Source organism: Enterococcus sp. ZQ21, from assembly GCF_030053755.1.
GTDB lineage: Bacteria > Bacillota > Bacilli > Lactobacillales > Enterococcaceae > Enterococcus_B > Enterococcus_B lactis.
Map to the genome: position 1 here is coordinate 1 of NZ_CP125658.1, position 57,671 is coordinate 57,671.

Sequence of the window (57,671 nt, forward strand, 5' to 3'; positions counted from 1 at the left end):
ATGGTATCCCTCGATGCTTTATGGAATGAATTAAAAGCAACATACCAAAAGGATTTATCGCCTGCTAGCTATAATACATGGATTGAAACAGCGAACCCTCGAACTCTTGATCAAAACCAGCTCGTTGTTGAGGTTCCTAGCAAGATTCATAAAGAATATTGGGAAAAAAACCTGGCAACAAAAATCGTTGAAGTCGGTTATATGCTATCAGGAAATGAGATTATCCCTCGCTTTATTACTGGCGAAGAAGCAGAGCAAGAAGAAGTTGTAGAAGAGAAAAATCCAAAAGTTGCGGCACCTAGTCCGCTAAAAAAAGCCATGCTGAATCCTAAATATACCTTTGATACGTTTGTCATTGGTAAAGGAAACCAGATGGCTCATGCAGCAGCGCTCGTTGTAGCAGAAGATCCAGGTTCTATTTATAACCCGCTCTTCTTTTATGGAGGCGTAGGACTTGGCAAGACTCACTTGATGCATGCAATCGGTCATCAAATGCTGCAAAGTCAGCCTAATGCCAAAGTAAAATATGTAAGTAGTGAAACTTTTGCTAATGATTTCATCAATTCGATCCAAAACAAAACAGCAGAAGAATTCCGTCAAGAATATCGAAATGTTGATTTACTATTAGTAGATGATATTCAATTTTTCGCAGAAAAAGAAGCTACGCAAGAGGAGTTTTTCCATACTTTCAATGCCTTGTACAATGAAGGTAAACAAATCGTTCTAACCAGTGATCGGTTGCCAAACGAGATTCCGAAATTACAAGAACGCCTTGTTTCTCGCTTTGCATGGGGGCTGTCTGTTGATATTACGCCACCGGACCTTGAAACAAGAACAGCGATTTTGCGTAAAAAAGCAGCAGCTGAACGTCTAGAGATCCCAGATGACACGCTGAGCTATATCGCAGGTCAAATTGATTCTAATATTCGTGAATTAGAAGGGGCACTTGTTCGAGTACAGGCTTTTGCTGCAATGAATAGTGAAGATATTTCGACTAGTCTAGCTGCAGATGCGCTGAAAACGTTGAAATCAGGAAAAGGACATCCTCAATTGTCGATTTTGCAGATCCAAGAAGAAGTGGCAAAGTATTATCACATCCAATTGAAAGATCTCAAAGGGAAGAAACGCGTCAAATCTATTGTTGTTCCTAGACAAATCGCTATGTACTTGGCACGTGAGCTCACAGATAATTCATTACCGAAAATTGGTGCTGAATTCGGCGGCAAGGATCATACAACGGTTATCCATGCCCATGAGAAAATCCAGCAGCTGATGGATTCTAGTGTCAGTATGCAAAATGAAGTATCAGAAATCAAAAACTTTTTACTAAATTAATTTGTCGATTCTACCAACTGAAAATAGCATGTGGATAAAAGAAAAAAACAAGCAAAAGTTATGCACACTTTTTCCACAGCTGTTTTTTCGTTTCTCTCTTGCGTTTTTTGAGTTTTCCACAGAATCAACATGCCCTATTACTTTTATTATTCTTTTTAACTAATAATAAATAAACAAACATTCAAAGGAGATACATCATGAAAGTTACTTTAAACCGAGCTAGCTTTATGCAGGAATTGCAAACTGTTCAACGAGCTATTTCAAGCAAAACCACTATCCCTATTTTGACAGGTGTAAAAATCACACTGACACAAGAAGGTTTGACTTTGACGGGGAGCAACGCTGATATATCAATTGAAACTTTTTTGTCTGTTGAAAACGAAAAAGCAAATATGCAAATCGAATCTACCGGATCAATTGTTTTACAAGCTCGTTTCTTTAGCGAAATCATTCGAAGACTTCCTGAAGAAACATTTACTTTAGAAGTATTAGAAAATAAACAAGTAGCGATCACTTCTGGAAAAGCGAATTTTATCGTGAATGGATTAGATGCAGATAATTATCCTCATCTTCCTGTTGTAGAAAGCCACAACCAGATGAAATTACCAGTACACGTATTGACTAAACTAATCAACGAAACAGTTTTTGCTGTGTCGCAGCATGAGAGTCGTCCGATCTTGACGGGTGTGCATTTTATTTTATCTGATCATTCTTTATTAGCTGTAGCTACTGACTCTCACCGTCTAAGTCAACGCGTGATCCCAGTAGAACAAACGGCTGATCATTTTGATATTGTTATTCCTGGGAAAAGTTTGATCGAATTGTCTCGCTCACTGACAAATGAAGAAGAAATCGTCGAAATCAGCATTATGGAAAACCAAGTCTTGTTCAAAACGGAAACAATGTATTTCTATTCCCGCTTGTTAGAAGGAAACTATCCTGATACCAATCGTTTGATCCCATCAAGCTTTAATACAGAGGTCGAATTTTCTGTTCCTAGTTTTCTAGCGGCAATCGAACGTGCTTCTTTACTTTCTCATGAAGGCCGCAACAATATCGTTCGTTTATCCATCCGTCCAGATGCGGTTGTTTTATACGGAAATTCTCCAGAAATCGGGAAAGTAGAAGAAAGCTTGAGCTATACAGCAAGCAGTGGCGATCCATTGGAGATTTCTTTCAACCCGGATTATATGAAAGCAGCGTTGCGTGCATTTGGAGATATGAGTATCAAGGTAAAATTTATTTCCGCTATTCGACCATTCACGTTGGAACCAACGGAAGATGGCGTTCAATTTATCCAATTGATCACTCCTGTACGTACAAATTAACAAAGATTTTCAAAGATATTGAAAATTTAATTGAAAAGAATTAGAAAAAATAAAATTTAAACAGAAGGCCCTAAAATCTCTTTTAAGGCTTTCTGTTTATTTTTGTTTAAATCACCTTTTTTAGATTAAATCGTCTTATATGGAAAAATATATGGATAAATTTGTTTTATTGCGGAAAAAAAGGTATAATAGAGTATACTTTTAATAATGAAAATGAGGGATGGACATTGAAACAACAAGTCATTCTAAATACGGAATTCATGACGTTGGGTCAAATGCTGAAAGAAGCCACCGTTATCGGTAGTGGCGGACAAGCAAAATGGTATTTGGCAGAAAACACTGTGTTAGTCGATGGCGAGCCGGAAAATCGTCGTGGACGCAAGCTTTATCCCGGTATGATGGTTGAAGTTCCAGAAGTAGGAACTTTTTTTATGGTAAAAAAAGGAAACGACGATAATGAGGCTGAATAAGCTGTATTTAAAAAATTATCGAAATTACGAAGAGCTGAACATCGAATTTTCCAAGAATCTGGTCATTTTTTTAGGTGAAAATGCGCAGGGAAAAACGAATCTTTTGGAAAGTATCTATGTATTGGCTATGACGCGAAGCCATCGGACAAGTAGTGAGCAGGAATTGATTGGTTGGAATGACGATCAGGCAATGATCCAAGGAGAGATCACAAAAGGTTCATCCACTCTCCCATTAGAAATCTTATTATCTAAAAAAGGCCGAAAAACCAAGATCAACCATATCGAACAAAAAAAGTTAAGTACTTACGTGGGACAAATGAATGTCATTTTATTTGCACCAGAGGATCTTTCGTTAGTAAAAGGCAGCCCGCAGATCAGGCGGAAATTTTTAGATATGGAATTAGGTCAGATCAATCCAATCTATCTTTATGATCTTGTCCAATACCAAGCGATTTTGAAGCAAAGAAACCAGTACTTGAAGCAACTGAATGAAAAAAAACAAACTGATTTGCTTTATTTGGATATTTTGTCCGAACAACTAGCAGCGTTTGGCAGCAAAGTATTGAAAGCAAGAGCACAGTTTATCAAGCGATTGGAGTTTTGGGCTAATTCTTTACATCAGCAAATCACACATCACAAAGAGCAGCTGGAAATCGAGTATCTCACCGCAGTCGATTCTTTAGAAACACATACGCAAGAACAAATCCAAGAACAATTTCTCGCACTTTTGAATCAAAATAAAAAGAAAGACCTTTTTCGGGGAACGACGACAGTTGGTCCTCATCGTGACGATCTTTCCTTTTTTATTAATCAGAAAAACGTGCAGACTTATGGATCGCAAGGACAGCAAAGAACGACTGCTCTAAGTGTCAAATTAGCAGAAATCGATTTGATCAAAGAAGAGACAGGGGAATACCCGATCCTATTATTAGATGATGTGATGAGCGAGCTGGATGATAATCGTCAGCTCCATCTGCTGGAAACAATCGAAGGAAAAGTTCAAACGTTCTTAACAACGACGACACTTGACCATGTAAAAAATAAAATGACTGTTGAACCTGAGATTTTTTATGTTCGACAAGGGAAACTAAAAGGAGAAGAAACTGAATGACAGAAGAAAGAAGTTTAGTAGAACGCGCTAAAGAATATGATGCCAGTCAGATTCAAGTACTTGAAGGACTTGAAGCCGTTCGTAAACGACCTGGTATGTATATCGGTTCGACTAGTTCTGAAGGTCTGCATCACCTTGTTTGGGAAATCGTCGATAATTCGATCGATGAAGTATTAGCAGGTTTTGCAACAAAAATCCATGTGATTATAGAAAAAGACAACAGTATCACTGTTATTGACGATGGACGGGGGATACCAGTGGATATCCAAGCAAAAACCGGACGTCCTGCAGTTGAAACGGTCTTTACTGTTTTACATGCTGGAGGAAAATTCGGCGGTGGCGGGTACAAAGTTTCCGGTGGTCTTCATGGAGTGGGATCTTCCGTCGTAAACGCACTTTCTACGCAACTTGATGTCAAAGTATACAAAGAAGGAAATGTGTACTATCAAGAGTATCGTCGTGGAGCTGTAGTGGACGACTTAAAGATCATTGAACAAACGGATCGCCATGGAACAACGGTTCACTTTACGCCAGATCCTGAAATTTTTACAGAGACAACTGAGTTTGATTTTTCAAAATTGGCTACCCGAATCCGTGAACTAGCTTTCTTGAACCGCGGGATGCGTATTTCGATTGAGGACAAAAGAGAAGAAGAACCAGTCATCAATGAATACCATTACGATGGCGGGATCAAAAGTTATGTCGAATACTTGAATGCAAACAAAACCGTGATTTTCCCAGAACCTGTATATTTGGAAGGTGAGCAGCAAGATATCGCAGTTGAAGTCTCTATGCAATATACAGACGGCTACCATTCCAATATCATGAGTTTTGCCAACAATATCCATACGTATGAAGGCGGAACACATGAATCAGGATTCAAGACTGCATTAACTCGGGTGATCAATGATTATGCCCGAAAACAAAAGCTGATGAAAGAAAATGATGACAACTTGACTGGTGAAGACGTGCGAGAAGGATTGACAGCTGTTATTTCTATCAAGCATCCTGACCCTCAATTCGAAGGACAAACAAAAACAAAATTGGGCAATTCCGAAGTACGGACAGTCACTGATCGGTTATTTAGCGAGCATTTCATGAAATTCTTGCTAGAAAATCCAAGTGTGGGCCGTCAAATCGTTGAAAAAGGATTATTAGCTTCCAGAGCTCGTCTAGCAGCGAAACGTGCGCGTGAAGTAACGAGACGTAAAGGTGCTTTAGAGATCAGTAATCTGCCAGGAAAATTAGCAGACTGCTCTAGCAACGATCCTGAAAAATGCGAATTGTTCATCGTCGAAGGAGATTCGGCCGGCGGATCAGCTAAGCAAGGTCGTAATCGAGAATTTCAAGCCATCTTGCCTATTCGTGGGAAAATCTTGAATGTTGAAAAAGCAAGCATGGACAAGATCTTGGCAAATGAAGAGATCCGGTCTTTATTTACTGCTATGGGTACAGGGTTTGGAGAAGATTTCGATGTATCGAAAGCTCGTTATCATAAATTAGTGATCATGACTGATGCCGATGTCGACGGTGCACATATCCGTACATTGTTGCTGACTCTTTTTTACCGTTACATGCGTCCAATTGTTGAAGCTGGTTATGTCTATATTGCTCAGCCACCTTTATACGGGGTAAAACAAGGGAAGAATATCACGTATGTACAACCAGGAAAGAATGCAGAAGAAGAGTTGAAACAAGTCGTTGCTTCACTTCCTGCCTCACCAAAACCAAGTGTTCAGCGGTATAAAGGACTTGGAGAAATGGATGATCATCAACTATGGGAAACAACTATGGACCCAAGTAATCGAATGATGGCCCGCGTCAGCGTGGATGATGCTATCGCGGCAGACCAGATATTTGAAATGTTGATGGGGGATCGAGTAGAACCTCGTCGTGCATTCATCGAGGAAAATGCACATTACGTGAAGAACTTAGATATTTAATCATGAAGGAGGAAAAAGAATGAGTGAAGAAATCAGAGAAAACATCCATGATGTCAATCTAACCAGCGAAATGAAAGACTCCTTCATCGATTATGCGATGAGTGTTATTGTCGCACGTGCACTGCCTGATGTCAGAGATGGTCTGAAACCCGTTCATCGCCGTATTTTATACGGCATGAACGAATTAGGTGTGACACCGGATAAAGCCCATAAAAAATCTGCCAGAATCGTCGGAGATGTCATGGGTAAATACCATCCTCATGGGGATAGTGCAATCTATGAGTCAATGGTACGGATGGCGCAGCCATTTAGCTACCGTTATATGCTAGTGGATGGTCATGGAAACTTTGGTTCTGTTGACGGTGACGGTGCCGCTGCTATGCGTTATACCGAAGCACGGATGAGCAAAATCGCTACAGAAATGCTGCGTGATATCAATAAGAATACTGTGGATTTCCAAAGCAACTATGATGACACAGAAAAAGAACCCGTTGTATTACCTGCTCGCTTCCCTAATCTTTTGGTGAACGGAACGACGGGGATCGCCGTGGGTATGGCAACGAATATCCCACCTCATAATTTGTCTGAGGTAGTAGCGGCTATCGATTTGCTGATGGATAATCCTGATGTGACGACCAATGAATTGATGGAAGTATTACCTGGACCAGATTTTCCAACAGGTGGTTTGGTCATGGGAAAATCAGGAATCCGAAGAGCGTATGAAACAGGTAAAGGTTCTATTACCGTACGTGCAAAAGTTGAGATCACTGAGATGCCAAATGGCAAAGAACGGATCCTCGTGACGGAATTACCTTATATGGTCAATAAAGCAAAATTGATTGAACGGATTTCTGAGTTGCACAGAGACAAGCGTATCGAAGGAATTACGGATTTGCGGGATGAATCTTCCCGTGAAGGCATGCGAATTGTCATTGACGTTCGTCGTGACGCCAGCGCATCAGTTATTTTGAATAACTTATACAAATTGACATCCTTGCAGAATTCATTCGGATTCAATATGTTGGCAATCGAAAAAGGCGTGCCGAAAGTTTTAAGTTTGAAACAAATCCTTGAAAATTATATCGAACATCAACGCGAAGTCATCACACGACGGACGGTCTTTGAAAAAGAAAAAGCAGAAGCAAGAGCACACATCTTAGAAGGTTTGCGTATTGCTTTGGATCATATCGATGAAATCATTGCGATTATCCGCGGGTCTAAATCAGATGACGAAGCAAAAGCAACAATGATCGAACGGTTCGATTTATCCGATCGCCAATCACAAGCTATCTTAGATATGCGTTTGCGTCGATTGACCGGTTTGGAACGGGAAAAAATCGAAAATGAATATCAAGAACTATTGAAACTGATTGAAGATTTGACTGACATTCTGGCAAGACCCGAACGTGTCACAGAAATCATCAAGAATGAATTAGCAGACTTGAATCAACGATTTGGTGATAAACGACGCACAGAATTACTAGTCGGTGAGGTCTTAAGTCTAGAAGATGAAGATTTGATTGAAGAAGAAGAAATCGTTATTACATTGACAAACAATGGTTATATCAAACGTTTGGCAAATAATGAATTCAGAGCTCAACGAAGAGGCGGGCGTGGTGTCCAAGGAATGGGTATCCACAATGACGACTTCGTCAAGAATCTAGTTTCTTGTTCTACCCATGATACATTGTTATTCTTTACGAATAACGGAAAAGTGTATCGGGCAAAAGGATACGAAATTCCAGAATACGGGCGTACAGCCAAAGGAATCCCAATCATCAATTTGCTGGGTATCGACTCGAGTGAAAGCATCCAAGCAATTATTGCGGTGACGGGAGAAGCAGAAGAAGGCCACTATCTTTTCTTTACGACGCGTCAAGGTACAGTTAAACGTACGTCTGTCACTGCTTTCGCTAACATTCGAAGCAATGGCCTGATTGCAATTGGTTTGAAAGAAGATGACGAATTAGTCAATGTTCTATTGACAGACGGACAGTCAAATATCATCATTGGCACACATAACGGCTACTCTGTGACCTTCAAAGAAGAAGCAGTCCGCGATATGGGACGTACAGCTTCCGGCGTCAGAGGGATACGTCTGCGTGAGGAAGATTACGTCGTTGGGGCAGCCTTGATGAAGGAAGACCAAGAAGTACTGGTGATTACAGAAAAAGGTTACGGAAAACGGACCAAAGTATCGGAATATCCAGTGAAAGGCCGCGGAGGTAAAGGGATCAAAACGGCGAATATCACTGAAAAAAATGGTCCACTAGCCGGATTGACCACTGTTTCTGGAAATGAAGACATCATGCTGATTACAGATAAAGGTGTGATTATCCGTTTCAACGTATCGACTGTTTCTCAAACTGGACGTTCAACATTGGGTGTACGTTTGATGAAGATGGAAGCTGATACGAAAGTCGTCACAATGGCAGCAGTCGAGCCAGAAGCGGTAGAACAAACAGTTGAAGAGCAAGCAACAGAAGAATAACCATCAAGACTAAGTGTGTAAGCTAGCAAGAATGACCGATTAAAAAATCTGGTTATTCCTGCTAGCTTTTTTGATTAATTGAATTTCTCTTAAAATATTTGAAACTGTTTATTCTGTATTGCTTTTGACCAAAATAGAGTGTATAATCAAAGCTTGTGAGTAGTCTAATTAATTAGATAACTCTCCTTGCTCTTAGGAACCTAAGAGCCGAAAGTCCACAGGGAGGTGAATATCAATGGAAAACACGAAATATGAAATCATGTACATTATTCGTCCAAACATTGATGAAGAAGCAAAAACTGCTTTAATCGAACGTTTCGATGCAATCTTGAAAGATAACGGAGCAGAAGTTATCGAATCAAAAGATTGGGAAAAACGCCGTTTCGCTTATGAAATGAACGGTTACCGTGAAGGTATCTATCACATCGTTAAAGTATCTTCTCCATCATCAGCAAATGCTGTCAGTGAATTTGACCGTCTTGCTAAAATCAACGACGATATCATTCGTCACATGATTGTTAAAGAAGAAGCTTAATTGTTGTTTCATGTGAAACAATAGAAAAACGATGAGAGGAGATGACTATTTTGATTAATAATGTTGTATTAGTTGGACGTCTGACGAAAGATCCAGATTTGCGTTACACAGCAAGTGGTACGGCAGTCGCAACATTTACTTTGGCTGTGAATCGTAATTTTACAAACCAAAGCGGCAATCGCGAGGCTGATTTTATCAACTGTGTGATTTGGCGCAAATCAGCAGAAACTTTAGCAAACTATGCTCGTAAAGGAACACTTTTAGGTGTTACTGGACGTATCCAAACTCGTTCTTATGATAATCAGCAAGGACAACGTGTATACGTAACAGAAGTAGTAGCTGACAACTTCCAATTGCTGGAAAGTCGTTCTGCATCTGAAAATCGCCAACAAAGCGGCGGATTCCAAAGTTCTGGTCAATCAGCTGGCGGATTTGGCGGAAACAATAACTCTAATCAAACATCTCAATCATCCAACGGTATGCCTGATTTCGACCGTGATACTTCTGACCCATTCGGCTCAAGTTCAACGATCGACATTTCAGATGATGATTTACCATTCTAAACGAATTTGATAGGAGGGAAATAGAATGGCACAACAAAGAAGAGGCGGACGTAAACGTCGTAAAGTAGACTACATTGCTGCTAACCATATTGAATATATCGATTATAAAGATATCGAATTACTAAAAAGATTTATTTCAGAACGCGGTAAAATCTTGCCACGTCGTGTAACTGGTACAGGCGCTAAAAACCAACGTAAAATTACTGTTGCAATCAAACGCGCACGTATCATGGGCTTGCTACCTTTCGTTAGCGAAGACTAATAAATCCGAGGAATTGAATGACTGATCCTTTTGATCAGCTATTCAATTCTTTTTTTTCTGTAAAAATAACCGATATTCGTTTAGTCGCTTGAATGACGAAAGTTATGGTAAAATCAAGTTAGTCATATATGGGAGGAAAATCATGGAAAATAAAAACAATCATTTATCCCCAAAACCTCTCTTCCTTATCCTGTTTATACTAATCGAAGTATTGGTAGTCTTAATTTTACCATTTCGTTTTGTTAGCGCTTCGGTCATTCTTTTGATGAATTTATGGGGCGTTCGCTATTGGTTGAAAATGAAACGCTGGCTTACTTTAAATAAACGTGAAAAAATCCAGCAGGCTTCGACCGTAGCCGAAACAAATCTGGCTTATGTCTCAGAAGTCATGCCTGTAGGAGTGATTGCTTATCAGCCATCAAGCCAAAAAATCGAATGGCTCAATCCTTTAGCATTGAAAGTCAAAGATCAAAGTGGATTAACAGAGGAAGAATTGTTAGATACTTTTTTTACTGCAAAAGAAAAAAAGAAAAACCAAGTCTATCTAGCAGATAAAACATTTCAGTTTGATATGGATACAGTAAAGGGTGTCGTTTATTTTAATGATATCACCCAAAACCAGTTATTGAAACTTCATCAGGCGAACAGTCAGCCAGTGATCGGTATTTTATCTATTGATAACTATGCAGATGCTATTGATAAATTGGATGACAAAGAGATTTCTTATTTGAACTCTTTCGTCACTACACTTGTTTCTGACTGGATGAATGAATACCATGTCTTTTTCAAAAGAATCAACGCAGAACGGTTTTTCTTCGTCGCGCAGATGATCGATCTGAAAAAGATGATGGATAAAAAATTTGATTTGTTGGATCGCTTTCGAGCAGAAGCTGAAAAACAGAGCTCGCCTATCACCTTGAGTATGGGGATTGCTTATGGCGAAAGATCCCTCGATGAAATCGGTGGAGAAGCTCAGAACAATTTAGATGTTGCTCTAGTCCGCGGAGGCGACCAAGTTGTCGTGAAAGAGGTAAAAGAAGGAGCGAAACCTGTTTATTATGGCGGTAAATCAGCTAAGAATGTCAAACGCACGCGTGTCCGTTCTCGAGCGATGAGTACTGCTTTGCGCCGGATTTTTGATGAAACAGGCGATGTGTTCATCATGGGACACAAATTTCCGGATATGGATGCTTTAGGCTCTGCTTTTGGTGTCAGTTGTCTTGCACGCTTCAACCAGAAAAAGGCTTATATCGTTATCAACGAGAACGAGATCATTCCAGATGTAGAACGTTGTCTCGAAGAAATCCATAAACATCCAGAATTAGAAATGCAATTGATCTCTCCAGAACGCGCCATAGAGCTGAAAAAAGATGAAGACCTCCTCGTGATGGTGGATTATCATAAACCTTCTCTATCGATCTCTCAGAGCCTATATGAGCAATTTGATAAGATCGTGATCATTGATCATCACCGCCGAGGGGAAGAGTTTCCAAGCAAGCCTTTGCTGACTTATATCGAATCTTCAGCCTCTTCCGCTTCAGAGCTAGTTTCTGAACTGATCCAATACCAAAGCAGCAAAACGAATCGCTTAGATCGTTTTGAGGCCACACTATTACTTGCAGGGATGGTTGTAGATACGAATAGTTTCAATGTTCGTACAACTGCACGAACTTTTGATGTTGCCAGCTATTTAAGGTCTTGTGGAGCAGACGCATCCTTAGTACAATATTTATTGAGCTCGGACTTAGCGACATACTTGGAAATCAGTCATTTGATTGCTGGAAGCGAGTATGTGACTTCTGATATTGTTGTGGCGGCAGGAACAGATGAAAAAGAGTATAATAGTGTCATAGCGGCAAAAACAGCAGATACACTGCTTTCGATGATCAATATCAACGCAGCTTTCGTCATTACGAAGCGGACAGACGGATTGATTGGGATCAGTGCCCGAAGTACCGGTACGATCAATGTCCAAATCATCATGGAATCCTTAGGTGGTGGAGGACACTTCACAAATGCAGCTACTCAACTGGAGAATACGACAGTTGAAGAAACAAAACAGAAGCTTTTTGCTGCAATCAAAGAAAATATGAATCAAATATATGATAAGGAGTAATCCAAATGAAAGTAATTTTTTTACAAGACGTAAAAGGAAAAGGTAAAAAAGGGGACATCAAAGAAGTTCCAGCAGGTTATGCACAAAATTATCTAATCAAAAATAACTTGGCAAAAGAAGCAACGAAAAGTAGTATCAGTCAGTTAGCTGGACAGAAGAAAGCCCAAGAAAAACACGAAGCTGAAATCTTGGAAGAAGCTAAAAAATTAAAAGACTTCTTGGAAAAAGAAGATACGGTAGTCGAGTTAAAAGCAAAAGCAGGGGAAGACAGCCGTTTGTTTGGATCGATTCCTTCAAAACAAATTGCTGAAGGGCTAAACAAACAATACAAAATCAAATTAGATAAACGAAAAATCGAACTAGAAAACCCAATCCGTTCGCTAGGCTACACAAACGTACCTGTGAAGTTGCATCATGAGGTGACGGCTACGATCAAAGTTCATGTCGTACAAGAATAACAAGTCTTGATAGTGATGTTCAGCTGGTAAGAAGAACCAGAAGGAGAAAAGACAAACCGAAATTTATCTGAGAAAAGCAGCTGCAGCAACAAAAGCACAAGCTGCATATCGATTTCAGATTGATTTCGGTTTCTTTTTTGAGAACAGTAAAATAGCATGAAGAAAACGAGTATAATAAAAGAGAGCTATTTTTTTATGATACTTTCGATGCGAATGATGACTTTTCCATCATTTTCTTGTAAAATGAAGCAATTGAAGACAAGGAGCGATACGTATGAATGAAGTGTGGCAGGATCGAATCCCACCGCAAAATATTGAAGCTGAACAAGCGGTTCTAGGCTCTGTTTTTCTTGATGCAGAAACGATCATTGATGCCATGGAGTACATAGAGCCAAAAGACTTTTATCGTCGCGGCCATCAAATTATTTTTGAGACAATGATCGAGTTGAACGATCGTAATGAAGCGATTGACGTTGTTACTGTTAAAGACCGGCTAGAACAAGCAAATTTGTTAGAAGATGCCGGTGGTTTAAGTTACCTATCAGATTTGGCTTTAGCAGTTCCGACAGCAGCAAATATCGTCTACTATGCGAAAATCGTTGAAGAAAAATCATTATTGCGTACATTGATTCAGACAGCAACAGGGATCGTTACAAAAGGATTCGAGCAAGGAGAAGAAGTTCAGACGATCTTAGATGATGCAGAACGCAGTATCTTGGAGGTTTCGGAAAAAAGAAATCGAAGCGGCTTTTTATCCATTGCTGAAGTACTGAACTCAACGATTGAAAATATCGATCGACTAGCTCAAAACAATGAAGAAATCACAGGCCTACCAACTGGCTATCAAGGTCTGGACAAAATGACAGCAGGTTTCCAGCCCGAAGAACTAATCATTCTGGCTGCCCGTCCAGCGGTAGGTAAAACAGCGTTCGCATTGAATATTGCTCAAAATGTAGGAACCAAAACAGATCGTTCTGTTGCGATATTCAGTCTGGAAATGGGGGCGGAATCTCTTGTAAATCGGATGCTTTGTGCAGAAGGTTCGATTGAAGCTAGCCATTTGCGTACAGGTCAGCTTTCGGAAGAAGAATGGTCGAATCTGATCGTTGCGATGGGAAGTCTTTCTCGAGCAAATATTTTTATCGATGATACACCAGGGATCAAGATCTCTGAAATCCGCGCGAAATGTCGGAAACTAGCGCAAGAAAAAGGCAACCTAGGCTTGATATTGATCGATTATTTGCAGTTGATTGAAGGGAACGGTAAAGAAAACCGTCAACAAGAAGTATCAGATATCTCCCGCCAACTGAAAAAACTGGCAAAAGAACTGAAAGTACCTGTCATTGCTCTTTCGCAGTTGTCTCGTGGAGTAGAACAGCGACAAGACAAACGTCCAGTACTAAGTGATATTCGTGAATCCGGATCAATCGAACAAGATGCGGACATCGTAGCCTTCTTGTATCGGGATGATTATTATGAAAGAGAAGGCGGAGATGACGATGATGGAAATGAGCCAAAAAATGACAACGTCATCGAAGTCATCATCGAGAAGAACCGAAGCGGTGCGCGAGGAACAGTTGAACTGCTGTTTATCAAAGAATACAATAAATTTTCGTCGCTTTCGCCAAGAGAAGAATTTTAAAGAATAGGTTGTGAAAGCAGCGTTCAGCCTTGCGCAATGACCAAGGGCACTCGTATAAGATGCGACGAGTAACTGCAAGAGTGACTAGAGCACTTAATTAAAACAGATCTCCAAAGGGATTGTGACAAAAGTCTTGTCACAATCCCTTTTTCCGAATAAACGGTGTTCTCCTGCCAACTCCTCGGTCACAAGTCACAATATCATCAAACATGAGAAGCTGTTTTTTGAAATTGCTCCTTGTGACTCGGAGTGAAACGGCAGGCTCACAACCTCTTCCTTAAACGGTATTCAAAAGCTTGCATCTGCGGTAATAAGCCCAACCAAACGAAAAATAGGAGGAGCTATTTTTGTTTGGCTGTTCTTATGACTTGATGCAGGGCAGCTTTTTCACAACCTCTGATTCACGGTGTTCCAGAAGTAGCTTCTTCGGAAATAAGTCGAAATTTCACAAAAATATGAGAAGCAATTTTCGTAAATTCCTTCTTATTTCTTGAAGCTGACCACTTCTGTCACAACCTCTTTTTTTAATAATCATTCTAAAAGGATAAAAGTTCGTTTTTTAAGCGTTTTTATAAAATAAAAATAAAAATCATTCGATTTTATTTGAATTATGTATCTATTATTGATACAATGGTTCAGGATTAAATAATATAGAACGAGGTGTTCACATGTCATCTGTAGTAGTAGTAGGTACGCAATGGGGCGATGAAGGGAAAGGAAAAATCACAGACTTTCTCAGTGAAAATGCTGAAGTGATTGCACGGTACCAAGGTGGCGACAATGCAGGGCATACAATCAAATTCAATGGTGTGACTTATAAACTGCATTTGATTCCTTCTGGGATTTTTTATAAAGACAAGATCAGTGTGATTGGAAACGGCGTCGTAGTCAATCCTAAATCATTGGTCAAAGAATTAGCTTATTTACATGAAAAAGGTGTAGAAACAAGTAATCTGCGTATTTCTGACCGTGCACACGTAATCTTGCCTTATCATATCAAATTGGACCAATTACAAGAAGATGCGAAAGGTGAAAACAAAATCGGTACAACGATCAAAGGAATCGGACCAGCTTATATGGATAAAGCCGCTCGTGTAGGTATCCGCATCGCAGACTTATTGGATAAAGAAATTTTTGAAGAACGTCTTCGTTTGAATCTAGATGATAAAAACCGTCAATTTGTAAAAATGTTTGATTCAGAACCACTTGATTTTGACGATATTTTTGAAGAATATTATGAATATGGACAACAAATCAAACAATACGTCACAGATACTTCGGTTATCTTGAATGATGCCTTAGATGCAGGTAAACGCGTGTTGTTTGAAGGGGCGCAAGGAGTCATGTTGGATATCGACCAAGGAACCTATCCTTTTGTTACTTCTTCTAATCCAGTAGCCGGTGGTGTTACAATCGGAAGCGGTGTAGGACCTTCAAAAATCAATAAAGTCGTCGGCGTCTGCAAAGCCTATACGTCACGTGTCGGTGATGGTCCATTTCCAACTGAACTATTTGATGAAACAGGTGAACAAATCCGCGAAGTAGGACGAGAATACGGTACGACAACAGGACGTCCTCGTCGTGTCGGCTGGTTTGATTCTGTAGTTATGCGCCATTCTAAACGGGTGTCAGGTATTACCAACCTATCTTTAAACTCAATCGATGTATTAAGTGGATTGGAAACCGTAAAAATTTGCACGGCTTATGAATTAGATGGCGAACTAATCTACCACTATCCAGCAAGCTTGAAAGAGTTGAACCGCTGCAAACCAATCTATGAAGAGTTGCCAGGCTGGTCAGAAGACATTACAGGATGCAAAACACTTGCAGAACTGCCAGAAAACGCACGTAATTATGTACGTCGTATCTCAGAGCTTGTTGGTGTACGTATCTCAACATTTTCTGTCGGACCTGATAGAACACAAACAAACATCTTAGAAAGCGTCTGGGCGCAAATCTAAGGATAAAAACGACGACTGAATCAGGACGTTCTTACCAGAGCGAGTCGAAGTGTTTATCTATACGATAATAATCACTTGAAGAGGTAGTGAAAGAGACGTTTAGCCTTATTGCCGATAGGCTGTCTCTTGAACACTGTTTATTCAGAATAAGGGACTGTGACAAAAGTCTTGTCGCAGTTCCCTTTTTTTGAATAAACGGTGTTCTCCTGCCAACTCCTCGGCCACAAGTCACAATATTCAACAAACATGAGAAGCTGTTTTTTGAAATTGCTCCTTGTCACTCAGAGTGAAACGGCAGGTTCACGACCTCTTCCTTAAACGGTGTTCAATCAGCTGACCCTCGGCATTAGCTCAAAAAACGGCAAAATATGAGGAGCTATTTTTATTTGGCTGTTCTTATTACTTGATGCAGAGAAGCTTTTTCACAACCTCCTAAACGGTGTTCCAGAAGTAGCTTCTACGGAAATAAGCCGAAATTTCACAAAAATTTGAAAAGCAATTTTCGTAAATTCCTTCTTATTTCTTGAAGCTGACCACTTCTGTCACAACCTCTTATTTTGATTAGAACTTGCGAAAATAAACCGGTTAAAGTGTGTCTAGCGCAAGAGATTTGCTATAATAGATGATAAGGGTAAAATGTAACGAGAAGGGGTTGAAAAATGTGTATCAAATTGTAACAGATTCTTGTTGTGATCTGCCATACCATGTATTAGCAGAAGAAAAAATTGATTTTTTATCAATGAATCTCCAATTGAATGATCAAGAGTTAGTAGATGATCTCGGAAAGACATTCAATTATGACCGCTACATGAATCAGCTGAAAAATGGTGCGATGCCTACGACATCACAAATCAATGTTGGCCGATATTTAGAATTTTTCCGTTCTTATGCGGAAAAACAGATTCCTGTCTTATATGTGGCTTTTTCCAGCGGATTAAGCGGCTCTTACAGCAGTGCGCTTCAAGCTGTTGAATTACTGAAGGAAGAATATGAAGTCCCTGAGATCTATGTTTTTGATACAAAAGCTGCAAGTATCGGGGAAGGGCTTTTAGTATTGGAAGCTGCAAGATTGAAAAAAGAAGGGAAAAGTATCGAAGAAACCTTAGAGTGGCTGGAAAAAAATTATTTGAAAGTCCATTCATGGGTAACTGTAGACGATTTGAAGTATCTAGAACGAGGCGGTAGGATTTCCAAAGCAAGTGCTACTCTGGGCAGTCTATTGAGTGTAAAGCCTATTATTACGGTAGATAAAGAAGGAAGGCTGACGAATGTTGACAAAGTTCGCGGAAGGAACAAGTCGATCCAGACAATCGTCAATGAGACGGTAAAAACAATCGTTGCGCCACTTGATCAAATCGTTTATGTGGCTTACGCTGGGGATCTAGAGAGCGCGGAGAAGGCAAAACGGCTTTTGGAAGAGCAGATAAAGATGAAAGATGTGAAGCTTTATCCCTTAGGACCAACGATCGCCAGTCACACAGGCTATGGCTGTATCGCGATTTTTTCGATGGGAATCAGTCGATAAAAGCAGTAACTCATTCTGTAAAAAAGCCCAGGATTTGAATGTAACAAAAATAGCGACTCTTAAAAGATAGATGAGCATCCTATCTCTTAGAGGTCGCTGTTTTTTTGTTTTTTAAGCTAAATAGACCGTTACGCCCATAACTCATTCAATTGTTTTTGAATATCTGTGTTTTCCAAGAACTCATCATATGTCGTATCAGCCCGATCAATCACACCTTTATCTGAAACAGCAATGATCCGGTTTGCCAATGTTTGGATAAATTGATGGTCATGAGAGGCAAACAGGATCGAGCCAGTAAATGCCATCAAGCCATCATTCAATGCGGTGATTGATTCTAAGTCTAAATGGTTCGTTGGATCGTCTAATACAAGTACGTTAGCTTTCGAAAGCATCATTTTTGAGAGCATACAACGGACTTTCTCTCCACCAGATAAAACATTCACTGGTTTCAATACTTCTTCACCAGAAAAAAGCATTCTTCCTAAGAAACTTCTTAAGAAGGTGTTGTCATCTTCTTCTTTGCTTGCATATTGGCGCAACCAGTCTAAAATCGTTAGATCCGTGTCGAATTCTTTCGTTGTATCCTTTGGTAAATAAGAATGACTTGTTGTTACTCCCCAACGTACTGTTCCAGTATCTGGTGTAATTTCACCCATTATAACTTTGAATAGTGTTGTTGTTGTTATATCATTTTCTGCGACAAAAGCAACCTTGTCTTCTTTGTTTAAATTAAAAGATATATCATCTAAGATTTTCTTTCCATCAATCGTTACACTTACATTTTCTACCTGCAATAAGTCGTTTCCGATCTCACGTTCAGGTTTGAATCCAACGAATGGGTAACGTCTAGAAGAAGGCTGGATATCGTCCAAAGTAATTTTTTCAAGCATTTTTTTACGTGAAGTTGCTTGTTTTGATTTTGATGCATTCGCACTAAAGCGAGCAATGAATTCTTGGAGCTCTTTGATTTGTTCTTCTTTTTTGGCATTTGCATTCGCTTGGAGTTTAGCCGCTAATTGACTAGATTCCAACCAAAAATCATAATTTCCTACATAAAGTTTAATTTTACCAAAATCCAGATCCGCCATATGTGTACATACTTTGTTCAAAAAGTGACGGTCATGGGAGACAACGATCACAGTATTTTCAAAATTGATCAAAAATTCTTCCAACCAATTGATCGATTGGATATCCAGACCGTTTGTTGGTTCGTCTAGTAAAAGAACATCAGGTTTACCAAATAGTGTTTGTGCTAACAACACTTTTACCTTTTGTCCGCCAGTCAATTCACTCATTTGCTGATGGTGCAATTCTTCAGGGATGTTCAGACCTTGCAGTAAAACAGCTGCTTCTGGTTCTGCTTCCCATCCATTAAGCTCAGCAAATTCTCCTTCTAATTCAGCTGCTCGAATACCATCTTCGTCAGTGAAATCTTCTTTCATGTAGATCGCATCTTTTTCTTTCATCACTTCATACAGACGCTTGTGCCCCATGATGACTGTTTCAAGTACAGTATAGTCTTCATAGTCGTAATGGTTCTGTTTCAATACGGCCATCCGTTCATCTGGTCCCATAGTAACGGAACCTGTGGAAGGCTGCAGATCCCCTGATAACACTTTAAGGAACGTTGATTTACCTGCACCATTTGCACCAATCAAGCCATAGCAGTTTCCGGGGGTAAATTTAATATTCACATCATCAAATAGTTTGCGGTCTGAAAAGTGCAAACTCACATCATTTACAGTAATCAATTTTTTTCCTCACTTTTATCATTATTAGTTTTTGACAAGTCTTATAGAATTATATAGGGGAAAGGTAAAAGATTCAAGGCAATCGAACATTCTTTGTGTTTCACGTGAAACAGAATGAAGAAAATAAACATAAAAGAGGAGTAGAAATAGCTGCTATAGGATTTTTTAGTTTGCAACAGCATAATTTTTGACGTTATTTATAAGAGGGAGTACTATAAAACTGTAAAAGAAATGAAAGAAGGATTGAAAATGGATGAAAAAAGAACCATCGACTGGGGCTCATTGATTTTGGGAATTTTATTTGTACTTGTCTCATTGTTATCATTTCAAGACCCTGTCGGAAATTTAGTTGCAATTGTAGTAGTCTTTGCGATTTTTGCCTTTATTAAAGGAATATTTGAACTGTTTTTACGTAATAAATTAAAAGAGCTAACAGGATATAAAGGAAAGATGCCCTTAATAATCGGGATCATCGATATTCTAGTTGGCGTCTTTTTCTTATTCAATATTGGTGCAGGAGTCGCAGCATTACCTTTTGTTTTTGCAGTATGGTTTATTGCTGATTCCGTTTTAGCGTTATTTACTGCTGACTTGGCAAGAGGAGTAAGTGAAGGATATTATTGGTTTACGATCATCGTCAATATTTTAGGAATTTTATTAGGAATTTTCTTATTGTTTAATCCAATTTCTTCTGCGTTGACATTAAGCTTTTTAGTTGGGTTCTATTTTATGTTATTCGGCATCACACATATCGTCTATGCGTTTAGATAAGTGAAATCAAACAAATAAAAAAGCCAGCTTCCGGTAACAGTTTGACTGTTGCAATTGGTAGCTGGCTTTTTTATCATGGACAAATATGCACGAGGTAATCTTTAGGTGTCGAGACAAATTTATGCAAAAATGTGAAAAGTAATAGGCACAAATTTTATCTTAATACTTGAAACATACCGCAGTTGTCACAACCTCTTGATACACGGTGTTCAAAAGCTTGCATCTGCGGTAATAAGCCCAACCAAACGAAAAAATATGACGAGCTATTTTTGTTTTGCTGTTTTTATTACTTGATGCAGGGCAGCTTTTTCACAACCTCTGATACACGGTGCTCCACCTGCTGCTTCTCGGTAATAAGATCGCCGTCCTAGAAAATATGAGGAACTATTTTCTGTCCATCGTTCTTATTACTCGAAGCATAGCGCAGTTGTCACAACCTCTTTTCATATAATTCATTCAATACTGGCAAATCATGGACTTCATATTTTTCTTTGAATGCTTGGATTTCTTCTTCAGAATATTTTCTTGGATCTAAATGAAGATCTTCTACTGGCAATGGACGCTTGTTATTGATTTTCACATCGATCACTACAGGACGGTCTGATTTTGCGGCTGCATCAAAGGCAAACCGAAGTTGCGAGTATTCTGTGACTGTAAAGCTTTTTGCACCGAGGGCTTCTCCAACTTTACCGAAATCTGCATCTTCTAAAAATACACCGAATTTCTTTTGTTCCGTATCTTCTTGTTCTGCTTCGATGAAACCAAAAGAATCATTAGAAAAAACAACATTGATAATTGGAAGCTGATATTTGACTTGTGTAATGATATCTTGCATGACCATAGCAAATCCGCCATCACCACTTAAGGTAAATACTTGTTTTTCTGGGTAGCTTAGTTGTGCGGCAATTCCTCCAGGCACACCATTACCCATAGTTGCGAACCATCCAGAGGTTGTATGTTTTTGTTTACCGTTCATATTTAATAAGCGAATAGAATGGATAGTCGTGTTACCGACATCTGTGACGAAAATCGCATCGTCTTCAGCAATCCGATTGATTTCTTTATAGACAGCCTCTGGTCGAATCGGTTCTTCCTCACGATCTTCAAAAGATTTCAACCAATTTACCCATTTTTCTTTATTTTCCTGATTTGCTAGGTACCAGCTATCAGCAGGACGAGCATCACCTAATTCGACCAGTCTTTGCAAAGCTGTGTTTGCATCACCGAGAATCGACAGCGATGTTTCATGGCGCCGTCCGAATTTTGACGCATCAATATCGATTTGGATAAATTCAGCAGTTGGATTAAAAAATGCACGTCCAAACGGGAAGTCGCTACCGACAAATAAGATCAGATCGGCTTCTGCCAATGCTTCATTTCCGGGTTTAGTAGCGACACGTCCAGCAAAACCAAGAAAGTTTTCATAATCATCAGGAATAATTCCTTTTGCTAGAACGGAAGCGACAATAGGAACTGAAAAATGTTCTGAGAATTCTTTGATTTGCGGAAATCCGTTTCGCGTTCCTTGACCAACATAAAGAACTGGTTTTTTTGCTTTTTCAAGATAAGGCAAAGCAGTCAGCAAATCTTTTTCTTCTGGTAATATCACACTTGTTTTGTGAGTGTGAGCAGTAGAGAAAGGTTGTTCATCAATTTCTTCAAAACCAAGATCAACAGGAATAGTCACGATAGCCACACCTTTATGCTCATAGGCGGCTTTAATGGCTTCATCTACGACATGTGGAAGACTTTGGGGCGTCATGACTGTACGATTGTATACGCTGACATCTGCGAAAATAGGATTTTCGTTTAATTCTTGGAAAGAGTTATAGTTCATGGATGTAGAAGCAACTTGTCCTAAGAACGCTACTAGAGGCACATGGTCCATCTGTGCATCATACAAACCATTGATCAAATGTGTCGCACCAGGTCCTGCAGAGCCGAAGACAGCGCCGACTTTCCCGGTTAATTTTGCATCTGCTGCTGCTGCTAGTGCACCGACTTCTTCATGACGGACTTGAATATATTTGATTTCGTTTTTTTCGTGATATAGCGCATCCATAATCGAATTGAAAGATCCTCCGGGAATGCCATAAATATGGTCGATGCCCCAGCTTTCAAGAACTTTTACCGTTGCGACTCCTGCATTGATTTTTGACATGGTGTTTCACTCCTTTAGCAATGATGATCCATAAATTTTTTGTATCTAGAGTATAGAACTTTTTATCGAAAATCCCAACTAATTCGTCTTTTCACAAAAATGTAGTCATGTTTTTGGGAATATGCTAGAGTAGTACATAAATAGATTCAAGAGAGGGGAATGGCATGGTTGAATGGCTATTGAGGCTTGATCCTTGGCAGCAAGCACTTGCTGGGACAGCTTTCACTTATTTTATGACAGCTCTTGGTGCCGGATTGGTTTTTTTCTTTAAAGAAATCAAAAAAGAAGTGCTAAATTTGATGTTAGGATTTGCTTCTGGTGTCATGATTGCTGCAAGTTTTTGGTCCTTGCTCGATCCAGCGATTACAAAAGCAGAAGAAAATGGAGATATTGCTTGGCTAGTTGTAAGTATTGGATTTGGTTTAGGTGGGGTGTTTTTATATATGGCAGATAAAACACTGCCCCATATGCATTTTGGACCGCAACATGAAGCAGAAGGATTGCCTACCCATCTAAAGCGGACAATCTTGCTTGTTTTTTCTATTACATTGCATAATGTTCCTGAAGGTTTAGCCGTAGGGGTAGCGTTCGGTGCAGCAGCAACTGCGGATAATCCGACAGCCGCTATACTAGCCGCTGTTTCGGTGGCGCTAGGTATTGGTATCCAAAACTTCCCAGAAGGAGCAGCTGTATCAATCCCATTGCGACAAGAAGGTCTGAGCCGTAAAAAGGCCTTTGTTTACGGACAAGCTTCTGGAATCGTTGAACCAATCGCTGGGGTGATTGGCGCACTACTAGTAACGAAAGTGGAGCTGCTGCTTCCTTATGCACTTGCTTTTGCTGCAGGAGCGATGATTTATGTCGTGGTGGAAGAATTGATTCCCGAAGCACAGCAGACATTGTCTAGCAAACGTCATTTTGCAGTTTTTGGTGTTATGAGCGGATTTATCATTATGATGATCTTGGATGTAGCATTAGGATAATTGGGAAAATTCATATATGATATATCAAATAGGGTCGCGAACTTATGTCGCGACCCTATTTTTAAGTAAGTTATATCATAACGGAGTGATCATGTGATTCATTAATAATAGTTTTTTCGATGTGTATTGCCTTTGATCCAACGAACGAGCCAGATGATAAGTGCGATTGGAATCAAAATTTTGACCGCAAACCATAAAAGGCCACTTACGACACTAACAAAAAGACTGATGACAAAGCTAGCGGCAATCAACACTAAAAGAACCATGAAGATATTTAAGAACATATTTTTTTGACGCATACAAAACCCTCCTCTTGTTCATTCTTTACTATAGAAAAAGTATAACAGGGATTCTCTAAAAACACCTCCAACTGCAGACTGATTTTTACTTCATCTGCTTAAATGATCAAACAATTGCTTTTTCCCTTGTTTATCATCTAAAATAGAGCGGAAAAGGAGGAGAATATCATGCCTAAAAATCGTCTTGAAGCATTTACAGATGCTGTAATCGCCATTATCATGACTATTTTAGTTTTAGAACTTCATGAACCTAACGGAGATACGTGGGAGGCGCTCGCTGCATTAGGTTACCGATTTTTTATCTATATTGTCAGTTTCATCATCTTAGCGATTTACTGGAACAATCATCATCATTTATTTCAAGTTGTACATAAGATAAATGGACGGGTCTTATGGGCGAACAGTTTCTTTATTTTTGCGCTTTCACTTTTTCCATTTGCCACTTCATGGATCAGTGAGTACATCAATAGTCTGGCTCCAGAAATGACTTATGGTTTTGTTACCTTGACCGCTAACATTGCGTATTATATCTTGGCAAAAGAACTTGTCAAAGCAAATAAGGGTCACGAGAAAGCATTGAAGACGATGCTGAATGATTACAAGAAATCATACTTATCGATTGGCTTGAATGTTTTAGGAATTGTCTTAGGCTATTTAGTAGCGCCAGTAGCCGTGCTGATCGCAAACATCGTGATTCTTGCTGCTTGGATCATCCCAAGCCGTACCATTGAATCACAATATCGATAAAATGATCCATGTTTAAAATTTAAGAGAAAAATATAGAAAAAATAAACAAACGATCAAATATCCGAGTGATACTAGTATTCAAAGAGGGATGCAGATGGATCAAAAAAGACTTCATGTAGGACTGATTACTAGTTTTATCACGATGCTTATTTATTTGAATCAAGGTCATTTGACTTGGACAGTAGTTGGTGTCACGGTATTCTTGACATTATTCGCAGCAATAAAAAAATAAACATCTTTATGTAAGCTAATATTCTATCTATTTAATAAAAACATGTTTACAGCAGAATCATACTGCTGTAAACATGTTTTTATTTGTGGAAAAAATTTTTAAAAAAGTGTATCGAAAAAAATCGTTAGTTTTTCCACAGTGGATAACTTTATGATAGCTAAAAAAACAATAGATTAGTTAAAGGAGGCATATAGATTTCTTTTGTCAAGGGATATACAATAGAAATGAATAAATATTAACGAGAATTCAGATGGGGTTAAAAAAGTAAATTCAGAAGAGTGAAAAATAACGAACCAACTATATTTTTAGTGTTATTTTATAGTTAAAAAATAACGATACACTTGTTTTGATTTCTCTGCTACTTCTAAAAACTGCTGCTTTTTCCTTTGAAATGTCTTCAAAAAGTAGGATCAGGTAAAATCTACTGGCAGAAATCAAGGAAAAAGATACCTTCATAAGAGAGAAAAATGATAGAAAAGAAGAAAAATTATTTATAGAACAAGCTTTTTACAATAAATAGATATACCTATATGGGGTATAAAGAAGAACGAAAATTTCTCAATCGATTTAAGTGTCGAATAGGAAAATGTTAAGATATAAAGCATTTAAGCTAAAAAAATAATCATTTTTGATTAAAATGCGTACTTAAATTATGAACGGCTTATGGTAATACTTATTTTTCAAGGAAAAGGACATTTCATTAATAGAATTAATCTGAAAATAGACGTAACCGTTACTTTACTATTTTTTGATAAAAAAACAAAGGGAAACATATCCTGACTGCTTCAATGTGTAAGATGTACACTCCAAATGGTAGAGGTGAAAATCGATTTTTTTGAGAATCAATAATTGAATAAAAAAGGACTGTCATAGGTACACACTGGAATGTATCTGTGACGGTCCTTTTTTATGAACGATTTTATCGAAGACGGATAGTACGTGTCAAAAATAAAAAAGCTACGATTAGAAATAACAATAAAACGTACCCCAAAATAACGACTAGGCGATCCAACTTATTTGTCGATAGGTGTTTGTTTAAAAGCTGATAGAACCATAATCCAATCAGACCTCCTGTTGTATTAGTAATTACATCAGTGATATCCGCTACGCCAATACCGAATAGGAATTGAATAAACTCTGCGAAGAAGCTTACAAGGAAAATGATCCCTAATTCTTTAGAAAAGGAAAGCCCTTTGAAATTGACATTCAAAAGCACCCCAAAAGGAAAAAAGACAATCAAGTTATAAGTGGTCTCGCGCAAAACCGTCGTATTTTCAAAAGAAAAAGTAGAAAAAGGGACGAGATTGACATTGCTATAAGAATAAGTGAGAAATTGTGGAAGATTAAATGACAGCTTGAATAAAATCAACCATAATAGAAAGAATAAATAAATCCCTAATAAAAATTTTGATACATACCGCATAGACATCTCCTCCATTTAAAAAGTATACCATCGAAAACTGCTGAAAAATCATAAAAAAGTATGAAGTTTAAGGACCAACGTAGTTATCGTACGAAAATTAGAAGCTTTTTTTGTTGGGAATCCGGTTTCTTTTAAATGAGTCTAAAATGAGAAAACGTCCAAATATATAACTTAAGTAATTTTTATTCGTTCACTTTTTCCTCTCAAAGATTATTTTTAATAATTATATAAACTACATGCATATATATATTATTTTTCGTATAAAAGTGAGATATGCTATACATGAAAAAATTATGGAAAGATAAGTCTTTCAACACTTTTTTCTTCGGATTCATTCGTTTTACGCTTATTGTATTAATGATATTTACTTTTTTATTTTCTTGATGATAAAAAGAAAAAGTTAGATAATTGCATATATAGTTATATATATAAATTTCAGATAATTCGAATTATTTTGCTGAATCACCTTGACATTGCTTAACGCCAAATGTATTATTTCAATAACTTTCATTATCTTTTAATTATTTCAGGTGATTTATTAATTAAATATGTTGCGCAATTATCTGGTTAATAGGGGTTGAAAAGGGTGAAAGCAGTATAAATAAGAGGGGGATATACATTATATGAAAAAAGTTTTAGCTTTGCTTCTAGTAAGTGCCGTTATGCTGGGAGCATGCGGGAGTAATGCAAAAGGGTCTAGCTCTTCAAAGAAAAGTGACCTTGTATCAGAATATAGTTCTGTATATGTAACAGATCTTGAAACGCTAGATTACACATTCTCATCCCGTAAAACGAATAGTGACCACTATACTAACTTTGTGGAAGGTCTTTTGGAAAATGACCAATACGGGAACCTGAAAGGCGATATGGCTAAGTCATGGGAAGTTAGTGATGACGGGTTGACTTATACGTATCATCTTCGCAAAGGTGTTCCTTGGGTGGATAGTGAAGGAAATGAGTATGGGGCTAATGTGACAGCAAATGACTTTGTTACTGGGTTGAAACACGCGGTAGATGTACAATCAGAAACGTTATATATCGTGGCAGATAGTATCAAAGGCTTATCTGATTATATAGATGGTAAAACGAATGATTTTTCTACTGTTGGGGTAAAAGCAGTAGATGACTATACGGTGCAATACACATTGAATAAACCTGAACCATTCTGGAACTCCAAAACGACTTACGGTATCTTATATCCAATCAATGAAGAGTTCCTAAAATCAAAAGGGAAAGATTTCGGTAAACCAACACCAGACTCCATCCTTTATAATGGACCCTTCATCCTTGCAAACAATACAGCTAAATCAGTTATCGAATATACGAAGAATGAATCTTATTGGGATCCTAAAAATGTCCATTTAGACACAGTAAAATGGACCTACAATGATGGAAGTGATCCCGATGGGTTATTTAAATCTTACGAAAATGGAGAATTATCTCTTGCTCGTGTTTATCCAAATTCACCAGGATATAAAGACGTAACAAAAGCTTATCCAGATGGTGTGACTTGGTCTCAAACAGGTGGATCCACATACAATTTAACATTTAACTTTAACCGAGGTACATTTGATGCAACTTCAAAAACAACAGATAAAGAAAAAGAAGATACACAGAAAGCTATTTTAGACCGCAATTTCCGTTTAGCTATTCTATTCGGATTTGATAAGAAAAGCTATAACGCACAAAGTGTAGGAGAAGAAGGAGCCACTAAAGCATTACGTAATACACTTGTTCCTGCCGATTTTGTAGAAATTGGCGGAAAACCTTACGGTGATACAGTGGCAAGTAAATTAAAAGCACTGGATTCCGATGCTTTTGGCGATGTAAATTTATCTGATGGACAAGATGGGTATTATAACGCAGACAAAGCCAAAGAATATATGGAAAAAGCAAAAACAGAACTAGAAGCAAAAGGTGTGCAATTCCCTATTCATTTAGATATGCCAGTTGAGGAAACTTCTGAGATTAGTGTCAACATGGTCAAATCTTTGAAAAAATCAGTGGAAACTTCTTTAGGATCAGATAACGTAGTGGTTGATGTTCAACTATTGAATGAAGATAAATATTTAGCTGCTACTTATCAAGCGACGACCGGACAAGCTGGCGACTTTGACATTACAAATGCCTCTGGTTGGGGTCCAGACTACACTGATCCATCTTCTTACTTGAATATCTATGATTCACGCAAAGGGGATATGATCCATACACTTGGACTGGAAGCTTCTGCCGTAGTACAAGGAACGGATCCATCAACTGCTGCGAAAAAAGCAATCAACTTGTCTGAATACGACGCATTATTGGATAAAGCCGCTGCTATCACTGATGATTTAGATGCTCGTTACACTGCTTATGCAGATGCAGAAGCTTGGTTGTTAGATAATGCTTTGCAAGTACCAATTTATGCAGATGGTGGGACGCCGCGTGTCACAAATGTAGTACCATTTAGCGGATCATATGGTTGGGCAGGTATTGCTGCAAACAAATTGAAATATGTAGAAGTACAAAGCGATATCGTCACAACAGATCAATACGACAAAGCGAAGAAAGCTTGGGAAACGAAAAAAGAAGAAACTGCGAAAGAAGCAGAAACAACAAGTTCTAAGTAATTTAGCTGAATGAATAGTAAAAAAGGCTTTCAATTTCTATTGTAGCCTTTTTTACTTATATGATGAAAGAGAGGGAAAATTGTGAAAAGATACCTTTTATTTAGGGTCCTGCGCTCTATACTTAGTATTTTTCTTGTAACTACCTTAACCTATGCGGTGATCTATTCACTTGTTCCGAGAAAAACGATATTTCAAAATGATGTGAATTACGGAAAATTAAAGGCAAAACCAGATGAACTGGCAGATTATGAAAATACAGCATTCAGCAAGATGGGTTATATCGAATACCACACGACGAAAGAACTGAAAAAAGAAGTAGGAAGCAGTTCATCAGAAAAAGCCTCTTCTGAGCAGTTAGAAGAAAAATACCAAGATTGGGCGAAGAAAAATGGTTGGACGCTCAAACAATTTCCAATCAGCAAAGAATATTATGCGACAAAAGATATTCCATTAGTAAAACGCGTAGTGAATTTCTATGCGAATATGATCCAAATCGATCACCCATGGAAAGTAAAAGATGCCAGCAATCCTAACTTAAAACATTCTCTGCGTATCGAAAACGATGAGTTGGTCGGTTGGGCACTTGTCGGTTCAGGAACACAATATAAATACCAAATCTATTTCAATGGACAATTTCCTTATATCCATCAAAATATCGTTCATTTGAATCTAGGCACTTCATATCCGACATTTGCCGGACAAGCGGTAACAAGCATCATCTCAGGAGGACAAGGGAAAACAGAAAGTACAGAGACAACATTTAATGATGATTTTACAGCGCGCTCTTCTGCTAATATCTATCTCCGTCAATATCAGAAAACAAAAAACATCTCTTCACGAGACAAAAAATATTTTTCTGATAATTACGTCATCACAGACACGAATCACCAAGACCCATCGATGATCGGTACATCATTTCGTATGGGAGCTATCGCTGTTATTATTGCTTATGCGATCGGTATACCTGCTGCGATGTTGATGGCTCGTTACAAAGGGAAGATACCAGATAAAGCAGGGATCGCTATCGTAACGGTGCTGATCTCCGTGCCAAGTCTAGCCTTTATCTATTTCTTCCGATTTATTGGAAGCAGCTGGTTTTCTTTGCCAGATTCCTTCCCAGCATTGGGCGCACAAGATATTCGCTCCTATATATTACCGACAGTGATTCTAGGACTATTGTCTGTTTCTGGAATCGTTATTTGGCTGAGACGTTACATGATCGACCAACAGTCTTCCGATTATGTTAAATTTGCGAAAGCAAAAGGTTTGAATGCGAAAGAAATTGCTAGAAAACACATTTTCAAAAATGCAGCTATCCCAATCGTCAATGGGATTCCAGGAAGTATCATCGGAGCGATTGCTGGGGCGACGATCACAGAAACAGTGTTTGCTGCACCAGGTATGGGGAAAATGCTACCTGATGCGATCATTACCCATAACAATCCATTAGTTATCGCAATCGTTTTTGTCTTTACCACAGTATCCGTATTTTCAATCTTAGCCGGGGATATTGCGATGGCATTAGTCGATCCGCGAATCAAACTATCGTCAGGAGGAAAATAGCTTGGAAAATGTGAAAACAGAACAAATGAACGAATTCATTTTTGTAGAAACGAATTCGTTAGCTTCAGAAAAGATTGATACGCCGAAGTATTCGTATTGGCGTTCGGTCATGCGTAAATTCTTTTCAAACAAAGTTGCGATTTTTATGCTGATACTGATGCTGGCTGTCTTATTGATGAGCTTTATCCAGCCATTATTCAGCGGATACAAATTTATGGATGTAAAAGATATCAATGACTTTACGAAACGCTATAATCCACCAAGTGCAAAATTTTGGTTTGGTACAGATGCTAACGGCATGTCCTTATTCGATGCAGTTTGGGCAGGGGCGAAAACATCGATTTCCATCAGTGTCATTGCTACATTGATCACTACAGTTATTGGTGTAGTAGTAGGGGCGATTTGGGGAACATCGAAAGCAATTGACCGTTTCATGTTGGAAATTTACAACATCATCTCGAATGTGCCAACTTTACTGATCGTTATCGTTCTCTCTTATACGTTTGGTTCGGGATTTTGGAATTTGATTTTTGCGATGTGTGTGACGAGCTGGCTGAGCGTAGCTTACTTTATTCGGGTACAAGTCATGATCATCCGCGACCGCGAGTATAATTTAGCCTCAAAAACACTAGGAACACCGACCTTGCGGATGATTTTTCGTAATATCCTGCCTTATCTGATTTCTATCATCGTGACAGATGTATCTAGAGCGCTACCTTCGTTTATTTCATATGAAACCTTTCTTTCATTCTTAGGCGTTGGGTTAAGCAGTGATGTTCCTTCCCTCGGACGATTGATCGCAAAATATACGAATAACATGAGCAATTACCCTTATCTTTTCTGGATTCCTGTGACTGTACTGGCGTTAGTTTCTGTTTCTTTATACATCGTAGGACAAACTCTTGCAGATGCGGCAGATCCAAGAACACATATTTAGGAGGCAAACAATGGAGAATCAAACAATTTTATCAGTAGAAAACATCTCGGTCAGCTTCCATGTTCGTCACCGCGAATTAAAAGCGATCAGAAATGTCTCATTAGAGCTAAAAGAAAAAGAAACATTAGCCATCGTTGGTGAATCAGGATCAGGAAAATCAGTTCTGACAAAAACATTCACCGGGATGCTGGAACAAAACGGCAATATCACTTCAGGAACGATCCGCTATAAAGACAAGATATTAAGCGAATTGAAAAAGGATGAAGAATGGGAAGATATTCGGGGAAAAGAAATCGCGACGATCTTCCAAGATCCTATGACTTCACTGAATCCTATCAAAACAATTGGCTCACAAATCTCAGAAGTCATCATCAAACACCAGAAGAAATCAGCGAAAGAAGCGAAACGCTTAGCTGTCGAATTGATGGAAAAAACAGGAATCCCTAATGCGGCAAAAAGATATGATGAATATCCTTTCCAATACTCTGGTGGGATGAGACAACGGATCGTCATTGCTATTGCATTGGCTTGTCGACCTAAAATCTTGATTTGTGATGAACCGACAACCGCTTTGGATGTAACGATCCAAGCACAAATCTTGGAACTAATCAAAGAGCTTCAGGAAGAATATCAATTCACAACGATTTTTATCACCCATGATTTGGGCGTTGTCGCGGCTATAGCAGACAAAGTAGCTGTTATGTATGCTGGACAGATCATCGAAAGCGGAACAGTTGAAGAAATTTTTTATGATCCAAAACATCCCTATACATGGAGCTTGCTTTCTTCTTTACCACAATTAGCACAAAAAGGAGATGTGCTTTACTCTGTACCAGGAACACCACCTTCTTTATATAAAGATATCCAAGGAGATGCTTTTGCGCCTCGCAGCGCCTATGCGATGAAGGTCGATTTTACTAGTGAACCGCCTATGTTCCAAGTATCCGAAACCCATTTTGCGAAGACTTGGCTGCTGGATCCTCGTGCACCGAAAGTACTTAAACCAAAACAAATCGAAAATCTTCATGAAAAAATGATTGCTTTGGCTGCAGAATTGGATAGTGAAGAGCAAGACGGGGGGAAGCAAGTTGTCAGCTGATAAAAAAACTTTGTTAACTGTAAAAGATTTAGAAATCACTTTTGGAGAAGGAAAAAGCAAGTTCGTAGCTGTCCAAGACGCCAACTTTGATATTTATAAAGGAGAAACGTTCTCTCTCGTAGGAGAATCTGGTTCAGGCAAAACGACGATTGGCAGAGCAATCATTGGGTTAAATCCGACAAGCAAAGGGGATATTCTCTTTGAAGGGAAAAAGATCAATGGTCCCTTGTCGAAAAAAGAACAAGCAGAAAAAATCCGTAAGATCCAAATGATATTCCAAGACCCATCCGCATCGTTGAACGAACGGGCAACAGTAGAATATATTATCTCAGAAGGTCTCTATAATTTTAACCTGTTCCACTCGGAAGAAGAACGTTTGGAAAAGGTGGCAAAAATCATCAAAGAAGTCGGACTACTTCCAGAGCATATGTACCGCTATCCTCACGAATTTTCCGGCGGTCAAAGACAACGGATCGGGATCGCTCGTGCATTAGTGATGGAACCTGAATTAGTCGTAGCGGACGAACCAATCTCTGCTTTAGATGTTTCGATCCGTGCGCAAGTGTTGAACTTACTGAAAGATGCACAAAAAAAACGAGAAGTGACATATCTTTTTGTCGCTCATGATCTATCAGTCGTACGTTTTATTTCAGATAGGATCGCTGTGATCAGACAAGGACATATTTTAGAACTAGCTGAAACGGAAGAGTTATTCAACCATCCGCTTCATCCATATACAAAGGCATTGCTTTCAGCTGTGCCTATACCAGATCCTATTTTAGCAAGGAAAAGAAAATTACATGTGTATGATCCTAGCATACATGATTATACAAAAGACGGTCCGGTTTTCGAGGAAGTACGCCCCGGACATTTTGTATACGGGAATCAAAAGGAATTAGAAGCGTATCGAAAATTGTGAGATCTGCAGTTTGACTGGACACCGAAAGTCAGGTGATCAAACATGATAGTTAATCGATATTTTGGTAAAAGCAAGGGGAAGACAGAGAAGTCTTACCCCTTCTTAGTCCACAAAGGGGTGGATGAATTGGAGGATTGTTTATTTTGTAAAATAGTGAATGGAAGATTGCACCGAAGAAAAATAGTTGAGAGTGAAAATATTCTTGTATTTTTAGATAACGCAGGAGATGTCGATGGTCATATGATCGCTCTAGTCAAAAAACATCGGGTCAATTTAATTGATTGCGAGCAAGAACTATTTATTGAATTGATGAACGTCATTCGAGCGGTTTCTCTTCATTGCGTCGAAAATTGCGGTTTTGATGGCGTCAATTTGATCAAAGCAGAAGATGAGACAGTAGAAGAACATGTCTCTCACCTTCATTTCCATATTATTCCTAGAAAAAAACAAGATGGGGTGGATGCTTGGCCCTTATTTACCGGCGCGATGAATGATTTAGAGACTATGCACCAGCTTCTTGATATGAGACAAAGGACAGGAGAAAAATCCAGTGCATAAAAGAGAAGAATGTACGCTCTTAGATACGATTCATTCGGTTTTTAATAAAAAAAGATAAGGTAGCGAGTTGCTTAGAAAACTTGCTACCTTATCTTTTTTTGTTAATACGACTCGAATGTTCGTTCTTTGTTTTGACTTTTCCAAGCCTTTTTCTTCTTGATACTAATTTTATGAAAAATCAAGAAATAATTGTTATACTAGGTAATGCTGACAAACGGGATTGGTATTTCATTTTGATTCAGCTTCTTTTCAAATCACTAGGAAGGAGGGATAGATTGTTCAAGACTTATTTTCGTTTCAATAAAATACAAGATAATCCTTTTCGTATCATGAACCTGATGCTACTTATCTTTATCGTATTATGGTTAGGTTACATAAATCATGACTTTTTGATTTCAAGTTTTTCATCATTAGGGATCTTTACTTTTTTCTATTATCAAAACATACCGATGAAATCTTTGCTGAAACGTATGTTTTTGATCGGTTGTGGACTTTTGTTTGCTTTCGTTCTAGGGATTTTGTCAACTTATGTTTTATGGCTTGAACCATTTGCTGTAGCTTTGGTTGCTTTTTCCAGCAGATTCGTGTTGCGATTATTCCATATCTCTAAACCAGGTGGCTTGTTTTTTGCGATGCTTTCTGCCATGGGAACGAGTATGCAGCTGCCAATCGCTCAATTACCGATCGTCTCGCTTTATTTTTTTATGGGTGTCGTTTTTGCCCTGATTGCGGCAGTGATTACAAAATTACTGGATTCACGACCTGAGCAGACAATTGAAAAAGCGACTCTAAAAGAAAGGTTTCATGAAGAGCCTTTGGTGATCATTGATTCTGTTTTCTACAGTGCCGCCTTGTTTCTGTCCGTTTATGTCAGTCATGGCTTGAATCTGCATAATCCTTATTGGTTGACCTTGTCATGTGCATCGATTTTGCTGGCGGAAAATTTAGATGCGATGAAGCATCGACAAGTCCAATATCTGATTGGATCGATGGGTGGGTTATGTGTGTCAGCAGTCTTGTCATTTGTGCCGTTCACGCAACTGCAGACGATTTTTCTGATTACGTTTCTTTACGGAATCGCACAATTTCTAGTTGCTAGAAATTACGCAGTTGCTAATATTTTTCTTAATCCCATGGCGTTGATGCTATCTACACTTATTCGCGGGGCCTATCTGATGTCTTTGATCGAATATCGTTTTTTAGGAATCATCATAGGAAGTTTCATCGGTTTAGGTGTTGCGTGGGTAATGACGGTTGGTTTGCAACATTATTTAACGGTTGTTCGTCAAAAATTAGAATAGAAGGACAAATATATGTGCCAAAAGAGGTTATGACAAGATTTTTGTCACAACCTCTAATTCAAGGTGTTCAAAAGCCAGATTCTCAGCATTAAGTCAAATTCACACAAAAATGTGGAAAGGAACTTTCAAAAAAATTTTATATTTATTCTATCAAAAAATTTTGTTTATGATGGTAACTGAATAAACTTTCCTGAGATGGTCAATGCTTTCTTTGAAAGTCTTACAGATATTCTTTCTTCATAGAAAGTTTAAGTTTTATAGTTAGTGTACAATAAAAGTATGTTTATACCATATGGTGTCCGGATAATCAATCATTTAAACAATGAGGTTCAAAGATATGAAAAGGGGAAATTTGATGAAGAAAATAAGCAATGAAATCCAAATTCTGGCAGAAACTTTAACTCTTCCCAAAGTCGTTATAGAGCAAATGATTGTACAAGCAAAAAACATCCTTGATGAGGTGTTTGAGCAATATAGTCATGAACTAATGGATCCTAATAAAGCAAAGGCGACTGCAAAGAAAATAGACAAAGTCTATGAAGAGGAACCTTTTGCAGCATTAGCTATTTATCTATATGCAGCTTCTCAAAGTTGGAAAAAAATTTATCAACCATTGAAGATTCCAAGAACTATCTATTTGGCAACAATGAATGCTTTTACTAGATTTATTCATGAACATTTCCAAGTAACAGGAAGCTATCGCTTTGACCGTGGTTTTTGGATTTGGCATCACACTAGTGGCTTGATCTTTCGGATTGGTGAATTGGAGTACGAAATGACATATTTTCCGAAAGGGTACACGGATCTAAGATTAGAAGGAAAGAAGTGCCTTTCTCTTCATATTCCTTCCGATGCAGATTTATCTCAGAATAAGATAAGAGATAGTTACGAAAGTGCCATTCGTTTTTTTGAACTTTATTTTCCTGATTACCATTACCAAGTGATGTACACAGATACTTGGTTACTATCACCCAATCTTACTAAATGGTTGAAAAAAGAGTCAAAAATCTGTCTTTTTGCAGCCGATTATCGATTATTATCAGTTGATGAACAGGACGATAGTGGAGTCCCTTGGATCTTTGGACGAGTAGATGCCCAAATACATGATTATCCAGAAAGTACGAGTTTACAGCGACAAGCAAAAGAGCAATTGCTTGCAGGCGAGCACATTGGCTCTGGCTTAGGTATTCTCACTTCATAAGTTTAGTACTTCGAAATAGTTTAAAAGAGCGTGAGACAAAAGTAAAGAACACTTTTGTCTCACGCTCTAAACACGTATAAACGGCGGAAGCAGAAACAACTCCTTCGGAAATAAGAAGAAATTCACAAAAATTTGAAAAGCAATTTTCGTGAATTTCTTCTTATTTCTTGGAGTTAACGCTTCTGTCCCAGCCTCTTTCCTACGATTAGTCAAGTAAAAGGTGTAAGAAAAATAGCTCATAAACGAAAGCGACAAAATCAAGGCACACCAAATAAAGCCCCGTTCGTAAAAAATTTTCGATCTGGGCAAAGAAGTGGTATACTGTAAGTGGTTTAGTTAATGGTCCACTGAGACCGCGTACGCATAGTCGTACTCTGTATGTGCCCTAACCATAGCGTGCATACATTTCAGAAGCTTGTTCATACAAGCAACTGTGGCAACCTTATCTTTCTTAGGGATAGGTTGCTTTTTTAATTTGTAGTAATAATCGACAATATGATTAGGAGCTGCGCGTTGCTGGCGAATCATATTTCGAATGGTGAAGAAAATAATTTTCCGTGCTTTGGGATTACCACGCTTATTGATGCGGTCTTGGCCAGTATACTTACCTGAATGATACCGTCGGATGTCAATTCCGACAAAGGCATTCAATTGTTTATGGGTTTTAAATCGTGTGATATCTCCTAATTCACCGAGCAATAAAGCGGCTGTGAGTGCGCCAATCCCAGGGAACGTTTGGTACAACAAAAAGCAAGGAGAGCCTTCGGCTTTTTTGATCATTTGTGTCGCCAGTGCTTCTTTTTGTTCGAGTAAATCTTGGAGAAGTTCGGCGTAATAGATCGTTTTTTGACAGTGGATACTGTCTTTTTCAACAGCTGGATAGGCACACTGTGCATAGTGGATGATTTGATCTGCCTTTTGCTCGGCACGATTCGCGGAGATTTTTTTCCGTGTTTCGTTGATCAGTTTATTTTTTATTTTTGTCCGAGTAGATGCCAATACAAAATCTGGATGGGGAAAAAGACGGATCAATGTCAATGCGTAAGGGGTCAGCCTGTTTGAAAAGAACTGTTCAAGCTCTGGAAAAGTCAACTGAAGGCAGTTGTGTAAATCCATGCGCAGACGAGTGATTTTCTTCTCAATTTCTTGATAAAAACGGGCTAAATCGCGCATCTCTAAGTAAAAATTGCTTTGTACTTCTTTTGGCTGACGTTGATTTTTAAGATGAGTCTGTGCGAGCCGATGGGCATCCGATTTATCTGTTTTCCAACTGCGTAAGGTGTTTTCTTCCATCTGCTTTTTCGCTTCTAACGGGTTTAACAAACAGTAAGAAAAGTGATGATCTTGAAAGAACTTTTCGACTGGTCTGGAATAAATCCCCGTTGCTTCAAAAACAATCAATGGACGTTCAGGCAAGTGCTGGATCTCTTCGAGTAATGCATGAAATCCTCTTTGAGTGTGTTCGATCTCGTCTTCAAATAAGCAGGTGTCGTCTTTGTATAGGACACTGTAGCTGTGTCCCATTGAAACATCTAATGCAAGAATGTAAGGCATTTGTTTTCCTCCTTTTTAAGTTTTGAAAGAACTTTACTGCTTCATTTCGATTCCAATTTCCTATACACGGGCTCATGGCCCCAACATACGTAAACCTGATTCTAAAATGACAGTAAAGAAGTTCGGTTTTTGATAGGGACTCGTAGTCCTCAAGGCTTTGTTCGAACTTTCTTTCATTCTTCACTATAATCTAAAAATAGAAAATAGAGGAGAACATCATTCGTCAATGATGTTCCCCTCTAATCTTAGTATGTTTTTAGTGTTCTATCGAACAAACAGTACGTTCAATAGGTAAACTAGCTATAACAATAGATATTAAAGTTAACGGACAAGAGGGCCTTTTTTAGGTAGCTAAAACGTAATAATGAAAATTTATTTCTAGAGATAGGAGTCAATCAGCTAGTCTGATCGACTGTTTTAACAAGTTGACTTTCTTTTTAACTTTTGATACCATTTAAAACACAAATCGTAATTGTTTCGATTTGTGTTTTTTAGCATGACTACAATCAAAGAAGAAAGTGGGTCGTCCATATGGAAAAAACAGATATCTCAAGTGCATACCGCCGCTTGAAAAGCCCAAATATCAAAACACGAAAACGTGCGCTGAAGATCATCAAAGATGTGAAACGGAATAGTGGGAAAAGGTAAGAAGAAGGAAACTTAATTAAAAAAATAGCCGAAAAACGTTTTTTGGCTATTTTCAATAATCGGTTTTTGTGTAAGGTTTCCGAAAGAACTGCTGTTGATTTTCCATTTTTAACATATGATAAATTGGTAGAATCTTTCTTTTCAAATTGATACCATTCCCTAATTCCAGTTATATAGTTAACTACAGAACCACAAAGCACGTACGTTTATAAAAGTATTATCTGTAGTTATTTTTCAATTCCCTTTCAACCTCTTATTTTGACCAGTAGTATTGATCACTTTACCTTTTAACACCTTTGTTCGTTTTTGAAACATTTTTAGTCAAGAATGGAAACGTAACTACATAATCAAAGGTTTTGCGAAATATTTCATGAAATATTTCATGTAGAAGCGAGCAATACGGTTGCGAATAACCATTATCGTTTAATAAGCAGTTACGAAAGCTCCCAATATCTCTAACGTTCAGCTCACTCCATTTCTTTTCTTCAAAAAAATCAGTGATTCGTATCTCTTTCTATTTGTCGAAAAAGTTAACTTTAAAAAGTAATGCCGAAAAAATATGCAAAAAAATAAAAAAGCAGTTACTATTGCTAGAATAACATCAAGGAATAATAAGTTTTGGTTTTCAGATAATAGTCGATAAGTTGTGTATTGGAATTTTAGATACAGTAATAAAGTATTTTTCATGAAATTTTGTGAGAATCACTATTACAAATATCTTTAATAAAATTAATGGTTAAGGAGGAACTTAAAGTAGAATGTAAATGAATAGTTGTAGTCAGTCGATTGTGATACTAGACTCAAAGTTGCAGGAATAAGTTTTTCAATTTGTGATTGGAAGATAAAAAATGAAAAAGAAGGGCTTTTTTTATACTTTGTTGATTGTAGTGTTTATTTTCCCTCTGTTTAGCCAAGTAACATTTTCTATGACTCAACCAGTTTCAAGTGAGGAACATGATAACCTTTTTCGTGCTACAGAAGAGTTTAAGAAATATCGGGAAAATATTGTTCCGGAGACTCCATTAGCTAGTGAGCCAATTACTGATATTGATGGAAACCAAATAGGATGGTATATACAGTACGAAGTTATGGTGGTAAATAATGACTCAATAGTAAAAAATACAGTAGTCTTAGAGCTAACACCGATTGAAAAGGTGAGTTCATTGTTAACGTATATTTATACTGATGAAAGTGACGAGACTGAGATCATTTTAACGGATTACTCAAAAATTGCTACTGATAAAAAAGTATATATTGTGGATGTAGACACTAGTGAAATACTTTATGATATAGAAATTGATGAAAATTTACTAGATGTAGCACAAGAAATCGATCATCAAAAGCAGGAAGCTATTCGATATGCTGGTAGAAAAGGGAAAAGAAAATATTTATTACGTGAATGTAGCAAAAGTTAGAGAAGATGAAAATGAGTGGAAAGAATTCAAGAGTCGCTACTCAATTAACTCGACTCCGACATTTACAGTTTACAGAGAAGGATCGATAGAAAAAACTGTTTTTTGGACTAAAGAAAGTGGAATGTCTTTAGCTGAAGTAGAAGAGTTTTTGGATTATGTTAGTATGCAACAGTAAGGGAGTTCTTATTATGAAAAATTTTGACACATATTATGTTATTGTTTTTTCGATATCTTTGCTGTTAATATTACTAACTTTAATGCAGTATAAAGAGTATCCAGAGTATTTTATTTTAACTTTTGTATATTTAGTAAGTAGCTACACACTTCTATATAAATTCAGAAGTTCTTCTAGAGTTTCTAAAGTTTGTTTCTTAATTAGCTTATTGATTCTATAATATTTTTGATTTATATAGGAAATTAAAAATATTATAGAATCAACACTCAGAGAACGGGTTGGTTTTTAATAGATTTAATAAGTACTGATAATGAAATTTCTCCTGGTTGGGAAAACGAAGTTGGTTACCCTGTAGAAGAATTTATTCAAGATTACTTTGCGGAGTATGCCGATAGGATAATGAGAGATTACGTAACAGATAAAACTCAAGAAGTCATCAATCAATCCCAGTCATTAAATGAAAAAGTCAAAGATACACTGCTATATTTCACTAAGGATATAGCAGTGTATCTTTCATGTCGTTTCACTGGCAGTTTTTTATAAAAGGAGGTGTGCATTTCAGTTGCTTTTCTTTGGTAGTTAGTTGAATCGTTTAAGAATTAACGGATGTGGCAGACAGGTGCTCTGTCCAAAAACCAGTAAAATCTTTGATGGTTCCATCTTTATTTAGCTGTGCCTGTTCAAATACTGTTTTGTTTTTACCGAATGGATCAATTGCAATAATTGTTCCGATCCCCGCACGTTTGGCAGCAAGTAATCCTGAGTAAGCATCTTCGATAACAAGACAATCAGCCGGAGCTAAGCTCAGTTTGTCTGCCGCTTTAAGAAAAATATCCGGTTGCGGTTTCCCAGGGAAAGAGCCGTCGTCATAGACAATCTTGTCCCAGTCAAACCAGCGGGCTAAATCGAAAATATCAAAATAAAAAGCAACATTCTCTTTGACAGTAGCCGTGGCAATCGTTAATGGAATCTGTTGGTCAGTCAGCTGGTCAAGAGTCGCTTCAAGCCCTTTTGTCAACTGAAGCTCGTTTTCATTTTGCAAGCAAAGCATACGATAATAGCTTTCTTTTTCTTCTGACAATACGGCGATCTCAGAGGCGGTCAAATGCTCTGAAATGAAATGTTTCAAAATCTCCGTATTCGTCCGACCATGAATATTTTTTAAAATATCCTCGTCTGATAAACCATCTTTTGTATGATCATGTATCATATGCAGCCAAGCAGCTTCATGCAGATGAGAGTCCAAAAACATTGTTCCGTTGAAATCAAATATAATCCCTTTCATAGTTACGCTCCTATAGTGGTATTTTCGGTTGAATCAGCAATTTGCAGATCGACATATTGTGCATAGTGCTCTTGAACCTCCCGCGAGATCTGGCGATCCGTAATGAGCAGATCGAAATCATGCAAATTATAAAACACATAAAAATCATCTCGATTGAATTTTTTATTATCAACGAGTAGATATTTCTTACGGGAATTATTTAGAGCGATCTGCTGTGCTTCTCCTTCTTCGGTACTGTAAGTAGAGATCGCTTCGTTGTGAACGCCATTTGAACTGATAAATGCTTTTGTAAACTTTAGTCTTCTTAAATTGTCGTTGGTGATCGGTCCGACAAATGCGCCGGTATTTTTCCGGAAATCACCGCCAATCAGTAGAATTTCTGGTCCATCTGCTTGAGCAAGAATATCAAAAACTGGATAATTATTTGTAATGATCCGAATTTTCTTGTTCAGTAAATGCGTCGCCAATAGTTCGATTGTTGTACCTGGTCCTAAGAAAATCGTTTCTCCCTCGTGAATCAAGGAGGCTGCTGTGGCAGCAATTTCTTTTTTTTCTTGAATCTGCAGAGTGGCTTTTTCAGTGTGAGAAAGTTCTTGATCTAAAGTGTAGGAAAGACTTTGAGCCCCTCCATGGACACGCAGCAGCTTGCCCGATTTTTCTAATTCATCTAAATCTCTGCGAACGGTCATATCAGAAACATCTAATTGATTGATGATTTCATTAACGGTAAGGATTCCTTTTTTATTGACCATTTCTACGATAGTAAGCAATCTTTCTTTTTTCAACATCGTCTTCACCTCTAATTTAAGGATAATCTATCATATAAACGGACAACAGTCAATCTAATTCGAACAAAAGTAAACATTTAGGGTGGTGTTTATGTTTTTTACAATAGATTTTATTGCTATTTTCTGGTTTTTATGATTATTTGTGTTTGTTTTTGTTGACAAATGTTTTGGATGCGTTTACAATGCAATCAGTTAGAAAGAGCGAAAACTGATTATAGATTTGAGGAGAGATGTACATGCTTAAATTACCAGAAGATTTTATTTTTGGCGGAGCCACAGCAGCCTATCAGGTTGAAGGAGCCACTCAGGAAGGTGGCAAAGGCGCTGTTGCTTGGGATGACTTTTTAGAGGAACAAGGGCGATTCAGTCCCGATCCGGCAAGTGATTTTTATCATCAATATGCAAAGGACATTGAATTGTGTGAACGTTTTGGTGTAAATGGTCTAAGATTATCCATTGCTTGGAGCCGCATTTTTCCTGATGGAGCTGGGAAACCAAATCCAGAAGGAATCGCTTTTTATCATCGTGTGTTCGAAGAATGTAAGAAAAGAAACGTAACGCCGTTTGTGACGTTGCATCATTTTGATACCCCTAAACGTTTGTTTGACCATGGAGATTTTTTGAATCGAGAAACAATAGAAGCATTTGTTTCCTATGCCATTTTTTGTTTTCATGAATTCAAAGAAGTCAAGGTGTGGAGTACCTTTAATGAAATCTATCCAGTTGCAACCAATCAATATTTGTTAGGTGTTTTCCCACCAGGAATCAAATATGATTTTACAAAGATCGTCGCCTGTCTTCATAATATGATGGTTGCTCATGCCCGTGTAGTGAACTATTTCAAAGAAAACGAACTTCCGGGTGAAATTGGTGTAGTTCACTCATTAGAGACGAAATATGCGGCAACAGATGCGCCGGAAGATAAGCATGCTGCCTTTTTAGACGATGCATTGTCGATCCGTTTCTTATTAGATGCTACCTATTTAGGCTATTATTCAACTGAAACCTTGACTGCTCTTGATGAGATATGTGAAGCAAATCAGGCCAGCTATCATTTTCCTGAAGAAGATTTCGTTGAATTGAAAAAAGCATCCACGCGTAATGACTACTTAGGGATCAATCACTACCAATGCCATTTTGTCAAAGCTTACGATGGAGAAAATGCAATCCATCATAACGGTACGGGTGAAAAAGGGACCTCTGTTTATAAAGTGAAGGGAATCGGAGAACGCATTTATAAAGAAGGAATTCCTCGAACTGATTGGGACTGGCTGATTTATCCAGAAGGTCTATATGACTTGTTGCTGCGAATTAAAAGCGATTACCCACATTACAACAAAATCTATATCACTGAGAACGGGATGGGGTATAAAGATCAGTTTGAAGATGGCATTATTATGGATCAGCCGAGAATCGACTATTTGAGAGTCTATTTTGAATCCTTAAGCAAGGCGATAACAGCCGGGGTAAATGTGAAGGGGTATTTTTTGTGGTCGCTTATGGATCTTTTCTCATGGACAAATGGGTATAACAAAAGGTATGGCTTGTTTTATGTTGATTTTGAAACCCAGAAGCGTTACCCAAAAGAATCAGCTTACTGGTACAAGTTGGTCAGTGAAACCAAAACGATTATTTAATAAGTGATAATGGAGGAAGAAAAGATGAATAAAGAGGAATTACAAATGCTTGGTTTTGAGATCGTTGCATATTCAGGCGACGCTCGCAGTACATTATTGAAATTATTGAAAGAAGTAAGACAAGGAAACTTTGAACATGTTGATTCGGGGTTGAAAGAAGCCGACGAAAATTTAACCCTTGCACATAATTCGCAAACAAAAATTTTAGCGGAAGAAGCATCTGGGAAAGAGATGGAGATGGGATTCATTTTTATCCATGGGCAGGATCATTTAATGACCACTTTATTGCTGAGAGATCTGATTCAAGACTTTATTGTACTGTACAGACAGAATCAAGGATAGGAGAAGAACGCTATGGATGGAATCATTAAACAAATCGAAAAAGGGAAACCATTTTTTGAAAAAATCTCACGTAATAGTTATTTAGGAGCCGTTCGTGACGGATTTTTAACAGCGATGCCGGCTATTTTATTTTCAAGCATTTTCATTTTGATTGCTGCGGTTCCTGAGATTTTTGGCTACCAATGGCCTGAATCTGTCTCCACATGGCTATGGAAAGTCTATAATTATTCGATGGGTGTTGTAGGGTTACTCGTTTCAGCAACCACTGCTCGCTGCTTGGCTGATTCGATGAATCGTCGCTTACCGAAAAACAAAGTAATCAACACCACCTCTGTGATGCTGGCCTCTGTGGTAAGTTTCCTGTTGTTAAGCGTCTCTCCGATTGAAGGTGGATTTTCAACGGAATATATGGGGACAAAGGGACTACTGGCTTCCTTTGTCGCTGCATTTTTAACAGTTAATTTATATAAGTTTTGTGTGCTGAAAGATATTACCATTAAAATGCCTAAAGAAGTTCCTGGAACGATTTCGCAAACCTTCCGAGATATTTTTCCTTTCTCTTTTTCAGTATTTGCGGCCGTTTTAATTGATTTAGGCATTCGACAAATCTTCCAAATCTCATTTGCAGAAGCAATCATTACGGTGCTGCAGCCGCTATTTACAGCAGCTGACGGGTACTTAGGAATCGCTATTATCTGGGGAGCGATGGCGCTGTTTTGGTTTGTCGGTGTTCATGGACCGTCGATCGTGGAGCCGGCAATTGCGGCAATTATCTATGCCAATGTGGAAACCAATCTGCAATTGTTCAATTCCGGTGAACAAGCTTCTAAAGTACTGACGGTGGGTTTAGGGAATTTTGTAGGAACTATGGGAGGAACTGGGGCAACATTGGTCGTTCCTTTTATCTTCCTACTCTTTGCTAAGTCTAAGCAGTTGAAGGCAGTTGGGAAAGCTTCCTTTATTCCAGTAAGTTTCGCTGTCAACGAACCATTGCTATTTGCAGCACCCATGATTTTGAACCCTTATTTTTTTATTCCATTTTTGTTAACACCTGTTGTAAACGTTTGCCTGTTCAAGTTTTTTGTCGATGTATTGGGCATGAACAGCTTTATGTACGTTTTGCCTTGGGCAACTCCAGCACCGATCGGTTTGGTTCTAGGAACGGGCATGGGTATCTTAGCTTTTGTTCTAGCAGCGGTTCTAATCGTCGTTGACTTCCTGATTTATCTACCATTTTGCAAAGCATACGATGCTGTCTTAGTAGAGAAAGAAGCACAAAAAGCAGAGGTGATCGCAACCGAGGAAGGTGCTTCTGCCGATGTACGTGAGGAAGTACCTGTGGCAGCGAGTCAAGTTATCAGCGATGCAAATAAAGAAATCAATGTGTTGGTACTTTGCGCTGGCGCAGGGACAAGTGCGATGTTAGCTAATGCTTTAAAAAAAGGTGCATCTGAATCGAAAGCACCGATCAGTGCAATGGCGGGTGCTTATGGTTCTCATTACGAAATGCTGCAGGATTTTGATATGGTGGTCTTAGCACCGCAAGTCAATTCTTACTATGATGATATCAAAGAAGACACCGATCGCTTAGGAATCAAGCTGGTTGCGACAAAGGGAGCAGAATATATCGGATTAACGAGAGATCCTGAAAAAGCTGTTCAGTTTATTCTGAACCAATTTCAATAAAGGAGGAGCCATAATGAAAATGGGAATTTGGTTGCGTAAAGCTGTTTTATTTGCAGCTGTTTTAGGGGCTTTGGGGGCTGTTTCAAAAACTGTTGAAGCATCTGCCAGCGAATTTATTCGCGGAGCAGATATTTCGATCCTGTCAGATATGGAAAAATCTGGTGCAAAATATTATGAAGACGATATTTCAAAAGATGCCTTAGAGATTTTAAAAAATAATGGTGTCAACTATGTTCGACTGCGTTTGTGGCAGGATCCTTATAATAGTAATGGAGAAAGTTATGGAGCAGGGACAAATGATCTGGAAACGACGATTGACCTTGCAAAACGAGCAAAAAATCTGGGACTTAAGGTGCTGCTGGATTTTCACTACAGTGATTTTTGGGTTGATCCTGGGAAACAGAATCTTCCTAAAGCATGGCAAGGTCTGACCTTTGAAGAAATGAATACGGCATTGTACGACTATACAAAGAACGTTCTGTCGGAAATGAAGCAGCTGGACGTTTATCCTGATATGGTTCAGAGCGGCAATGAACTGAATAGCGGAATGCTCTGGCCTTATGGCAAGTCTTGGGGAGAAGGCGGGGGAGAATTTGATCGATTGGCTGCTTTTTTGAAGTCTGGTATCCAAGCTGTTCGAGACACTCAACCTAAAACAACTCCAGTAATGCTCCACTTAGCTGATGGTGGCGATACAGGAGCATTTACTTGGTGGTTTGATGAAATCACGAGTCGAGGTGTGTCATTTGATTTAATTGGAGTGTCGTATTATCCGTATTGGCACGGTTCAATGAATGAACTTCAAACCAATATGAATGCGATCAGCCAACGGTATGGTAAAGAAGTGATCGTAGTTGAAACAGCTTATGGGCATACAACAGCGAATGCCGATACTATGCCAAATGCTTTTGGCGAAGCCGAAGCAGCTGCGGGGGGATATGAACCAACACCGACAGGACAAGCAGAGTATTTGCTGGATCTTGCCGATCGGATTCAGGCAGTACCGAATAATCGCGGGGCGGGCTTCTTCTATTGGGAACCTCTTTGGTACAACGGAAATGTGAGTTGGGCAACACAAGCAGGTATGAATTATCTCAGTGTTCAATCCACTATGGGAAACGAATGGGACAACCAGGCGATGTTTGATTTTGCTGGAAACGCCTTGCCAAGCTTGCGTGCGTTTAAACAAGCAGGGGCGAAAATAAATCTAGTTAAAAATGCAAGTTTCGAAAGCGATGGACCAACGACCAGTCCTTCCAATTGGCAAACCTGGTTTCAACAAGGAACCGCTAAGGGTACGATCAAAACGGAAGCGGGCACTTTTTGTGGGGATTACAAACTAACTTTTTGGCAGGATCAAGCATACGAGGCATCAGCTTATCAAAATGTTAGTGGCATAAGCAAAGGAACTTACACATTGAGTGCCTATGTAATGTCTGGGGGAGAGTTTGATACTAATCAGTTATATATCAAAAATTATGGTGGAGCGGAACTAAATACTGCGGTTGTTAAAACAAGTGAATGGACAAAAATTACAATCAAAGACATTCCAATTACAACAGGTGTTTGTGAAATTGGGGTTTATAGCAAGGCTTCAGGAAATGCTTGGACGAACGTTGATTTTGTTTCATTGGTGAAACAATAGACTGCGGATCGTTTCGATTCAAGATCGGAGGTTCCCTTCAGCCACATCGTTAGCGTAGAAGGTAGGAATCGAACCTGCACCTCGCCTTTGCCAAAAATAACCAGAAACGATTTCCAATCATTTTTACCAAAACGAGTAAAGCACCAGACTTCATCTACACTTTGTATTATGCTAAAGAGAGTTCAACGATTTCGTAAGAAGCAATGAAAAAATTGCAAAAAGTTGTGCAGATAACATAAAGTTTGTTTAAGAAAGGGTAACCTTAGAATTCCGTCGTGAATATGATTTGAGCACTTAGATGGATAGAAAAAAGTTCTCGGAAAACAGTTCGTTTTTCGAGAACTTCTTTTTATGATAAGAATGAAACAAATTAACTTATATTATAGTCTCTTTTGGTAGGGAACCATCTTATTTTTAATGAAAATCAAGCATTTTAGCTATTGAAGAATGTTGATTTATAGGGATTCCCCCTCCATATTATGTTGGCTCTTTATTCCCACTCCACTGTTGCTGGTGGTTTAGAAGTGATGTCATACACGATACGGTTGACGTGGGCTACTTCGTTTACGATACGTACAGAGATTTTTTGCAAGACTTCCCATGGGATACGGGCAAAGTCAGCTGTCATTCCGTCGATTGAAGTCACCGCACGGATACCGACTGTGTAGTCGTAAGTACGTCCGTCACCCATAACACCGACAGAGCGGATCCCTGGAAGAACAGTGAAATATTGCCAGATATCACGGTCAAGTCCAGCAGCTGCGATTTCTTCGCGCAAGATAGCATCAGATTCGCGTACGATTTCTAGCTTGTCTTCAGTGATTTCGCCAAGAACACGAATACCAAGACCAGGGCCAGGGAATGGCTGACGCCAAACGATTGAATCAGGCATGCCTAATTGAGTACCTAATTCACGGACTTCGTCTTTGAATAGTGTGTTTAATGGTTCGATCAATTCAAATTGCATATCTTCTGGCAGTCCACCTACATTATGGTGAGATTTGATAGTTTGTGCTGTTTCTGTACCAGATTCGATAACGTCAGTATACAACGTTCCTTGTGCCAAGAAAGAGACGCCTTCTTCACCAGCAAGTTTTGTTGCTTCGTCATCAAAAACATATACGAATTCATTCCCAATGATTTTACGTTTTTGTTCTGGGTCAGATACACCTTTCAACTTGTCTAAGAAGCGATCTCTTGCATCGACTTTGATGATGTTCAAGCCGAATTTTCCGCCTAGACTTTCCATTACTTGTTCCGCTTCGCCTTTGCGTAGCAGACCATGGTCAACGAAGATAGATGTCAATTGGTCACCAATCGCTTTTTGTAAAAGAACCCCAACGACACTAGAATCAACGCCGCCTGAGAGACCAAGCAAGACTTTTTTGTCACCAACTTGTTCACGGATTTTTTCTACTTGCATATCGATAAAGTTATCCATTGTCCAGTTACCTTCACAGTGGCAAACATCAAAGGCAAAGTGGCGCAACAATTCGATTCCGTATTCGGAATGACGTACTTCTGCATGGAATTGGATACCATAAAAATTACGTGTTGTGTCTTGGATAGAAGCAATCGGACAATCTTTGCTTGTTCCGACTGTTTCAAAGCCTTCAGGAACTTTAGTTACCAAGTCACCATGGCTCATCCATACTGTTTGTTGTTTTGGTGTTTCTTTAAACAAGACAGCTTGATCGCTTGTTACTTCTAACAAGGCTTTCCCATATTCGCGGTTTTTAGCAGGCTCTACGGAACCGCCAAGTTTGTATGTGATCAATTGCATACCATAGCAAATCCCTAATACAGGAATACCTAAATTGAAGATCTCAGGATCGATCCCAAATGCATTCTCATCATATACACTGTTTGGTCCGCCAGAAAGAATGATTCCCTTTGGATTCATCGCTTTTACTTCTTCTGCAGTAATGCGGTGGCTCAATAATTCGGAAAAGACTCCAAGATCACGAATACGTCTTGTGATCAATTGGTTATACTGACTACCGTAGTCTAATACGATAATCTTTTCAACGTTCGTCATATCGGCAACGTTTGTCAAATTTATTACCCCTATCCCTTTAAATTTTATCTCAAAATAGTCAAACTATTTTAAAATGCTAATATTTTCGCATGAAAATCGAATCGATAATATGATTTTCAGTTTTATGGAGAATTATATCGGCTCTTCCTCGTGTAGGCAAGATATATTCCTGTAAATTTTTCAAATTCACATTTTTCCATACATCTTTTGCCATTTTAAAGGCTTCTTCACGATCTCCGATAGCAAAACGATAATAATAATTCTCTGGATTTTGGAAAGCCGTATCCAGTAACGCGCCAAAACGATCCAAATACCATTTTTCGATCAGCACGGGATCGGCATCGACATAGACAGAAAAATCAAAAAAGTCGCTGACGTAGATTTGCTGATTCGCAGGTAATTGAAGCGTATTGATCCCCTCAACGATCAAGATATCAGGTTGCTGGATCAGCTCGTACTTATCCGGAATGATATCATATACATCATGTGAGTAAACAGGTACTTTTATCTCTTCCTGACCAGATTTTACACGATTCAAGAAGTCGATCAGCATCTCCATATCATAACTTTCAGGAAATCCTTTGCGATCCATGATTCCACGCTCTTTTAATATACGATTTGGATAAAGAAATCCATCAGTCGTGATCAGCTGAACATTTCTTCGTTTGAAGGTACGAGACAAAATCGTCTGCAGCAGTCTGGCTGTGGTACTTTTTCCAACGGCTACGCTTCCGGCAATCCCGATGATAAAAGGCGGTACTTCTACATATTTATGAAGAAATAAACCTTTACTCAAGAACAAAGATTCGAATTCTTTCATATATAGATATATCAGATGAGCAAGAGGTACATAGATATCTCGAACATCCTGCATGGAAATACGGTCATTCAAACTTTTGATATTATCTAGTTCATCTTGTGTCAAAGGTGCTTGCCCATTACGATAAAATTCTCGCCATTCTTCTCTTGCCACACGGTAGTAGTTCATTGGATCATTCATATTAGCCTCCTGCGTTCTCCCATCAATGGAACTATTTTAACACAAAATAAACACAAACCCCACCACTTAAGAGAGATTGCCAATCTTTTTGTACAATCTTTATAATAGAAAGAAAAGGAGTTTTATTCTTGACTTGCGTACGGATACATAAAAGGATAGACTGTTGACATGAAAGAAAAGAGAAGGATGGAAGACATGACAAATCATTACTATTCTGAACGCCCAGATACGGCGCACGATTTTGAACAATGGGCTTTTGAGTTAAAAGGCAGAACCTTTCAATTTGTAACTGATTCTGGTGTATTTTCACGTGAAACAGTGGATTATGGTTCACGTGTCCTGATTGATGCTTTTGATTGGGAAGAGTTACCTGATGAAGGAAAGATCTTAGATGTGGGATGCGGGTATGGACCGATTGGGCTAGCTTTGGCATTTGCGACACAACGGTTTGTTGAAATGGTCGACATTAATGAGCGAGCAGTGAGTCTAGCGCTAGGAAACGCAAAGCGTAACCAAATCGAACAAGTGGACATCCATCAATCGAATATCTATGAAGTACTTCATGAAGAAACCTATGCAGCTATCGTCAGCAATCCGCCAATCCGTGCTGGAAAAAAAGTCGTACATGAAATCTTGACAGGCGCATATCCTCGGTTGAAGCAGGGCGGTACACTGACAATTGTGATCCAGAAGAAACAAGGAGCGCCGAGTGCGCAAAAGAAGATGGAAGAAACATTTGGCAATGCAGAAATCGTCACAAAAGATAAAGGATATTATATTATCAAAAGTGTGAAAGAATAACTAGCTGAAAAATAATAGAGCGACGAAAAAGTGGAACTGGGCGTGCATGTAAGGGTACGTATCAGTTCTTTTTTTGTTGAGAAGTTTTTAAAAACAAAGAACTATTTTTTTCTTCAAAAAGAAATAGTAGGAACAGAGTCGTTGTTTTTTACGATAAAATAAATAAGATACAGAACTTGTATAGAACGCTGCCAAGTTGGTAGATAAAGGAGATTTTTATCAAAAAACATACTTTCTTTTTTTCTCTATTCTTTTCTTGGGGGTTTTGGTACACTGATAGGGAATTTAGATAGAAGGGAGCCACTAGGGTGAAGCTGACCATCAGAGATATTGCAGAAATGGCAGGGGTATCAGTAACAACTGTCTCACAGATTTTGAATAACAAAGGAAGCCGATTTAGTGATAAGACAAGAAAAAAAGTGTTGTCGATCGTGAATGAACATCATTATAAACCCGATTATTTCGCTTCAAATGTGATCAATCGACATTCAAAGACCATCGGAATGATCGTCCCTGATGTCACTGATTTCTTCTTCTCCAAACTGATCGAAGGTGTAGAGAGCTATTTGAATCCTTTGGGCTATGTGATCATGTTATGCAATTCTCGTCATAGCCAAGAAAATGAGATCAAGTATTTACAAGAGCTTTCCCACCGCTCAGTGGATGGGATCTTGCTGGCAACACCAAATATTTTACCTGAGAAATATGCATTAGACAGCGGATTTTATCAAAAAATGCCGATTATTTTAATCGATCGCGGATTGAATCGTCGGGATAACGGACGGCTTATCGTAAAGGAATATGAGGGCGCCTATCAAGCCGTTTCACTATTTATTGAAAGCGGCCATACGAAGATCGGCATGCTGAAGGAAACCACTGGATATTATCAATTAGAAGAACGTTTCAACGGATATCGTCATGCGCTGAAAGATCATGGCCTACCTTTTAATGGGAAATTTGTTGAACATGGAGAGTTGACTGTCCAAGGTGGCTATACTGCATCAAAAAAACTACTCAAACATAAAGATATCACGGCTATTTTTTGCGGGAATGATGCCATGGCGATCGGCTGCTATCAGGCGATAGATGAATTGGGCAAAAAAATCCCAGAAGATATCTCTGTCATAGGATTCGATGGATTAAAGCTGTCAGAATACATGATTCCGCAATTGACGACAGTGCAGCAACCAAGTTTTGATATTGGATTTTATGCTGCGCGTTTCCTAATCGATACGATCGAATTTCCTCAAAGAAAAGTTCCGAACAAAGTGTTCGAAACAAAATTAATTATTCGTGAGAGCGTAAAAGTATTGACAAAGGGCTAACTCGGCGGTATATTGCTTATGTAAGCATTTACAAAGGCGAGTTAGTGCTTTTTTTATTTTTAGTAAACCAGTTTACTAAAGTGGTTTACCTTTCCTAAAAATAATGTATAATACCGAATGAAGACAAGGAGGATCAGGCAATGCGAATGGTGGATCTGATTGAAAAAAAGAGGGATGGAAACGAGCTGTCGAAAGAGGAAATCGAGTACATCGTCACGAACTATACGAATGGAAAGATTCCAGATTATCAAGTCAGTGCATTATTGATGGCAATTTTTTATCAAGACATGACAAATGAAGAAATCACGAACTTAACATTGGCGATTGCTAATTCTGGTGATGTCATCGATTTGAGTTCTCTTGAAGGAATAAAGGTAGATAAGCATTCGACAGGTGGCGTTGGTGACACGACCACATTGATTTTAGCCCCCCTAGTAGCTAGTGTCGGAGTGACAGTGGCTAAAATGTCTGGACGCGGTCTAGGTTACACAGGTGGCACATTAGATAAGCTAGAAGCAATTCCCGGATTTCAGATCGAGCTTTCGGATGAAGCATTCGTGCGCATTGTCAATGAAAGCAAAGTAGCAGTAATCGGTCAATCAGGAAACTTGGCACCGGCGGACAAAAAATTGTACGCTTTGCGTGACGTCACAGCGACCGTCGATTCTCTTCCGCTGATTGCCAGTTCGATCATGAGTAAAAAGATTGCGGCAGGAGCAGATGCAATCGTTTTGGACGTGACCACTGGAGACGGTGCTTTCATGAAGAATATCGAAGATGCAAGACGTCTGGCAAAAACCATGACAAGCATTGGCAAACTAGCGAACCGAGAAACAGTGGCGGTAATCTCGGATATGTCAGAACCTCTTGGCGAAGCAATCGGAAATAGTCTAGAAGTTGTCGAGGCAATCGAAACATTACAAGGAAATGGTCCAGAAGATCTAGTAGAAATGTGCTACGCCTTAGGAAGCCAAATGGTTGTTCTTGCTGGCAAAGCTAAAACAATCGATGAAGCAAGAACGTTGCTTCAAGAAGCTCTGGAATCAGGTAAAGCGTTAGCAAAATTCAAAGAAATGATCCAAAATCAAGGGGGAGACCCAACGATCGTGGAACAACCAGAACGAATTTTGACTGCACGTTACACAATGGAGCTTCCTGCTAAACAAAGCGGAGTCGTGTCAAAAGTCGTGGCAAACGAATTAGGAATTGCTGCAATGATGCTAGGTGTTGGGCGTAAAACCAAAGAAGACGATATTGATCACGCAGTTGGATTGAAACTGCATAAAAAAATCGGTGACACTGTGACAAAGGGCGAGTCATTATTGACAATCTATAGTAATGATAAAGAAATCTCTTCTGTTATTGAATTATTATATAAAAATATTGAAATTGGCGAGTCAGCAATGAAGCCAACATTGATTCATGACATTATCACAGAATAAAAGGAAAAAAGCGGATTTTACCGTTTGAAAGAAAAGGGGAAAAGAAATGGAACTAAACCGAATGATCGACCATACTATTTTGAAAGCAGATGCATCTAAAGAAGCTGTGATGCAAATTATCGAAGAAGCGAAAAAATATCATTTTTACTCTGTCTGCATCAATCCAGCATGGGTTGCGCTAGCAAAAGAACAATTACAAGGTGAGCCAGTAGCTGTATGTACAGTGATCGGGTTTCCTTTAGGAGCAAACACATCCGAGACAAAAGCATTTGAAACGACAGATGCCATCAATAACGGCGCAGATGAAGTCGATATGGTCATCAATATCGGTGCGTTGAAATCAAAAGATGATCAAAAAGTTCAAAAAGATATCGAAGCAGTTGTTGAAGCAGCAAAAGATCGTGCACTTGTCAAAGTGATCATCGAAACATCTTTATTAGATAGAGAAGAAATCATCCGAGCATGCGAATTAGCAAAAGCTGCAGGCGCTGATTTTGTCAAAACATCAACTGGTTTCTCAACGGGTGGTGCAAAGGTAGAGGATGTCCGTTTGATGCGTGAAACGGTAGGACCAGAAATGGGCGTCAAAGCTTCTGGCGGTATCCATAACGAAGAAGAAGCAATGGCAATGATCGAAGCGGGTGCTACAAGAATCGGAACAAGCGCAGGAGTAGCAATCGTATCTGGTTCAACTGGCGAAGGCTATTAATTTTCAAAGGAGAAACTCATGGCAGAACTCAAACAAGAATGGATCAACACAGCTATTGAAGCGTTAGATAAAGCATACGTTCCTTATTCCCATTTTCCGGTAGGTGCTTGTCTCGTAACAGAATCAGGCAAGATTTATCAAGGTATCAACATCGAGAATGCATCATTTGGATTAACGAATTGTGCCGAGCGCACAGCTTTCTTCAAAGCCGTATCAGAAGGAGAAAGATCGTTTACCCACTTAGTCGTAGCAGGGCACACCCCTGATCCTATTTCTCCATGTGGTGCATGTCGGCAAGTAATGGCAGAGTTCTGTGTTCCTGATATGCCGGTTACGCTAGTGGGAGACGATGGTGTGACGAAGGCAACAACCGTTCGAGAACTACTGCCTTATGCATTTACTGAAAAAGATCTATAACTCATGTTCATTCAGTCAGCTGACTGTTGAAAAATAAAACAATTATTTTAGGAGGCTTTACAGAAATGAAAAAAGCAAAATTATTTGGTTTAGGTGCTGTCGCACTAGCAGCAGGGTTATTTTTAGGTGCATGCGGCAACAACGGCTCTACTGATTCATCCGGTGGCAAAAGCTCATCAGACACAACAACTGCAGCATTGATCACAGATACAGGTGGTGTAGACGACCGTTCATTCAACCAGTCAGCTTGGGAAGGATTACAAAAATGGGGGAAAGATCAAGGTCTTTCACGAGGCAATGATGGCTTCCAATACTTCCAATCTTCAAACGAATCAGATTATATCCCAAATATCGACCAAGCATTGAATGCTGGATTCAAAACGATTTTTGGTATTGGTTATAAACTAAAACCAGCGATCCAAGAACAAGCAACAAACAATACAGGTACGAACTTCGTTATCATCGATGATGTGATTGACGGATTAGATAACGTTGTATCTGCAACATTCAAAGACAACGAAGCTTCTTATCTTGCAGGGATTGCAGCAGCTTACACGACTGAAACGAACGTAGTCGGCTTTATCGGCGGCGTAAAAGGTGAAGTAATCGATCGTTTTGATGCTGGATTCAAAGCCGGTGTTGATGCAGGTGCGAAAGAACTAGGAAAAGAAATCAAAGTATTGAACCAATATGCTGGTGACTTCTCTGCTCCAGATAAAGGACGTTCAATTGCTCAAGGTATGTATGCACAAAATGCAGATATCATCTTCCATGCTTCAGGTGGTACAGGTAACGGTGTATTCCAAGAAGCAAAATCATTGAACGAATCAGGCGACAAAAAAGTTTGGGTTATCGGTGTTGACCGCGACCAATCAGACGAAGGCGAATACACATTGAACGGCGAAAAGAAAAACTTCACATTGACATCTACACTGAAAGCAGTTGGAACAGTAGTAGAAGATTTGGCACAAAAATCAGCTGACGGTAAATTCCCTGGTGGTGAACACACCGTTTATGGATTGAAAGAAGACGGTGTTGGTCTAACAGAAGGACAACTTTCTGATGAAGCGAAAAAAGCAGTGGATGAAGCAAAAGAAAAAATCATTTCAGGTGACGTAAAAGTTCCAGAAACTCCTGAAGAAAACTAAAACCATTTCTATAGCCTTGTTAGACACATGTTTGACAAGGCTATGGTTTGATTAGAACAAGAATTGTTCATTTATCCAAACTGCCTTGAGACAGTTTGGATAAGGGAACAACTCCCTGAAGTAATGTTTGTTTCAAAAGAAGAACGCTCACTAAGCGTGAATCTTAGTCAATCGTTGCCCTAGATAGAAATCGTTAGGATGTGAAAAAAAGGTGGTTCAAGAAAATATTGTCATAGAAATGCAGAATATTACCAAAGAATTTGGAACATTCAAGGCAAATGACAACATCAATTTACAAGTAAAGGCAGGAGAGATTCATGCGTTGCTTGGAGAAAACGGTGCTGGCAAATCTACATTGATGAACGTGCTTTCCGGATTATTAGAGCCGACATCAGGGAAAATTTTGATGCGTGGGAAAGAAGTACAGATCACAAGCCCGACAAAAGCCAATCAATTAGGGATTGGGATGGTCCATCAGCACTTTATGCTTGTTGATGCCTTTACTGTAACAGAAAACATCGTGTTGGGAAGCGAACCTAGTCGTGCAGGGATGCTTGACCATAAAAAAGCGCGAAAAGAGATCCAAAAAGTTTCTGAACAATATGGATTATCAGTCAACCCGGATGCTTATGTTCGTGATATTTCAGTTGGGATGGAACAACGGGTAGAAATTTTAAAAACACTTTACCGAGGAGCAGATGTACTGATTTTTGATGAGCCGACAGCTGTATTGACCCCTCAGGAAATTGATGAATTAATCGTGATCATGAAGGAATTAGTCAAAGAAGGCAAGTCAATCATTTTGATTACGCATAAGTTAGATGAAATCAAAGCAGTAGCTGACCGTTGTACAGTTATCCGCCGTGGAAAAGGAATCGGTACAGTCAACGTTAAAGACGTTACCTCACAGCAATTAGCTGATATGATGGTCGGAAGAACGGTTTCATTCAAAACGATGAAAAAAGAAGCGAAGCCTCAAGAAGTCGTTTTGTCTATTGAAAATCTAGTGGTGAAAGAAAATCGTGGATTAGAAGCCGTGAAAAACCTGAACTTAGAGGTTCGTGCTGGCGAAGTACTTGGTATCGCCGGAATCGATGGAAACGGGCAGTCGGAGTTGATCCAAGCTTTGACTGGTTTGCGAAAGGCAGAAAGCGGACATATCAAGCTAAAAGGGGAAGACATCACCAATAAAAAACCTCGAAAGATCACTGAACATGGTGTAGGACATGTGCCAGAAGACCGTCATAAATACGGGTTGGTCCTAGATATGACATTGTCTGAAAACATTGCACTGCAAACGTATCATCAAAAACCTTACAGTA

At 38.8% G+C, this 57,671-nt stretch carries 48 protein-coding genes and 2 pseudogenes (1 of these 50 running past the window's edge); 41 read left to right on the top strand and 9 right to left on the bottom strand.

What is annotated here, in order from left to right; genetic code table 11:
- The 14 genes from dnaA to QK255_RS00070 all read left to right on the top strand — a co-directional run bounded on the left by dnaA (position 1) and on the right by QK255_RS00070 (position 17,740).
- Entirely contained in the window at positions 1-1,335 is a 1,335-nt protein-coding gene (gene dnaA, locus QK255_RS00005; protein ID WP_002293122.1) for a chromosomal replication initiator protein DnaA, read from the top strand.
- A 197-nt stretch (positions 1,336-1,532) separates the two neighbouring features.
- Positions 1,533-2,663, top strand: coding sequence for a DNA polymerase III subunit beta (gene dnaN, locus QK255_RS00010; RefSeq protein WP_002293124.1), 1,131 nt, complete (start codon positions 1,533-1,535; stop codon positions 2,661-2,663).
- A gap of 227 nt (positions 2,664-2,890) precedes the next feature.
- On the top strand, positions 2,891-3,133 hold the full coding sequence (yaaA, locus tag QK255_RS00015) for a S4 domain-containing protein YaaA (RefSeq protein WP_002293125.1): 243 nt from the start codon (positions 2,891-2,893) through the stop codon (positions 3,131-3,133).
- On the top strand, positions 3,120-4,244 hold the full coding sequence (gene recF / locus QK255_RS00020; RefSeq protein ID WP_002293126.1) for a DNA replication/repair protein RecF: 1,125 nt from the start codon (positions 3,120-3,122) through the stop codon (positions 4,242-4,244). The genes yaaA and recF overlap by 14 nt, the downstream gene beginning before the upstream one ends.
- The gene (gyrB, locus tag QK255_RS00025) at positions 4,241-6,187 is read left to right on the top strand and encodes a DNA topoisomerase (ATP-hydrolyzing) subunit B (protein WP_002288364.1); all 1,947 of its coding nucleotides are present in this window, start codon (positions 4,241-4,243) and stop codon (positions 6,185-6,187) included. Before recF ends, gyrB begins: the two co-directional genes overlap by 4 nt.
- A gap of 19 nt (positions 6,188-6,206) precedes the next feature.
- Entirely contained in the window at positions 6,207-8,678 is a 2,472-nt protein-coding gene (gene gyrA, locus QK255_RS00030) for a DNA gyrase subunit A (RefSeq protein WP_002293127.1), read from the top strand.
- A gap of 235 nt (positions 8,679-8,913) precedes the next feature.
- The gene (gene rpsF, locus QK255_RS00035; RefSeq protein ID WP_002293129.1) at positions 8,914-9,213 is read left to right on the top strand and encodes a 30S ribosomal protein S6; all 300 of its coding nucleotides are present in this window, start codon (positions 8,914-8,916) and stop codon (positions 9,211-9,213) included.
- 50 nt (positions 9,214-9,263) lie between these two features.
- Positions 9,264-9,776 carry a single-stranded DNA-binding protein gene (ssb, locus tag QK255_RS00040; protein ID WP_002288368.1) on the top strand — a complete coding sequence of 171 codons (513 nt, stop codon included), beginning with the start codon at positions 9,264-9,266 and terminating at the stop codon, positions 9,774-9,776.
- A 25-nt stretch (positions 9,777-9,801) separates the two neighbouring features.
- On the top strand, positions 9,802-10,038 hold the full coding sequence (gene rpsR / locus QK255_RS00045) for a 30S ribosomal protein S18 (protein WP_002288370.1): 237 nt from the start codon (positions 9,802-9,804) through the stop codon (positions 10,036-10,038).
- A gap of 142 nt (positions 10,039-10,180) precedes the next feature.
- Positions 10,181-12,154 carry a DHH family phosphoesterase gene (locus tag QK255_RS00050; protein ID WP_002293131.1) on the top strand — a complete coding sequence of 658 codons (1,974 nt, stop codon included), beginning with the start codon at positions 10,181-10,183 and terminating at the stop codon, positions 12,152-12,154.
- A 5-nt stretch (positions 12,155-12,159) separates the two neighbouring features.
- Complete coding sequence (rplI, locus tag QK255_RS00055) at positions 12,160-12,612, top strand: 50S ribosomal protein L9 (protein WP_002293132.1); 453 nt, start codon at positions 12,160-12,162, stop codon at positions 12,610-12,612.
- A 274-nt stretch (positions 12,613-12,886) separates the two neighbouring features.
- Positions 12,887-14,254: a replicative DNA helicase gene (gene dnaB, locus QK255_RS00060; protein WP_002288373.1), complete on the top strand. Its 1,368-nt coding sequence runs from the start codon at positions 12,887-12,889 to the stop codon at positions 14,252-14,254.
- A gap of 668 nt (positions 14,255-14,922) precedes the next feature.
- The gene (locus QK255_RS00065) at positions 14,923-16,215 is read left to right on the top strand and encodes an adenylosuccinate synthase (protein WP_002288375.1); all 1,293 of its coding nucleotides are present in this window, start codon (positions 14,923-14,925) and stop codon (positions 16,213-16,215) included.
- 661 nt (positions 16,216-16,876) lie between these two features.
- On the top strand, positions 16,877-17,740 hold the full coding sequence (locus tag QK255_RS00070; protein WP_002329773.1) for a DegV family protein: 864 nt from the start codon (positions 16,877-16,879) through the stop codon (positions 17,738-17,740).
- Between the two features lie 128 nt (positions 17,741-17,868).
- On the opposite strand, the gene QK255_RS00075 is transcribed toward QK255_RS00070, so the two are convergent.
- Positions 17,869-19,491, bottom strand: coding sequence for an ABC-F family ATP-binding cassette domain-containing protein (locus QK255_RS00075; RefSeq protein WP_002292637.1), 1,623 nt, complete (start codon positions 19,489-19,491; stop codon positions 17,869-17,871).
- A gap of 249 nt (positions 19,492-19,740) precedes the next feature.
- Here QK255_RS00075 and QK255_RS00080 point away from each other — a divergent pair, with 249 nt between their 5' ends.
- On the top strand, positions 19,741-20,262 hold the full coding sequence (locus tag QK255_RS00080) for an HdeD family acid-resistance protein (protein WP_002342318.1): 522 nt from the start codon (positions 19,741-19,743) through the stop codon (positions 20,260-20,262).
- 430 nt (positions 20,263-20,692) lie between these two features.
- Here the strand turns inward: QK255_RS00080 and spxB are convergent, their stop codons facing one another.
- On the bottom strand, positions 20,693-22,423 hold the full coding sequence (gene spxB, locus QK255_RS00085) for a pyruvate oxidase (protein ID WP_002292641.1): 1,731 nt from the start codon (positions 22,421-22,423) through the stop codon (positions 20,693-20,695).
- Between the two features lie 164 nt (positions 22,424-22,587).
- On the opposite strand from spxB, the gene QK255_RS00090 reads away from it, so the two are divergent.
- Positions 22,588-23,406: a ZIP family metal transporter gene (locus QK255_RS00090; RefSeq protein ID WP_002292643.1), complete on the top strand. Its 819-nt coding sequence runs from the start codon at positions 22,588-22,590 to the stop codon at positions 23,404-23,406.
- A gap of 101 nt (positions 23,407-23,507) precedes the next feature.
- Here the strand turns inward: QK255_RS00090 and QK255_RS00095 are convergent, their stop codons facing one another.
- A complete protein-coding gene (locus QK255_RS00095; protein WP_002292644.1) occupies positions 23,508-23,705 on the bottom strand; it encodes a hypothetical protein in 198 nt (65 codons plus the stop codon).
- 168 nt (positions 23,706-23,873) lie between these two features.
- On the opposite strand from QK255_RS00095, the gene QK255_RS00100 reads away from it, so the two are divergent.
- Positions 23,874-24,452: a TMEM175 family protein gene (locus tag QK255_RS00100; RefSeq protein ID WP_002292646.1), complete on the top strand. Its 579-nt coding sequence runs from the start codon at positions 23,874-23,876 to the stop codon at positions 24,450-24,452.
- Between the two features lie 94 nt (positions 24,453-24,546).
- A complete protein-coding gene (locus QK255_RS00105) occupies positions 24,547-24,684 on the top strand; it encodes a hypothetical protein (RefSeq protein ID WP_283341624.1) in 138 nt (45 codons plus the stop codon).
- Between the two features lie 919 nt (positions 24,685-25,603).
- On the opposite strand, the gene QK255_RS00110 is transcribed toward QK255_RS00105, so the two are convergent.
- Entirely contained in the window at positions 25,604-26,107 is a 504-nt protein-coding gene (locus QK255_RS00110) for a VanZ family protein (RefSeq protein ID WP_283341562.1), read from the bottom strand.
- Positions 26,108-26,730: 623 nt separating this feature from the next.
- On the opposite strand from QK255_RS00110, the gene QK255_RS00115 reads away from it, so the two are divergent.
- The 8 genes from QK255_RS00115 (at position 26,731) to QK255_RS00150 (ending at position 36,294) form a co-directional block, all read left to right on the top strand.
- Positions 26,731-28,716, top strand: coding sequence for a peptide ABC transporter substrate-binding protein (locus QK255_RS00115; RefSeq protein WP_002292651.1), 1,986 nt, complete (start codon positions 26,731-26,733; stop codon positions 28,714-28,716).
- An 81-nt stretch (positions 28,717-28,797) separates the two neighbouring features.
- On the top strand, positions 28,798-30,279 hold the full coding sequence (locus tag QK255_RS00120; protein ID WP_002329769.1) for an ABC transporter permease: 1,482 nt from the start codon (positions 28,798-28,800) through the stop codon (positions 30,277-30,279).
- A 25-nt stretch (positions 30,280-30,304) separates the two neighbouring features.
- The gene (gene oppC / locus QK255_RS00125; protein ID WP_047928056.1) at positions 30,305-31,216 is read left to right on the top strand and encodes an oligopeptide ABC transporter permease OppC; all 912 of its coding nucleotides are present in this window, start codon (positions 30,305-30,307) and stop codon (positions 31,214-31,216) included.
- A gap of 10 nt (positions 31,217-31,226) precedes the next feature.
- Positions 31,227-32,315, top strand: a complete 1,089-nt coding sequence (locus tag QK255_RS00130) for an ABC transporter ATP-binding protein (RefSeq protein WP_002292656.1) — start codon at positions 31,227-31,229, stop codon at positions 32,313-32,315.
- Positions 32,305-33,234 carry an ATP-binding cassette domain-containing protein gene (locus QK255_RS00135; RefSeq protein WP_002292658.1) on the top strand — a complete coding sequence of 310 codons (930 nt, stop codon included), beginning with the start codon at positions 32,305-32,307 and terminating at the stop codon, positions 33,232-33,234. The genes QK255_RS00130 and QK255_RS00135 overlap by 11 nt, the downstream gene beginning before the upstream one ends.
- Positions 33,235-33,360: 126 nt before the next feature.
- Complete coding sequence (locus QK255_RS00140; protein ID WP_002336611.1) at positions 33,361-33,792, top strand: HIT domain-containing protein; 432 nt, start codon at positions 33,361-33,363, stop codon at positions 33,790-33,792.
- Between the two features lie 275 nt (positions 33,793-34,067).
- A complete protein-coding gene (locus QK255_RS00145; protein WP_002341113.1) occupies positions 34,068-35,093 on the top strand; it encodes an FUSC family protein in 1,026 nt (341 codons plus the stop codon).
- Positions 35,094-35,415: 322 nt separating this feature from the next.
- On the top strand, positions 35,416-36,294 hold the full coding sequence (locus QK255_RS00150) for an acyltransferase domain-containing protein (RefSeq protein ID WP_025479738.1): 879 nt from the start codon (positions 35,416-35,418) through the stop codon (positions 36,292-36,294).
- A gap of 336 nt (positions 36,295-36,630) precedes the next feature.
- On the opposite strand, the gene QK255_RS00155 is transcribed toward QK255_RS00150, so the two are convergent.
- Complete coding sequence (locus QK255_RS00155) at positions 36,631-37,848, bottom strand: IS110 family RNA-guided transposase (RefSeq protein WP_002329618.1); 1,218 nt, start codon at positions 37,846-37,848, stop codon at positions 36,631-36,633.
- 531 nt (positions 37,849-38,379) lie between these two features.
- Between QK255_RS00155 and QK255_RS00160 the strand changes: the two genes are divergently transcribed.
- From QK255_RS00160 to QK255_RS00175, 4 genes and pseudogenes are all read left to right on the top strand, one after another.
- The gene (locus QK255_RS00160; protein ID WP_002288644.1) at positions 38,380-38,496 is read left to right on the top strand and encodes a putative metal homeostasis protein; all 117 of its coding nucleotides are present in this window, start codon (positions 38,380-38,382) and stop codon (positions 38,494-38,496) included.
- 926 nt (positions 38,497-39,422) lie between these two features.
- Positions 39,423-39,762, top strand: a pseudogene (locus tag QK255_RS00165) (hypothetical protein).
- 93 nt (positions 39,763-39,855) lie between these two features.
- Positions 39,856-40,086, top strand: a complete 231-nt coding sequence (locus QK255_RS00170; protein WP_002288642.1) for a DUF6568 family protein — start codon at positions 39,856-39,858, stop codon at positions 40,084-40,086.
- A gap of 399 nt (positions 40,087-40,485) precedes the next feature.
- A pseudogene (locus QK255_RS00175) lies at positions 40,486-40,548 on the top strand (Cro/Cl family transcriptional regulator); the annotation flags it as partial.
- Positions 40,549-40,678: 130 nt separating this feature from the next.
- On the opposite strand, the gene QK255_RS00180 reads toward QK255_RS00175, so the two are convergent.
- Both QK255_RS00180 and QK255_RS00185 read right to left on the bottom strand, forming a co-directional pair.
- The gene (locus QK255_RS00180) at positions 40,679-41,371 is read right to left on the bottom strand and encodes an HAD family hydrolase (RefSeq protein WP_002288638.1); all 693 of its coding nucleotides are present in this window, start codon (positions 41,369-41,371) and stop codon (positions 40,679-40,681) included.
- Positions 41,372-41,373: 2 nt separating this feature from the next.
- Complete coding sequence (locus QK255_RS00185; RefSeq protein ID WP_002288637.1) at positions 41,374-42,159, bottom strand: DeoR/GlpR family DNA-binding transcription regulator; 786 nt, start codon at positions 42,157-42,159, stop codon at positions 41,374-41,376.
- 236 nt (positions 42,160-42,395) lie between these two features.
- On the opposite strand from QK255_RS00185, the gene lacG reads away from it, so the two are divergent.
- The 4 genes from lacG to QK255_RS00205 are packed head-to-tail and all read left to right on the top strand — an operon-like array spanning position 42,396 to position 47,469.
- Complete coding sequence (lacG, locus tag QK255_RS00190) at positions 42,396-43,796, top strand: 6-phospho-beta-galactosidase (protein WP_016628850.1); 1,401 nt, start codon at positions 42,396-42,398, stop codon at positions 43,794-43,796.
- A gap of 24 nt (positions 43,797-43,820) precedes the next feature.
- Positions 43,821-44,138 (top strand): PTS sugar transporter subunit IIA, encoded by a 318-nt coding sequence (locus tag QK255_RS00195; RefSeq protein ID WP_002341108.1) that lies wholly within the window; start codon positions 43,821-43,823, stop codon positions 44,136-44,138.
- A gap of 12 nt (positions 44,139-44,150) precedes the next feature.
- A complete protein-coding gene (locus QK255_RS00200; protein WP_002288634.1) occupies positions 44,151-45,824 on the top strand; it encodes a PTS lactose transporter subunit IIBC in 1,674 nt (557 codons plus the stop codon).
- Between the two features lie 13 nt (positions 45,825-45,837).
- Positions 45,838-47,469, top strand: a complete 1,632-nt coding sequence (locus QK255_RS00205; RefSeq protein WP_016628848.1) for a glycoside hydrolase family 53 protein — start codon at positions 45,838-45,840, stop codon at positions 47,467-47,469.
- Between the two features lie 490 nt (positions 47,470-47,959).
- On the opposite strand, the gene guaA is transcribed toward QK255_RS00205, so the two are convergent.
- Together guaA and coaA are read right to left on the bottom strand one after the other, a co-directional pair.
- On the bottom strand, positions 47,960-49,525 hold the full coding sequence (gene guaA / locus QK255_RS00210; RefSeq protein ID WP_002298578.1) for a glutamine-hydrolyzing GMP synthase: 1,566 nt from the start codon (positions 49,523-49,525) through the stop codon (positions 47,960-47,962).
- 58 nt (positions 49,526-49,583) lie between these two features.
- Positions 49,584-50,507: a type I pantothenate kinase gene (coaA, locus tag QK255_RS00215; RefSeq protein ID WP_002288627.1), complete on the bottom strand. Its 924-nt coding sequence runs from the start codon at positions 50,505-50,507 to the stop codon at positions 49,584-49,586.
- Between the two features lie 195 nt (positions 50,508-50,702).
- Here coaA and QK255_RS00220 point away from each other — a divergent pair, with 195 nt between their 5' ends.
- The 7 genes from QK255_RS00220 to QK255_RS00250 form a co-directional block, all read left to right on the top strand.
- Positions 50,703-51,308: a class I SAM-dependent methyltransferase gene (locus tag QK255_RS00220; protein WP_002341106.1), complete on the top strand. Its 606-nt coding sequence runs from the start codon at positions 50,703-50,705 to the stop codon at positions 51,306-51,308.
- Positions 51,309-51,616: 308 nt separating this feature from the next.
- On the top strand, positions 51,617-52,633 hold the full coding sequence (locus tag QK255_RS00225) for a LacI family DNA-binding transcriptional regulator (protein WP_002291103.1): 1,017 nt from the start codon (positions 51,617-51,619) through the stop codon (positions 52,631-52,633).
- Between the two features lie 140 nt (positions 52,634-52,773).
- A complete protein-coding gene (locus QK255_RS00230) occupies positions 52,774-54,075 on the top strand; it encodes a pyrimidine-nucleoside phosphorylase (protein WP_192960807.1) in 1,302 nt (433 codons plus the stop codon).
- A gap of 46 nt (positions 54,076-54,121) precedes the next feature.
- Complete coding sequence (gene deoC / locus QK255_RS00235; protein WP_002291107.1) at positions 54,122-54,784, top strand: deoxyribose-phosphate aldolase; 663 nt, start codon at positions 54,122-54,124, stop codon at positions 54,782-54,784.
- A gap of 18 nt (positions 54,785-54,802) precedes the next feature.
- Complete coding sequence (locus QK255_RS00240) at positions 54,803-55,201, top strand: cytidine deaminase (RefSeq protein ID WP_002341105.1); 399 nt, start codon at positions 54,803-54,805, stop codon at positions 55,199-55,201.
- Between the two features lie 65 nt (positions 55,202-55,266).
- The gene (locus QK255_RS00245) at positions 55,267-56,349 is read left to right on the top strand and encodes a BMP family lipoprotein (protein ID WP_002291111.1); all 1,083 of its coding nucleotides are present in this window, start codon (positions 55,267-55,269) and stop codon (positions 56,347-56,349) included.
- Positions 56,350-56,560: 211 nt separating this feature from the next.
- On the top strand, positions 56,561-57,671 hold the 5' portion of the coding sequence (locus tag QK255_RS00250; protein WP_002291113.1) for an ABC transporter ATP-binding protein. Its footprint extends 452 nt past the window's final position; only the first 1,111 of its 1,563 coding nucleotides appear in the window; its start codon is at positions 56,561-56,563; its stop codon lies beyond the right edge, outside the window.

Bases quoted from the DNA above. Each gene is read 5' to 3' on its own strand.
- QK255_RS00220 (WP_002341106.1), top strand. From the start codon at position 50,703: ATGACAAATCATTACTATTCTGAACGCCCAGATACGGCGCACGATTTT.
- recF (WP_002293126.1), top strand. From the start codon at position 3,120: ATGAGGCTGAATAAGCTGTATTTAAAAAATTATCGAAATTACGAAGAG.
- rpsR (WP_002288370.1), top strand. From the start codon at position 9,802: ATGGCACAACAAAGAAGAGGCGGACGTAAACGTCGTAAAGTAGACTAC.
- QK255_RS00205 (WP_016628848.1), top strand. From the start codon at position 45,838: ATGAAAATGGGAATTTGGTTGCGTAAAGCTGTTTTATTTGCAGCTGTT.
- QK255_RS00155 (WP_002329618.1), bottom strand. From the start codon at position 37,848: ATGCCTTACATTCTTGCATTAGATGTTTCAATGGGACACAGCTACAGT.
- QK255_RS00050 (WP_002293131.1), top strand. From the start codon at position 10,181: ATGGAAAATAAAAACAATCATTTATCCCCAAAACCTCTCTTCCTTATC.
- QK255_RS00150 (WP_025479738.1), top strand. From the start codon at position 35,416: ATGAGGTTCAAAGATATGAAAAGGGGAAATTTGATGAAGAAAATAAGC.
- QK255_RS00200 (WP_002288634.1), top strand. From the start codon at position 44,151: ATGGATGGAATCATTAAACAAATCGAAAAAGGGAAACCATTTTTTGAA.
- dnaN (WP_002293124.1), top strand. From the start codon at position 1,533: ATGAAAGTTACTTTAAACCGAGCTAGCTTTATGCAGGAATTGCAAACT.
- QK255_RS00080 (WP_002342318.1), top strand. From the start codon at position 19,741: ATGGATGAAAAAAGAACCATCGACTGGGGCTCATTGATTTTGGGAATT.
- QK255_RS00245 (WP_002291111.1), top strand. From the start codon at position 55,267: ATGAAAAAAGCAAAATTATTTGGTTTAGGTGCTGTCGCACTAGCAGCA.
- QK255_RS00065 (WP_002288375.1), top strand. From the start codon at position 14,923: ATGTCATCTGTAGTAGTAGTAGGTACGCAATGGGGCGATGAAGGGAAA.
- spxB (WP_002292641.1), bottom strand. From the start codon at position 22,423: ATGTCAAAAATCAATGCAGGAGTCGCAACGGTAAAAGTTCTTGAAAGC.
- QK255_RS00105 (WP_283341624.1), top strand. From the start codon at position 24,547: ATGGATCAAAAAAGACTTCATGTAGGACTGATTACTAGTTTTATCACG.
- rpsF (WP_002293129.1), top strand. From the start codon at position 8,914: ATGGAAAACACGAAATATGAAATCATGTACATTATTCGTCCAAACATT.
- QK255_RS00110 (WP_283341562.1), bottom strand. From the start codon at position 26,107: ATGCGGTATGTATCAAAATTTTTATTAGGGATTTATTTATTCTTTCTA.
- QK255_RS00090 (WP_002292643.1), top strand. From the start codon at position 22,588: ATGGTTGAATGGCTATTGAGGCTTGATCCTTGGCAGCAAGCACTTGCT.
- dnaA (WP_002293122.1), top strand. From the start codon at position 1: ATGGTATCCCTCGATGCTTTATGGAATGAATTAAAAGCAACATACCAA.
- QK255_RS00195 (WP_002341108.1), top strand. From the start codon at position 43,821: ATGAATAAAGAGGAATTACAAATGCTTGGTTTTGAGATCGTTGCATAT.
- QK255_RS00230 (WP_192960807.1), top strand. From the start codon at position 52,774: ATGCGAATGGTGGATCTGATTGAAAAAAAGAGGGATGGAAACGAGCTG.
- QK255_RS00240 (WP_002341105.1), top strand. From the start codon at position 54,803: ATGGCAGAACTCAAACAAGAATGGATCAACACAGCTATTGAAGCGTTA.
- QK255_RS00115 (WP_002292651.1), top strand. From the start codon at position 26,731: ATGAAAAAAGTTTTAGCTTTGCTTCTAGTAAGTGCCGTTATGCTGGGA.
- gyrB (WP_002288364.1), top strand. From the start codon at position 4,241: ATGACAGAAGAAAGAAGTTTAGTAGAACGCGCTAAAGAATATGATGCC.
- oppC (WP_047928056.1), top strand. From the start codon at position 30,305: ATGAACGAATTCATTTTTGTAGAAACGAATTCGTTAGCTTCAGAAAAG.
- lacG (WP_016628850.1), top strand. From the start codon at position 42,396: ATGCTTAAATTACCAGAAGATTTTATTTTTGGCGGAGCCACAGCAGCC.
- coaA (WP_002288627.1), bottom strand. From the start codon at position 50,507: ATGAATGATCCAATGAACTACTACCGTGTGGCAAGAGAAGAATGGCGA.
- QK255_RS00185 (WP_002288637.1), bottom strand. From the start codon at position 42,159: ATGTTGAAAAAAGAAAGATTGCTTACTATCGTAGAAATGGTCAATAAA.
- QK255_RS00170 (WP_002288642.1), top strand. From the start codon at position 39,856: ATGCTGGTAGAAAAGGGAAAAGAAAATATTTATTACGTGAATGTAGCA.
- dnaB (WP_002288373.1), top strand. From the start codon at position 12,887: ATGAATGAAGTGTGGCAGGATCGAATCCCACCGCAAAATATTGAAGCT.
- gyrA (WP_002293127.1), top strand. From the start codon at position 6,207: ATGAGTGAAGAAATCAGAGAAAACATCCATGATGTCAATCTAACCAGC.
- QK255_RS00130 (WP_002292656.1), top strand. From the start codon at position 31,227: ATGGAGAATCAAACAATTTTATCAGTAGAAAACATCTCGGTCAGCTTC.
- QK255_RS00095 (WP_002292644.1), bottom strand. From the start codon at position 23,705: ATGCGTCAAAAAAATATGTTCTTAAATATCTTCATGGTTCTTTTAGTG.
- QK255_RS00160 (WP_002288644.1), top strand. From the start codon at position 38,380: ATGGAAAAAACAGATATCTCAAGTGCATACCGCCGCTTGAAAAGCCCA.
- deoC (WP_002291107.1), top strand. From the start codon at position 54,122: ATGGAACTAAACCGAATGATCGACCATACTATTTTGAAAGCAGATGCA.
- rplI (WP_002293132.1), top strand. From the start codon at position 12,160: ATGAAAGTAATTTTTTTACAAGACGTAAAAGGAAAAGGTAAAAAAGGG.
- QK255_RS00100 (WP_002292646.1), top strand. From the start codon at position 23,874: ATGCCTAAAAATCGTCTTGAAGCATTTACAGATGCTGTAATCGCCATT.
- QK255_RS00180 (WP_002288638.1), bottom strand. From the start codon at position 41,371: ATGAAAGGGATTATATTTGATTTCAACGGAACAATGTTTTTGGACTCT.